This window comes from Serinicoccus sp. JS2-9, assembly GCF_059025165.1.
Genome location: NZ_CM180091.1, coordinates 1 through 54,750 on the forward strand (window position 1 = coordinate 1; position 54,750 = coordinate 54,750).

Annotated in this window: 57 protein-coding genes, 1 tRNA gene and 3 rRNA genes (1 of these 61 only partly in view); 7 read left to right on the forward strand and 54 right to left on the reverse strand. The window is 68.1% G+C overall.

Annotated elements, in window-relative coordinates; translation table 11 throughout:
• Window positions 1-18: 18 nt before the first annotated feature.
• From rrf to AC5PYY_RS00185, 37 genes are all read right to left on the reverse strand, one after another.
• Window positions 19-135 (reverse strand): 5S ribosomal RNA (gene rrf, locus AC5PYY_RS00005).
• Between the two features lie 114 nt (window positions 136-249).
• Window positions 250-3,387 (reverse strand): 23S ribosomal RNA (locus tag AC5PYY_RS00010).
• 504 nt (window positions 3,388-3,891) lie between these two features.
• Window positions 3,892-5,425 (reverse strand): 16S ribosomal RNA (locus AC5PYY_RS00015).
• Together the 16S, 23S and 5S rRNA genes form the textbook arrangement of a ribosomal RNA operon.
• Window positions 5,426-5,786: 361 nt before the next feature.
• Window positions 5,787-6,761 carry a zinc-binding dehydrogenase gene (locus AC5PYY_RS00020; protein ID WP_493897812.1) on the reverse strand — a complete coding sequence of 325 codons (975 nt, stop codon included), beginning with the start codon at window positions 6,759-6,761 and terminating at the stop codon, window positions 5,787-5,789.
• A gap of 5 nt (window positions 6,762-6,766) precedes the next feature.
• A complete protein-coding gene (truA, locus tag AC5PYY_RS00025; protein ID WP_493897813.1) occupies window positions 6,767-7,624 on the reverse strand; it encodes a tRNA pseudouridine(38-40) synthase TruA in 858 nt (285 codons plus the stop codon).
• Between the two features lie 101 nt (window positions 7,625-7,725).
• Window positions 7,726-8,559, reverse strand: coding sequence for a 50S ribosomal protein L17, sunset domain variant (gene rplQ / locus AC5PYY_RS00030; RefSeq protein ID WP_493897814.1), 834 nt, complete (start codon window positions 8,557-8,559; stop codon window positions 7,726-7,728).
• Between the two features lie 25 nt (window positions 8,560-8,584).
• A complete protein-coding gene (locus AC5PYY_RS00035; RefSeq protein ID WP_493897815.1) occupies window positions 8,585-9,607 on the reverse strand; it encodes a DNA-directed RNA polymerase subunit alpha in 1,023 nt (340 codons plus the stop codon).
• 271 nt (window positions 9,608-9,878) lie between these two features.
• A complete protein-coding gene (gene rpsD, locus AC5PYY_RS00040; RefSeq protein WP_493897816.1) occupies window positions 9,879-10,487 on the reverse strand; it encodes a 30S ribosomal protein S4 in 609 nt (202 codons plus the stop codon).
• Window positions 10,488-10,514: 27 nt separating this feature from the next.
• Complete coding sequence (gene rpsK, locus AC5PYY_RS00045) at window positions 10,515-10,922, reverse strand: 30S ribosomal protein S11 (protein ID WP_022919811.1); 408 nt, start codon at window positions 10,920-10,922, stop codon at window positions 10,515-10,517.
• Window positions 10,923-11,194: 272 nt separating this feature from the next.
• Window positions 11,195-11,572: a 30S ribosomal protein S13 gene (rpsM, locus tag AC5PYY_RS00050; RefSeq protein WP_493897817.1), complete on the reverse strand. Its 378-nt coding sequence runs from the start codon at window positions 11,570-11,572 to the stop codon at window positions 11,195-11,197.
• A 206-nt stretch (window positions 11,573-11,778) separates the two neighbouring features.
• Complete coding sequence (rpmJ, locus tag AC5PYY_RS00055) at window positions 11,779-11,892, reverse strand: 50S ribosomal protein L36 (protein WP_022925314.1); 114 nt, start codon at window positions 11,890-11,892, stop codon at window positions 11,779-11,781.
• A 70-nt stretch (window positions 11,893-11,962) separates the two neighbouring features.
• A complete protein-coding gene (gene infA / locus AC5PYY_RS00060) occupies window positions 11,963-12,184 on the reverse strand; it encodes a translation initiation factor IF-1 (protein WP_022925313.1) in 222 nt (73 codons plus the stop codon).
• 93 nt (window positions 12,185-12,277) lie between these two features.
• Entirely contained in the window at window positions 12,278-13,153 is an 876-nt protein-coding gene (gene map / locus AC5PYY_RS00065) for a type I methionyl aminopeptidase (RefSeq protein ID WP_493897818.1), read from the reverse strand.
• Window positions 13,153-13,758, reverse strand: a complete 606-nt coding sequence (locus AC5PYY_RS00070) for an adenylate kinase (RefSeq protein ID WP_493897819.1) — start codon at window positions 13,756-13,758, stop codon at window positions 13,153-13,155. The genes map and AC5PYY_RS00070 overlap by 1 nt, the downstream gene beginning before the upstream one ends.
• Window positions 13,758-15,083, reverse strand: a complete 1,326-nt coding sequence (secY, locus tag AC5PYY_RS00075) for a preprotein translocase subunit SecY (RefSeq protein WP_493897820.1) — start codon at window positions 15,081-15,083, stop codon at window positions 13,758-13,760. Before secY ends, AC5PYY_RS00070 begins: the two co-directional genes overlap by 1 nt.
• 184 nt (window positions 15,084-15,267) lie before the next feature.
• Complete coding sequence (gene rplO, locus AC5PYY_RS00080; protein ID WP_493897821.1) at window positions 15,268-15,750, reverse strand: 50S ribosomal protein L15; 483 nt, start codon at window positions 15,748-15,750, stop codon at window positions 15,268-15,270.
• Window positions 15,751-15,762: 12 nt separating this feature from the next.
• A complete protein-coding gene (gene rpmD / locus AC5PYY_RS00085) occupies window positions 15,763-15,945 on the reverse strand; it encodes a 50S ribosomal protein L30 (RefSeq protein ID WP_010148653.1) in 183 nt (60 codons plus the stop codon).
• The gene (gene rpsE / locus AC5PYY_RS00090) at window positions 15,945-16,610 is read right to left on the reverse strand and encodes a 30S ribosomal protein S5 (protein WP_493897822.1); all 666 of its coding nucleotides are present in this window, start codon (window positions 16,608-16,610) and stop codon (window positions 15,945-15,947) included. The genes rpmD and rpsE overlap by 1 nt, the downstream gene beginning before the upstream one ends.
• 35 nt (window positions 16,611-16,645) lie before the next feature.
• The gene (rplR, locus tag AC5PYY_RS00095; RefSeq protein WP_493897823.1) at window positions 16,646-17,020 is read right to left on the reverse strand and encodes a 50S ribosomal protein L18; all 375 of its coding nucleotides are present in this window, start codon (window positions 17,018-17,020) and stop codon (window positions 16,646-16,648) included.
• A gap of 3 nt (window positions 17,021-17,023) precedes the next feature.
• The gene (gene rplF, locus AC5PYY_RS00100; RefSeq protein WP_493897824.1) at window positions 17,024-17,563 is read right to left on the reverse strand and encodes a 50S ribosomal protein L6; all 540 of its coding nucleotides are present in this window, start codon (window positions 17,561-17,563) and stop codon (window positions 17,024-17,026) included.
• 31 nt (window positions 17,564-17,594) lie between these two features.
• Window positions 17,595-17,993: a 30S ribosomal protein S8 gene (gene rpsH, locus AC5PYY_RS00105; RefSeq protein ID WP_493897825.1), complete on the reverse strand. Its 399-nt coding sequence runs from the start codon at window positions 17,991-17,993 to the stop codon at window positions 17,595-17,597.
• Between the two features lie 124 nt (window positions 17,994-18,117).
• Window positions 18,118-18,303 (reverse strand): type Z 30S ribosomal protein S14, encoded by a 186-nt coding sequence (locus tag AC5PYY_RS00110; protein ID WP_009483068.1) that lies wholly within the window; start codon window positions 18,301-18,303, stop codon window positions 18,118-18,120.
• 4 nt (window positions 18,304-18,307) lie between these two features.
• Window positions 18,308-18,913, reverse strand: a complete 606-nt coding sequence (gene rplE, locus AC5PYY_RS00115) for a 50S ribosomal protein L5 (protein WP_493897826.1) — start codon at window positions 18,911-18,913, stop codon at window positions 18,308-18,310.
• The gene (rplX, locus tag AC5PYY_RS00120; RefSeq protein ID WP_493897827.1) at window positions 18,910-19,269 is read right to left on the reverse strand and encodes a 50S ribosomal protein L24; all 360 of its coding nucleotides are present in this window, start codon (window positions 19,267-19,269) and stop codon (window positions 18,910-18,912) included. The genes rplE and rplX overlap by 4 nt, the downstream gene beginning before the upstream one ends.
• 3 nt (window positions 19,270-19,272) lie before the next feature.
• Entirely contained in the window at window positions 19,273-19,641 is a 369-nt protein-coding gene (gene rplN / locus AC5PYY_RS00125) for a 50S ribosomal protein L14 (protein WP_493897828.1), read from the reverse strand.
• Between the two features lie 113 nt (window positions 19,642-19,754).
• Window positions 19,755-20,138 carry a 30S ribosomal protein S17 gene (gene rpsQ, locus AC5PYY_RS00130; protein WP_493897829.1) on the reverse strand — a complete coding sequence of 128 codons (384 nt, stop codon included), beginning with the start codon at window positions 20,136-20,138 and terminating at the stop codon, window positions 19,755-19,757.
• A 2-nt stretch (window positions 20,139-20,140) separates the two neighbouring features.
• Window positions 20,141-20,410 (reverse strand): 50S ribosomal protein L29, encoded by a 270-nt coding sequence (gene rpmC / locus AC5PYY_RS00135; RefSeq protein WP_493897830.1) that lies wholly within the window; start codon window positions 20,408-20,410, stop codon window positions 20,141-20,143.
• On the reverse strand, window positions 20,410-20,829 hold the full coding sequence (gene rplP, locus AC5PYY_RS00140; RefSeq protein WP_493897831.1) for a 50S ribosomal protein L16: 420 nt from the start codon (window positions 20,827-20,829) through the stop codon (window positions 20,410-20,412). Before rplP ends, rpmC begins: the two co-directional genes overlap by 1 nt.
• The gene (gene rpsC, locus AC5PYY_RS00145; protein WP_493897832.1) at window positions 20,829-21,695 is read right to left on the reverse strand and encodes a 30S ribosomal protein S3; all 867 of its coding nucleotides are present in this window, start codon (window positions 21,693-21,695) and stop codon (window positions 20,829-20,831) included. The genes rplP and rpsC overlap by 1 nt, the downstream gene beginning before the upstream one ends.
• A complete protein-coding gene (rplV, locus tag AC5PYY_RS00150; protein ID WP_493899295.1) occupies window positions 21,695-22,060 on the reverse strand; it encodes a 50S ribosomal protein L22 in 366 nt (121 codons plus the stop codon). Before rplV ends, rpsC begins: the two co-directional genes overlap by 1 nt.
• 35 nt (window positions 22,061-22,095) lie before the next feature.
• Window positions 22,096-22,377 carry a 30S ribosomal protein S19 gene (gene rpsS / locus AC5PYY_RS00155; protein WP_493897833.1) on the reverse strand — a complete coding sequence of 94 codons (282 nt, stop codon included), beginning with the start codon at window positions 22,375-22,377 and terminating at the stop codon, window positions 22,096-22,098.
• A 20-nt stretch (window positions 22,378-22,397) separates the two neighbouring features.
• The gene (gene rplB, locus AC5PYY_RS00160) at window positions 22,398-23,234 is read right to left on the reverse strand and encodes a 50S ribosomal protein L2 (RefSeq protein ID WP_493897834.1); all 837 of its coding nucleotides are present in this window, start codon (window positions 23,232-23,234) and stop codon (window positions 22,398-22,400) included.
• Between the two features lie 39 nt (window positions 23,235-23,273).
• The gene (gene rplW / locus AC5PYY_RS00165; protein ID WP_493897835.1) at window positions 23,274-23,576 is read right to left on the reverse strand and encodes a 50S ribosomal protein L23; all 303 of its coding nucleotides are present in this window, start codon (window positions 23,574-23,576) and stop codon (window positions 23,274-23,276) included.
• Window positions 23,573-24,223, reverse strand: a complete 651-nt coding sequence (gene rplD / locus AC5PYY_RS00170; protein ID WP_493897836.1) for a 50S ribosomal protein L4 — start codon at window positions 24,221-24,223, stop codon at window positions 23,573-23,575. The genes rplW and rplD overlap by 4 nt, the downstream gene beginning before the upstream one ends.
• 4 nt (window positions 24,224-24,227) lie before the next feature.
• Window positions 24,228-24,890: a 50S ribosomal protein L3 gene (gene rplC / locus AC5PYY_RS00175; protein WP_493897837.1), complete on the reverse strand. Its 663-nt coding sequence runs from the start codon at window positions 24,888-24,890 to the stop codon at window positions 24,228-24,230.
• An 11-nt stretch (window positions 24,891-24,901) separates the two neighbouring features.
• A complete protein-coding gene (gene rpsJ, locus AC5PYY_RS00180) occupies window positions 24,902-25,210 on the reverse strand; it encodes a 30S ribosomal protein S10 (RefSeq protein WP_006946210.1) in 309 nt (102 codons plus the stop codon).
• Window positions 25,211-25,490: 280 nt separating this feature from the next.
• Window positions 25,491-26,204, reverse strand: coding sequence for a histone deacetylase (locus AC5PYY_RS00185; protein WP_493897838.1), 714 nt, complete (start codon window positions 26,202-26,204; stop codon window positions 25,491-25,493).
• Between the two features lie 29 nt (window positions 26,205-26,233).
• Here AC5PYY_RS00185 and AC5PYY_RS00190 point away from each other — a divergent pair, with 29 nt between their 5' ends.
• A complete protein-coding gene (locus AC5PYY_RS00190) occupies window positions 26,234-26,758 on the forward strand; it encodes a DUF2599 domain-containing protein (protein WP_493897839.1) in 525 nt (174 codons plus the stop codon).
• On the opposite strand, the gene AC5PYY_RS00195 is transcribed toward AC5PYY_RS00190, so the two are convergent.
• The 10 genes from AC5PYY_RS00195 to rplJ all read right to left on the reverse strand — a co-directional run bounded on the left by AC5PYY_RS00195 (window position 26,747) and on the right by rplJ (window position 42,781).
• Entirely contained in the window at window positions 26,747-28,126 is a 1,380-nt protein-coding gene (locus AC5PYY_RS00195; RefSeq protein WP_493897840.1) for a dicarboxylate/amino acid:cation symporter, read from the reverse strand. The genes AC5PYY_RS00190 and AC5PYY_RS00195 overlap by 12 nt on opposite strands.
• Window positions 28,127-28,214: 88 nt before the next feature.
• Window positions 28,215-28,769, reverse strand: coding sequence for a YceI family protein (locus AC5PYY_RS00200; RefSeq protein WP_493897841.1), 555 nt, complete (start codon window positions 28,767-28,769; stop codon window positions 28,215-28,217).
• A gap of 116 nt (window positions 28,770-28,885) precedes the next feature.
• Window positions 28,886-30,079 carry an elongation factor Tu gene (gene tuf / locus AC5PYY_RS00205; protein ID WP_493897842.1) on the reverse strand — a complete coding sequence of 398 codons (1,194 nt, stop codon included), beginning with the start codon at window positions 30,077-30,079 and terminating at the stop codon, window positions 28,886-28,888.
• 112 nt (window positions 30,080-30,191) lie between these two features.
• Window positions 30,192-32,294, reverse strand: a complete 2,103-nt coding sequence (fusA, locus tag AC5PYY_RS00210; RefSeq protein WP_493897843.1) for an elongation factor G — start codon at window positions 32,292-32,294, stop codon at window positions 30,192-30,194.
• A gap of 112 nt (window positions 32,295-32,406) precedes the next feature.
• Entirely contained in the window at window positions 32,407-32,877 is a 471-nt protein-coding gene (rpsG, locus tag AC5PYY_RS00215; protein WP_493897844.1) for a 30S ribosomal protein S7, read from the reverse strand.
• Entirely contained in the window at window positions 32,877-33,251 is a 375-nt protein-coding gene (gene rpsL / locus AC5PYY_RS00220; RefSeq protein ID WP_151526000.1) for a 30S ribosomal protein S12, read from the reverse strand. Before rpsL ends, rpsG begins: the two co-directional genes overlap by 1 nt.
• 384 nt (window positions 33,252-33,635) lie before the next feature.
• Entirely contained in the window at window positions 33,636-37,562 is a 3,927-nt protein-coding gene (locus AC5PYY_RS00225) for a DNA-directed RNA polymerase subunit beta' (RefSeq protein ID WP_493897845.1), read from the reverse strand.
• 133 nt (window positions 37,563-37,695) lie between these two features.
• Window positions 37,696-41,169, reverse strand: a complete 3,474-nt coding sequence (rpoB, locus tag AC5PYY_RS00230; protein WP_493897846.1) for a DNA-directed RNA polymerase subunit beta — start codon at window positions 41,167-41,169, stop codon at window positions 37,696-37,698.
• A 502-nt stretch (window positions 41,170-41,671) separates the two neighbouring features.
• Window positions 41,672-42,067 carry a 50S ribosomal protein L7/L12 gene (gene rplL / locus AC5PYY_RS00235; protein WP_493897847.1) on the reverse strand — a complete coding sequence of 132 codons (396 nt, stop codon included), beginning with the start codon at window positions 42,065-42,067 and terminating at the stop codon, window positions 41,672-41,674.
• A gap of 81 nt (window positions 42,068-42,148) precedes the next feature.
• Window positions 42,149-42,781 (reverse strand): 50S ribosomal protein L10, encoded by a 633-nt coding sequence (gene rplJ, locus AC5PYY_RS00240; protein WP_493897848.1) that lies wholly within the window; start codon window positions 42,779-42,781, stop codon window positions 42,149-42,151.
• A gap of 280 nt (window positions 42,782-43,061) precedes the next feature.
• Here rplJ and AC5PYY_RS00245 point away from each other — a divergent pair, with 280 nt between their 5' ends.
• Together AC5PYY_RS00245 and AC5PYY_RS00250 are read left to right on the forward strand one after the other, a co-directional pair.
• Window positions 43,062-44,036 (forward strand): P1 family peptidase, encoded by a 975-nt coding sequence (locus tag AC5PYY_RS00245; protein WP_493897849.1) that lies wholly within the window; start codon window positions 43,062-43,064, stop codon window positions 44,034-44,036.
• Between the two features lie 7 nt (window positions 44,037-44,043).
• A complete protein-coding gene (locus tag AC5PYY_RS00250) occupies window positions 44,044-45,348 on the forward strand; it encodes an MFS transporter (RefSeq protein WP_493897850.1) in 1,305 nt (434 codons plus the stop codon).
• Between the two features lie 320 nt (window positions 45,349-45,668).
• Here the strand turns inward: AC5PYY_RS00250 and rplA are convergent, their stop codons facing one another.
• From rplA to AC5PYY_RS00275, 5 genes are all read right to left on the reverse strand, one after another.
• Window positions 45,669-46,385: a 50S ribosomal protein L1 gene (gene rplA, locus AC5PYY_RS00255; RefSeq protein WP_493897851.1), complete on the reverse strand. Its 717-nt coding sequence runs from the start codon at window positions 46,383-46,385 to the stop codon at window positions 45,669-45,671.
• 170 nt (window positions 46,386-46,555) lie between these two features.
• A complete protein-coding gene (rplK, locus tag AC5PYY_RS00260) occupies window positions 46,556-46,984 on the reverse strand; it encodes a 50S ribosomal protein L11 (protein WP_493897852.1) in 429 nt (142 codons plus the stop codon).
• 199 nt (window positions 46,985-47,183) lie between these two features.
• Window positions 47,184-48,104, reverse strand: coding sequence for a transcription termination/antitermination protein NusG (gene nusG, locus AC5PYY_RS00265; protein WP_493897853.1), 921 nt, complete (start codon window positions 48,102-48,104; stop codon window positions 47,184-47,186).
• 60 nt (window positions 48,105-48,164) lie between these two features.
• Complete coding sequence (gene secE, locus AC5PYY_RS00270; RefSeq protein ID WP_493897854.1) at window positions 48,165-48,410, reverse strand: preprotein translocase subunit SecE; 246 nt, start codon at window positions 48,408-48,410, stop codon at window positions 48,165-48,167.
• 67 nt (window positions 48,411-48,477) lie between these two features.
• Window positions 48,478-48,550 (reverse strand) — tRNA-Trp (locus AC5PYY_RS00275).
• 145 nt (window positions 48,551-48,695) lie between these two features.
• Here AC5PYY_RS00275 and AC5PYY_RS00280 point away from each other — a divergent pair.
• The 3 genes from AC5PYY_RS00280 (at window position 48,696) to AC5PYY_RS00290 (ending at window position 50,953) form a co-directional block, all read left to right on the forward strand.
• A complete protein-coding gene (locus AC5PYY_RS00280; protein WP_493899296.1) occupies window positions 48,696-49,922 on the forward strand; it encodes a pyridoxal phosphate-dependent aminotransferase in 1,227 nt (408 codons plus the stop codon).
• A 162-nt stretch (window positions 49,923-50,084) separates the two neighbouring features.
• Window positions 50,085-50,816 carry a hypothetical protein gene (locus AC5PYY_RS00285; protein ID WP_493897855.1) on the forward strand — a complete coding sequence of 244 codons (732 nt, stop codon included), beginning with the start codon at window positions 50,085-50,087 and terminating at the stop codon, window positions 50,814-50,816.
• On the forward strand, window positions 50,813-50,953 hold the full coding sequence (locus tag AC5PYY_RS00290) for a hypothetical protein (protein WP_493897856.1): 141 nt from the start codon (window positions 50,813-50,815) through the stop codon (window positions 50,951-50,953). The genes AC5PYY_RS00285 and AC5PYY_RS00290 overlap by 4 nt, the downstream gene beginning before the upstream one ends.
• A 223-nt stretch (window positions 50,954-51,176) precedes the next feature.
• Here the strand turns inward: AC5PYY_RS00290 and argG are convergent, their stop codons facing one another.
• Complete coding sequence (gene argG / locus AC5PYY_RS00295) at window positions 51,177-52,670, reverse strand: argininosuccinate synthase (RefSeq protein ID WP_493897857.1); 1,494 nt, start codon at window positions 52,668-52,670, stop codon at window positions 51,177-51,179.
• Window positions 52,671-52,794: 124 nt separating this feature from the next.
• On the opposite strand from argG, the gene AC5PYY_RS00300 reads away from it, so the two are divergent.
• Complete coding sequence (locus tag AC5PYY_RS00300) at window positions 52,795-54,090, forward strand: FUSC family protein (RefSeq protein WP_493897858.1); 1,296 nt, start codon at window positions 52,795-52,797, stop codon at window positions 54,088-54,090.
• Between the two features lie 4 nt (window positions 54,091-54,094).
• On the opposite strand, the gene AC5PYY_RS00305 is transcribed toward AC5PYY_RS00300, so the two are convergent.
• A protein-coding gene (locus tag AC5PYY_RS00305) for a hypothetical protein (RefSeq protein ID WP_493897859.1) crosses the window boundary here: on the reverse strand, window positions 54,095-54,750 show its 3' portion. It continues 55 nt past the right edge of the window; only the last 656 of its 711 coding nucleotides appear in the window; its start codon lies beyond the right edge, outside the window — the gene reads right to left on this strand; it ends in the stop codon at window positions 54,095-54,097.

Consider the following 54,750-nt stretch of genomic DNA (forward strand, 5'->3'; position numbering starts at 1 on the left):
GCCTTCGTGCTAAAAGAAGTCCGGCGGTGTCCTACTCTCCCACACTGTTTCCGGTGCAGTACCATCGGCGCTGTCAGGCTTAGCTTCCGGGTTCGGAATGTGGCCGGGCGTTTCCCTGACGCTATGACCGCCGTAACGTGGTCGACCCTGTGGATGTCCCTGTGTCACAACATGGTTGGTTGTTGTGGTGGGGGTGTGGTTGTGGGTCGGGAACCGTGCAGTGGACGCGAGCATTGTGTTTGTGTGTGTGTTGTTAAGTTGTCGGCTTATTAGTACCGGTCAGCTCCGCACATTGCTGTGCTTCCACGTCCGGCCTATCAACCCAGTCGTCTAGCTGGGAGCCTCTCCACCCCGGTGGGGTGTTGGAAACCTCATCTTGAAGTGTGCTTCCCGCTTAGATGCTTTCAGCGGTTATCACGTCCGAACGTAGCTAATCAGCGGTGCCCTTGGCAGGACAACTGACACACCAGAGGTTCGTCCATCCCGGTCCTCTCGTACTAGGGACAGCTCTTCTCAAGTTTCCTCCGCGCGCAGCGGATAGGGACCGAACTGTCTCACGACGTTCTAAACCCAGCTCGCGTACCGCTTTAATGGGCGAACAGCCCAACCCTTGGGACCGACTCCAGCCCCAGGATGCGACGAGCCGACATCGAGGTGCCAAACCATGCCGTCGATATGAGCTCTTGGGCAGGATCAGCCTGTTATCCCCGGGGTACCTTTTATCCGTTGAGCGACGGCGCTTCCACAAGCCACCGTCGGGTCACTAGTCCCGACTTTCGTCTCTGCTTGACATGTCTGTCTCACAGTCAAGCTCCCTTGTGCACTTACACTCGCCACCTGATTGCCAACCAGGCTGAGGGAACCTTTGGGCGCCTCCGTTACTCTTTGGGAGGCAACCGCCCCAGTTAAACTACCCACCAGGCACTGTCCCTGATCCGGATCACGGACCGAGGTTAGACATCCAGAACGACCAGAGTGGTATTTCAACGATGACTCCACGACCACTGGCGTGGCCGCTTCATAGTCTCCCACCTATCCTACACAAGCCGTACCGAACACCAATACCAAGCTATAGTAAAGGTCCCGGGGTCTTTCCGTCCTGCTGCGCGTAACGAGCATCTTTACTCGTAGTGCAATTTCGCCGAGTTCGCGGTTGAGACAGTGGAGAAGTCGTTACGCCATTCGTGCAGGTCGGAACTTACCCGACAAGGAATTTCGCTACCTTAGGATGGTTATAGTTACCACCGCCGTTTACTGGCGCTTAAGTTCAGAGCGTCACCCACGAATGGGTTAACCCGTCCCCTTAACGTTCCAGCACCGGGCAGGCGTCAGTCCGTATACATCGTCTTGCGACTTCGCACGGACCTGTGTTTTTAGTAAACAGTCGCTTCTCCCTGGTCTCTGCGGCCGTCAACGCTAACCCGCAAAGGGGTTTCACGTCTACGGCCCCCCTTCTCCCGAAGTTACGGGGGCATTTTGCCGAGTTCCTTAACCACGATTCACTCGATCGCCTTGGTATTCTCTACCTAACCACCTGAGTCGGTTTGGGGTACGGGCGGCTCGAACCTCGCTAGGAACTTTTCTTGGCAGCATAGGATCACCCTGCTTCCCGCATACGCGGTCACGATCAAGCCTCGGGCACTGATGGGGCGGATTTACCACTCCCCGGCCCTGCGCTCTTCGACGTGGACAACCATCGCCACGCGGAGGCTACCTTCCTGCGTCCTTCCATCGCTTACCTACTACCGGCTCGGGTCACGCGTTCCACCACCCGGCCCCACACCCGAAGGTGTGGAGCTATGGACGGCTTCAGGCGCTTAGCATCACCGGATTCAGTACTGGGCGGTTCTTCGCCGGTTCCGGAATATCAACCGGATGTCCATCGACTACGCCTGTCGGCCTCGCCTTAGGTCCCGACTTACCCAGGGCAGATTAGCTTGACCCTGGAACCCTTGGTTATTCGGCGGAAGAGTTTCTCACTCTTCATTCGCTACTCATGCCTGCATTCTCACTCGTGCCGGATCCACACCTCGATCACTCGGATGCTTCACTCCCGGCACGACGCTCCCCTACCCACCAACACGCCTGAACACCACCACAAGTGGAGGTGCTGAGCAATAATGTTGGTGCCACAGCTTCGGTGGTGTGCTTGAGCCCCGCTACATTGTCGGCGCGGAATCACTTGACCAGTGAGCTATTACGCACTCTTTCAAGGGTGGCTGCTTCTAAGCCAACCTCCTGGTTGTCTTCGCAACTCCACATCCTTTCCCACTTAGCACACGCTTAGGGACCTTAGCTGGTGATCTGGGCTGTTTCCCTCTCGACTACGAAGCTTATCCCCCGCAGTCTCACTGCCATGCTCTCACTTACCGGCATTCGGAGTTTGGCTGACGTCAGTAACCCGGTAGGGCCCATCAGCCATCCAGTAGCTCTACCTCCGGCAAGAAACACATGACGCTGCACCTAAATGCATTTCGGGGAGAACCAGCTATCACGGAGTTTGATTGGCCTTTCACCCCTACCCACAGCTCATCCCCTCAGTTTTCAACCTAAGTGGGTTCGGGCCTCCACGCGGTCTTACCCGCGCTTCACCCTGGCCATGGGTAGATCACTCCGCTTCGGGTCTAGACCCAGCGACTCATACGCCCTGTTCGGACTCGCTTTCGCTACGGCTTCCCCACACGGGTTAACCTCGCCACTGAGCACTAACTCGCAGGCTCATTCTTCAAAAGGCACGCCGTCACCCACCAACAGGCAGGCTCCGACGGATTGTAAGCGCACGGTTTCAGGAACTATTTCACTCCCCTCCCGGGGTACTTTTCACCTTTCCCTCACGGTACTTGTCCGCTATCGGTCACTAGGGAATATTTAGGCTTAGCAGGTGGTCCTGCCAGATTCGTACGGGATTTCTCGGGCCCCGTACTACTCGGGAAGATGTCACACGCAGTCACGGATGTTTCGGCTACCGGGGTCTCACCGTCTACGCCAGGCCTTTCCAGACCTTTCACCTACACCACGCGATTTCTCACTGCGCACCAGGCGGATAGACCCGGTACGAACACTCCCACAACCCCACGACTGCAACCCCTACCCGGTATCACACAGCCGCGGTTTAGCCTCATCCGCTTTCGCTCGCCACTACTCACGGAATCACATGTTGTTTTCTCTTCCTGTGGGTACTGAGATGTTTCACTTCCCCACGTTCCCTCCACACACCCTATACATTCAGGTGCGGGTGACCAGCGATGAAACTGGCCGGGTTTCCCCATTCGGACACCCTCGGATCACAGTCTGGTTATCGACTCCCCGAGGCTTATCGCAGATTCCTACGTCCTTCTTCGGTTCCTAGTGCCAAGGCATCCACCGTGCGCTCTTAAAAACTTAACAAAACAAGCCACAAAGATGCTCGCGTCCACTGTACAGTTCTCAACCAACAACCAGCCACCACCAGGCACAACCAGCCACCACACACCCCCACCCACCACACACACCGCAGTGCACGTCGTGGGACACGGAGCGGGTATGACCGAACCCAGCAGCCCCAGCCACCGAAAAACCCGACCACCACCCAGACCGAGAACCCACAAAGCTCCCAACCCAGACAGGGGTCCGATCCTTCAGGACCCAACAGCGTGTTTGCACCCACCCCACCAGCAGCACCCACCCCTTTCCCCACCCACACCCCCACAACAGTGAGGGCAGCAGGCCGTACTCAGATCCAGGCACCACCAGCACAGGGCCGGCGACAGTTCCTTGATGTTCCACCCAGAGCAACCCCGGGCACCACACGCGGGCACCAACGAGGCCACCACACACACCCCGACCAGCTCCTCCCACCCACACAGGGCAGAAGTCACCACGAGGCACATGCTTCAACGGTGTGCTCCTTAGAAAGGAGGTGATCCAGCCGCACCTTCCGGTACGGCTACCTTGTTACGACTTAGTCCCAATCACCAGTCCCACCTTCGACAGCTCCCTCCCACAAGGGGTTAGGCCACCGGCTTCGGGTGTTACCGACTTTCGTGACTTGACGGGCGGTGTGTACAAGGCCCGGGAACGTATTCACCGCAGCGTTGCTGATCTGCGATTACTAGCGACTCCGACTTCATGGGGTCGAGTTGCAGACCCCAATCCGAACTGAGACCGGCTTTCTGGGATTCGCTCCCCCTCACGGGATCGCAGCCCTTTGTACCGGCCATTGTAGCATGCGTGAAGCCCAAGACGTAAGGGGCATGATGATTTGACGTCATCCCCACCTTCCTCCGAGTTGACCCCGGCAGTCTCCCATGAGTCCCCAACCACCACAAAGGGTGTTGCTGGCAACATGGAACGAGGGTTGCGCTCGTTGCGGGACTTAACCCAACATCTCACGACACGAGCTGACGACAACCATGCACCACCTGTACACCAGCCACAAAGGGAAACCACATCTCTGCGATCGTCCGGTGTATGTCAAGCCTTGGTAAGGTTCTTCGCGTTGCATCGAATTAATCCGCATGCTCCGCCGCTTGTGCGGGCCCCCGTCAATTCCTTTGAGTTTTAGCCTTGCGGCCGTACTCCCCAGGCGGGGCGCTTAATGCGTTAGCTGCGGCACGGACCCCGTGGAATGGGACCCACACCTAGCGCCCAACGTTTACGGCGTGGACTACCAGGGTATCTAATCCTGTTCGCTCCCCACGCTTTCGCTTCTCAGCGTCAGTAATGGCCCAGAGACCTGCCTTCGCCATCGGTGTTCCTCCTGATATCTGCGCATTCCACCGCTACACCAGGAATTCCAGTCTCCCCTACCACACTCTAGCCTGCCCGTACCCACTGCAGACCCGGAGTTAAGCCCCGGGCTTTCACAGCAGACGCGACAAACCGCCTACAAGCTCTTTACGCCCAATAATTCCGGACAACGCTCGCACCCTACGTATTACCGCGGCTGCTGGCACGTAGTTAGCCGGTGCTTCTTCTGCTCCTACCGTCACAAAAGCTTCGTCAGAGCTGAAAGAGGTTTACAACCCGAAGGCCGTCATCCCTCACGCGGCGTCGCTGCATCAGGCTTCCGCCCATTGTGCAATATTCCCCACTGCTGCCTCCCGTAGGAGTCTGGGCCGTGTCTCAGTCCCAGTGTGGCCGGTCACCCTCTCAGGCCGGCTACCCGTCGTCGCCTTGGTAGGCCATTACCCCACCAACAAGCTGATAGGCCGCGAGTCCATCCACCACCAAAAAATCTTTCCACACCACACCCATGCAGGCAGGTGTCCTATCCAGTATTAGACGCCGTTTCCAGCGCTTATCCCAGAGTGGAGGGCAGGTTACTCACGTGTTACTCACCCGTTCGCCACTAATCCCCCGTGCAAGCACGGGATCATCGTTCGACTTGCATGTGTTAAGCACGCCGCCAGCGTTCGTCCTGAGCCAGGATCAAACTCTCCGAAAAAAAACCAAAACCCATAACCATGAGCATCGGAAAGCCAGACAACCCGGCAAAAACACCACAACCAGACACCCGGGGGCGGGCACCCAGCCATGGCAAAACAAAACATGGCATCAAAAAACAAACACGCTGTTGAGTTCTCAAGAATCGGACACACACCAGGCAGAACAACTGTGTTGCAGCGACCCCGCCTGGGGCAACCTCTCCAGTCTACCAGACACACATCCGTGATCCCAACCGCTGAGCGGAGGATCATCGTCGATGGGAGTGCCTGATGGGCTACGCTTTCGCCGCTCTCGCGTCGTCAGCGAAGGACAACACTACACACCGGGTCGGGAGCGCGCAAACTGAGCGCGGCAACGGGTCAGGCCACCTGGATCCCGAGCTTGCCCACCAGGTCCCCGCCCTCCATCTGGGCCAACGCCGCGCGCGTCTGCGCCAGCGGATAGGTCGCCTGCACGGTCGGCCGGAGCCCAGTCTGCTCGACGAAGCTGCACAGCGCACGGAGCTCGGCCAGAGTGCCCATGGTCGACCCCACCACGCGCAACTGCTTGAAGAAAATCTTGGTCAGCTCGGCCTTCTCCGGCGCGTCGCCGGACGTGGCGCCGCAGATCACGATGGTTCCTCCGGGGCGCAGGGCGTTGATCGAGTGCGACCAGGTCGCCGCTCCGACGCTCTCCAGCACGGCGTCGACCCGCGCGGGCAGCCGCTCCCCCACCTCGAAGGTGGCGGCAGCCCCGAGCCCAAGCGCACGGTGGCGTTTGGTCTCAGAGCGACCCGTCACCCAGACCCTGAGGCCGGCCGCCGCCCCCAGCTGGATCAGGGCGGTCGAGACGCCACCACCGGCCCCCTGCACCAGGACGGTGTCGCCGGGGCGGACGTCCGCCTTCGCAAAGAGCATGCGATAGGCCGTCAGCCACGCGGTGGATAGGGTTGCCGCCTCCACGGCGTCCAGGTGCTCCGGGCGCGGGACCCAGGAGCCCTCGGGGACGGCCACCTGCTCCGCGAGCGTCCCCTGGTGCAGCTCGGACAGCAGCGACCGCCGCGGGTCCAGCGTGGTGTCCCCCGACCAGCCTGGGGTCCCCGCCGTCACGGGATAGACGACGACCTCCCCCTCCTCCGGGTGCCGCGCCACCGCGTCACACCCGAGGATCATCGGCAGGCGGTCCTCCCCCAGCCCCACGCCTCGCAGCGACCAGAGGTCGTGGTGGTTGAGGCCTGCGGCGACCACCGGCAGCACCGTCCAGCCGGGAGGAGGCTCGGGCGTCGGGCGCTCCCCGACCACGAGACCGTCCAAGGGTCCGTCGGGGTGGAGCGATTCGGCATAGGCGGCCAGCATGCTGCTCACCCTAGCCGCGCTGCCCCGCCCTCGCCCGGCGTGCGCACCGCCCGGCTCTCCTGCGCCCTGGCCCGCTGCTCCGCGACGGCCTCCGGATAGACGATCTCCTCCAGGCACAGTCCGTGCGCCGGCATGACCTGCACGGCCGGATCACGGACCGCGGCGTCCTGCACCGCCCTGGGCCAGTCGGGCCCACGGCCGCCGTCCCCGACCGCGACCACCGAGCCCACGAGGGCGCGCACCATGTGGTGGCAGAACGCGTCGGCCACGATCCTGCCCACCACCACGCCGGCAGGGTCGCGGCTCCAGGAGAACTCGAGCAACGTCCGGATGGTGCTCGCCCCCTCCCGGGGGCGGCAGAACGCGGCGAAGTCCCCCAGGCCGACCAGGGGACGCGACGCCAGGTCCATGGCCGTCTCGTCCAGAGGGCGCCGCACGGCGACGGTGTCGCGGCGGCGCAGCGGATCGAGCGCCTGGGGGTGGTCGGCCAGTCGGTAGGAGTAGCGCCGGCGGAGGGCGGAGAACCGCGCGTCGAAGGCCTCGTCGACCTCGGCGGCCCGGTGCACCACCAGATCGTCCGGCAACACCCCGCGCAACCTGGTCACCAGCGCCTCCGCCGGGGACCGCGAGGACCGGCCGGGCAGGGCGGCCCAGTCGTCAGCCCCCAGGTCGAGGTGGCAGACCGATCCGCGGGCGTGCACCCCCGCGTCGGTGCGACCACCCACCGTCAGTCGGGGCTGGTCGCGCCGGAGGATGGTCGCCAGTCCCTCGCCCAGGGTCTGCTCCACCGTGCGCAGCCCTGGCTGTCGAGCCCAGCCCGAGAAGTCGCTGCCGTCGTAGGCGAGGTCGAGTCGGATCCGCACCGGTCCATCCTGCCACCGCCGCACCGGACAGCACGCAGACGCGAGCAGGGCCACCACCCCTTCCGGGATGGTGGCCCTGCTCGTCACGCCGGGGCGCTCGATCAGTCCTCGTCCGAGCTGCCGATCTCCAGACCCGCGTCCGCGCCCTGCTGCGGAGCGGCGCCACCAGCCGGCTCGAAGCCGGCCGCCTCGGCCGCCTCGGCGGTGCGGAACCACACCTCCGCCTCGGTCGCGTCGTACCACTGCGAGCCGGGGACGTGGTACTTCATCGAGTCGGCGTTGCCCTTGACGTCGAAGCCGTCGGGCGCGGAACCGTCCTCGCCGGCCGGGGCGCTGTCCGGTCCGAAGTCACGCGCGTCATCTGTCGCAGCAGAGTCCGCCGTCGCGTCGTCGGCCGTCGCGTCGTCGGCGCCGGCGGAGACCATCGCGGCCTCGGTCGGCTCCTCCGAGGCGGTCTCGTTGACCTCGACGACCTCGGCGGGGGCGGCCGGCGCCAGCTCCGTCTCACTGGCCGCGGCATCCTTGGCGGCCCGCTTGGTCGCGCCTTCCGCCTGGGTGACGACGGCCTTCTTGGCGACCGGCTCGCGGACGAGCTCGATGACGGCCATCGGCGCGTTGTCGCCCTTGCGCGGGGCGATCTTGGTAATGCGGGTGTAACCACCCGGACGCTCGGCCATGTCCGGGGCGATCTCGGTGAAGAGGCGGTGGACGACGCCCTTGTCCCGGACGATCGCCAGCACCTTGCGGCGGTTGTGCAGGTCACCACGCTTGGCGAAGGTCACCAGCCGCTCGGCCAGCGGGCGGAGCCGCTTGGCCTTGGCCTCGGTAGTCGTGATGCGGTCGTGCTCGAACAGAGCGGTCGCGAGGTTGGACAGGATCAGGCGCTCGTGCGCCGGACCGCCGCCGAGGCGCGGACCCTTCTTGGGGGCAGGCATGAGTTCTCCTTGTTGTTTCTCAGTCTCAGTACTGCTCGTCCTCGGCGAAGGCGGCGTCGCCCTCGTCGTCGTACGAACCGTCCTCGTAGGCGGCCGCACCCTCGAATCCGGGCGGGCTGTCCTTGAGGGCCAGCCCCATCTCGGCGAGCTTGTCCTTCACCTCGTCGATCGACTTCGCACCGAAGTTGCGGATGTCGAGCAGGTCGGCCTCGCTGCGGCCGACGAGCTCGCCGACGCTGTGGATGCCCTCACGCTTGAGGCAGTTGTAGGACCGCACGGTGAGGTCCAGCTCCTCGATCGGCAGCGCCAGGTCGGATGCCAGGGCGCCGTCGCCGGTCGAGGGGCCGATCTCGATGCCCTCGGCCTCGACATTGAGCTCACGGGCCAGGCCGAAGAGCTCGACCAGGGTGCGACCCGCGGAGGCGACCGCGTCGCGCGGGGTGACCGAGCTCTTGGTCTCGACGTCGATGACGAGCCGGTCGAAGTCCGTGCGCTGCTCGACACGGGTCGCCTCGACCTTGTACGTCACGGCGAGCACCGGGGAGTAGATGGAGTCGACCGGGATGCGGCCGATCTCCTGCTCACCGGACTTGTTGAGCTGCGCCGAGACGTAGCCACGGCCACGCTCGACCGTCATCTCCATCTCGATCTTGCCGGAGTCGCCCAGGGTCGCCAGGTGCAGGTCCGGGTTGTGGATCTCCACGCCGGCCGGCGGGGCGATGTCGGCCGCGGTGACCGCGCCGGCGCCCTGCTTGCGCAGGTACATCACGACGGGCTCGTCGTGCTCGCTGGAGACGACCAGGCTCTTGAGGTTGAGGATGATCTCGGTGACGTCCTCCTTGACCCCGGGGATCGTGGAGAACTCGTGCAGCACGCCGTCGATCCGGATGCTGGTGAGGGACGCGCCGGGGATGCTCGAGAGCAGGGTCCGGCGGAGGGAGTTGCCGAGGGTGTAGCCGAAGCCGGGCTCCAGGGGCTCGAGGACGAACCGGGAGCGGCTGTCGGAGACGACCTCCTCAGACAGGGTGGGGCGCTGTGCGATGAGCACTGTTCAGTTCCTTTCCTGCGGCGACCGCTATATGACGCCGCGAAAGAGTGCCGACCGACCTGCGGCCGGCTACCCCGGTCACCTCTGTCCGTGACCGTGGCAGGTGAGGGGCAGGTATGCAGTTGCGACCGCATACCCACCCGCTCGCGGAGCGAGCCCGAGAAGACCGCCGAGCGCAGCGAGGCCTGGGCTTCTCGGAACATCTAGAACGAGCGAGCGACGCGAGCACCTCGCCGTTCCGGGGGCGTGGGGGGCGCAGCCCCCCACTGGATCAGTTCTTCGAGTACAGCTCGACGATCAGCTGCTCGGTGAGGATCGTGTCGATCTGCTCCCGGACGGGCAGCTGGTGGATGAGGATCTTCAGCGAGCCGGGGACGACCTTCATCCAGGCCGGGACCGGGCGGTCGCCGAAGGTCTGCCGGGCCAGCTCGAACGGGAAGGTCTCCACGGACTGCGGCCGGATCTCGATGATGTCGTACTGCTCCACCCGGTAGGACGGGACGTCGACCCGCTGACCGTTGACCAGGAAGTGGCCGTGGGTCACCAGCTGACGGGCGGCGCGGCGCGTCCGGGCCAGGCCGGCACGGTAGACGACGTTGTCGAGGCGGGACTCGAGGATGATGAGCAGATTCGCACCGGTCTTGCCGGGGCGGCGGGCGGCCTCGGCGTAGTAGCGGCGGAACTGCTTCTCCATGACGCCGTAGGTGAAGCGAGCCTTCTGCTTCTCCTGCAGCTGGGTGAGGTACTCCTTCTCCTGGCTGCGGCGCCGACCGTGCTGCCCCGGGGGGAAGGGACGCAGGTCGAAGTTCTTGTCGCCGCCGACGAGGTCGACCTTGAGCCGACGGGACTTCTTGGTGATGGGGCCGGTATAACGGGCCATGTTCTTTCCCTAACCTTTCCGGGGCTCTTAGTTGCGACGCTTCTTGGGCGGGCGGACGCCGTTGTGCGCCTGGGGGGTGACGTCGCTGATCGCGCCGACCTCCAGGCCGGCGGCGGTCAGGGAACGAATCGCGGTCTCACGACCGGAGCCCGGGCCCTTGACGAAGACGTCGACCTTGCGCATGCCGTGGTCCATGGCACGGCGGGCGGCGGCCTCGGCGGCCATCTGCGCGGCGTAGGGGGTCGACTTGCGCGAGCCCTTGAAGCCGACCTGGCCCGAGGAGGACCAGGCGATGACGGCACCGGTGGGGTCGGTGATCGAGATGATGGTGTTGCTGAACGTGCTCTTGATGTGAGCCTGCCCGAAGGCGACGTTCTTCTTCTCCTTGCGGCGCACCTTCCGGGCGCCGGCGGCCTGACGGCTCTTGGGGGGCATGTGTTTCTCCTAGCGGAAGAGCAAATCTGTGGGTCGAGGCGGGGCCTCGGACCGGACCAGACGCGGGGTCTGGGGCGAAGCCCCGAACCTCGGGCGAAGCCCTGAGGGGTGGTTGGGGGGCGGAGCCCCGAACCTCGGGCGAAGCCCTGGGGGGTGGTTGGGGGGCGGAGCCCCGAACCTCGGGCGAAGCCCTGGGGGGTGGTTGGGGGGCGGAGCCCCGAACCTCGGGCGAAGCCCTGGGGGGTGGTTGGGGGGCGGAGCCCCTCAACGGACTACTTGCCGGCCTTCTTCTTGCCGGCGACGGTGCGCTTGGGGCCCTTGCGGGTCCGCGCGTTGGTCTTGGTGCGCTGACCGTGCACCGGGAGTCCGCGGCGGTGCCGCAGGCCCTGGTAACTGCCGATCTCGGCCTTGCGGCGGATGTCGGCGGCCACCTCTCGGCGCAGGTCGCCCTCGAGGCGGTACTCGCCCTCGAGGTGGTCACGCAGGGCGACCAGCTGCTCTTCCGTCAGGTCTTTGACGCGGACCGACGGGTCCACGCCCGTCGCCTCCAGCGTCTTCTCGGCGCGGGTGCGGCCCACGCCGAAGATGTAGGTGAGAGCGACCTCCACGCGCTTGTCGCGCGGCAGGTCGACACCGATGAGTCGTGCCATGTGGCAGTGCTCCTTGATCGTTCGCGAGAGTCTGGTGCAGCACCGGTCCGCATCGTCTGATGGGCTCGTTCGCCCGCGGTCCCCAGCTCTCGCTGCCGGGGGTGACGTCCCGCCGGTCGGCGGGGGTCGGGTGCTGCGTCTTCAGGTGTATTCAGTTGTGTCGTCGTCGACGCATCGAAGCTGCGACGCGTGCGATCGCGATCGCGTCAGCCCTGGCGCTGCTTGTGGCGCAGGTTGTCGCAGATCACCATGACCCGGCCGTGACGGCGGATCACCTTGCACTTGTCGCAGATCTTCTTCACGCTCGGCTGAACCTTCATGGCTGCCTGCCTCTGGGTGAGTGGATCTGTGCGGGTGGGGTGCAGCGTGCGGCCCGGGTGGGCCCCACGGTCAGCGGTAGCGGAAGACGATGCGTCCGCGAGTGAGGTCGTACGGACTGAGCTCCACGACGACCCGGTCCTCGGGGAGGATCCGGATGTAGTGCTGACGCATCTTCCCGGAGATGTGAGCCAGCACAACGTGACCGTTGGTCAGCTCGACCCGGAAGTTCGCATTCGGGAGGGCCTCGACAACCGTGCCCTCGATCTCAATGACGCCGTCCTTCTTCGCCATGTCCTCCACATTTCCCGTGACGTACCTGCTGATCGGCCCACGCGGGGCCGACCCCCCATCGTACGGGAAACGCAAGCAGGGAGCGAATCGCCCTCAGTCGGCGAGCGGGGCGAAGCGTGCGCTGACGGAGGACAGGCCCGCCTCTCCCCCGTCCGGGGCCGTGAGCACCCAGAGTCCGTCGTCGGTGACCGCCACGGTGTGCTCCCAGTGGGCGGCGCGACTACCGTCACTCGTGACGACGGTCCAGTCGTCGTCGAGGGTCCGGGTCTCGATCGTCCCGAGCGTGACCATCGGCTCCACGGCGAAGGTGCTTCCGGCCGGCACCGACGGTCCGGTCGAGGTCACGCCGTAGTTGGGGACGTGCGGCTCCATGTGCATCTCCCGGCCGATGCCGTGGCCGGTGTAGTCCTCGAGGATGCCGTAGCGCTCGACGCCGGGGACACCTTGCGCGCGCCGTCGCTCGAGCGCGGCGTCGATGCTCTCCTCGACGGCGTCGCCGACCGCGAACAGTCGGCCGCCCGGGCGCAGCGCAGCCATCCCCGCCCACAGCGAGGCCTCGGTGTCGTCCATGAGGGCCAGATCAGCCGGGGTGCCCTGCTCGCGTCCACCGACGACGAGGCTCAGCGCCGCGTCCCCATGCCACCCCTCCACGATGGCGCCGCAGTCGATCGAGACGAGGTCGCCGGTGGCCAGGACCCGCTCCCCCGGGATCCCGTGGACGACCTCGTCGTTGACCGAGATGCACAGGCTTCCGGTGAAGCCGTGATAGCCGAGAAAGCTCGGCACGGCGCCAGCCGAGCGGATGGCGTCCTCGGCGAGCGCGTCGAGCTCGGAGGTGCGGATCCCGTCGACCGCGCGGTCGCGGGCCAGCGCCAGCGTGTCACCCACGACGCGACCGGCGCGGCGCATGGCGCGCAGCTGGTCCGGGGTCTTGGCCTCGATGCGGGAGCGGCGGCGGAACAACGCCATCAGGCCGTCGGGTCGACGTCGGCGTCCTGCGCCGAGGCGCCCACACCCTCGAGCACGCCCTCGATGCGGGAGGTGACCTCCTGCATACTGCCCATGCCGTCGACGCGACGCAGCAGTCCGCGCTGCTTGTAGACCGCGGCCAGCGGCGCGGTCTCCTCGGTATAGATCCGCATCCTCTCGCGGATGACGTCCTCGGTGTCGTCCGAGCGTCCCTGGTCCTGCGCCCGCGCCAGCAGCCGCTGGACCACCTCGTCGGTGTCGACGGTGAGCTCCACCACGACATCCAGGGCGTGACCGGCATCGCCCAGCATCTCGTCGAGCGCCTCGACCTGTCCCGTGGTCCGGGGGTAGCCGTCGAGCAGGAATCCCGCGGCCGCGTCGGACTCGGCGAGCCGGTCCTTGACGATGGCGTTGGTGACCTCGTCAGGGACGTAGCCGCCGGAGGCGGTGATCTCCTTGACCTGCAGACCCAGCGGGGTCTCGTTCTTGATGTTGGCCCGGAAGATGTCACCCGTGGAGATGGCGGGGATGCCGTGGGCCTCGGAGACGATCGCCGCTTGGGTGCCCTTACCGGCACCGGGAGGGCCGAGCATGATCAGACGCATCAGCGGAGGAACCCTTCGTAGTCGTGCTGCTGGAGCTGGGACTCGATCTGCTTCACCGTCTGCAGACCGACACCCACGATGATGAGGATCGAGGCGCCTCCCAGCGGGAAGTTCGCCACGCCCATGACGTTGAACGCGATGAGGGGGATGAGCGCCAGGCCCGCGAGGTAGAGCGCGCCGGGCGTCGTGATCCGGTTGATGACGTACTCAAGGTACTCGGCCGTGGGCCGGCCTGCGCGGATCCCCGGGATGAACCCGCCATAGCGCTTCATGTTGTCCGCGACGTCGGTCGGGTTGAAGGTCACGGAGGTGTAGAAGAAGCAGAAGAAGATGATCATCGCGGCGTAGAGGACCATGTAGACCCAGTGCGTGCCCGAGCCCGACACCCCCATCGAGAGGTAGCGGTCGACGAAGGTCACCCATCCCGGCGCGACCTCGCCCGGGTCGGTCGGACGGTTGAAGTTCGCGATGAGCGAGGGCAGCATGAGGATCGAGCTGGCGAAGATGATGGGGATGACGTTCGCCATGTTCAGCTTGAGCGGGATGTAGGTGGACGTCCCGCCGTACTGCCGGCGCCCGACCATCCGCTTGGCGTACTGCACCGGGATCCGGCGCTGGCACTGCTCGACGTAGACGACGAGGGTCATGATGACCAGCCCGAGCAGCATCACCAGGACGAAGGTCGTGATGGACTGCTGCCAGATCGCGCCGAGGGCGGCCGGGAAGCTGGCCGCGATCGAGACGAAGATGAGCAACGACATCCCGTTGCCGACGCCCTTCTCGGTGATGAGCTCACCGAGCCACATGATCAGGCCGGTGCCGGCGGTCATCACCAGCACCATGAGGGACAGCGTCCACCAGCTCTCGTCCGGCATAACGGAGGTGCAGCTCGCACCGAAGAGGCGGGCCGGCTCACGGGCGATCGTCACCAGCGTCGAGGCCTGCAGCACCGCCAGCCCGATCGTGAGGTAGCGGGTGTACTGCGTCATCTTCGACTGCCCCGCCTGCCCCTCCTTCTTGAGTTGCTCGAAGCGCGGGATGACCACGGTCAGCAGCTGCACGATGATCGCCGCCGTGATGTAGGGCATGATCCCCAGCGCGAAGATCGACAGCTGCACCATGGCGCCGCCGGAGAAGAGGTTGACCATGCCCAGCACATTGCCGGACAGCTGCGCGGTGTTGAGGCACTGCTGCACGAGGCCGTAGTCGACGCCCGGCGTCGGGATGTGCGTCCCGAGCCGGTACAGCGTCATGATGGCGAGCGTGAAGAGGATCTTCCGGCGAAGATCCGGCGTCTTGAACGCACGCACGAACGCGGAGAGCATTCAGGTCCTCCTGTGGGTCCTGGCGACTCGTCTCGCGTCGCGGGCGACGACGAGCCCGAGGAGCGAGCATGAATCGTCCACGACGATAACACCAGGGGGGGTGGGGGCGGAAAGCACGCGAGGCCCCGTCGTCGCGGTGGCGACGCGGGGCCTCACGAGGGTATGCCGTGGGTCGAGGCTCCGGTCAGGCCTCGGTGGTGCTCCCGCCGGCGGCCTCGATCTTTTCCTTGGCGGAGGCCGAGAACTTGGCGGCGGTGACGTCGAGCTTCACGGACAGCTCACCGGTGCCGAGAACCTTGACGGGCTGGCCCTTGCGCACCGCGCCCTTGGCCACGAGCTCCGCGGGAGTCACCGCACCACCCTCGGGGAAGAGCGAGGCCAGGGTGTCCAGGTTGACGACCTGGTAGGTCACCTTGAACGGGTTCGTGAAGCCGCGCAGCTTCGGCAGCCGCATGTGCATCGGCGTCTGGCCGCCCTCGAAGGTCTCGGGGACCTGGTAACGCGCCTTGGTGCCCTTGGTCCCGCGACCGGCGGTCTTGCCCTTGGACGCCTCACCGCGACCCACGCGGGTCTTGGCGGTCTTGGCCCCCGGTGCGGGACGCAGGTGGTGGACCTTGAGCGCCTTGGAGCCGGAGCCGGTCGCGCTGGCAGTGGTCTTGTCACTCATGTCACTCATCGGTCAGTCAACCTCCTCGACGGTCACCAGGTGGGCGACCGTGCGGACCATCCCCCGGAACTCGGGACGATCCTCCTTGACGACGGTGTCACCGATCCGCTTGAGGCCCAGGCTCCGGACGGTCTCCCGGTGCATGTGCTTCGTGCCGACGGTGGACTTGATCTGGGTCACCTTGAGCTTGGCCATCAGGCACCTGCCTTCGTCTCGGCGGCGGCCTCGGCGCGGGCGCGCAGCATCGCGTGCGGGGCCACCTCCTCGAGGGACTTGCCACGACGGGCCGCGACGGCCTCCGGCTGCTCGAGCCCACGCAGCGCCGCGACGGTGGCGTGCACGATGTTGATCGAGTTGCTGGACCCCAGCGACTTGCTCAGCACGTCGTGGATCCCCGCGCACTCGAGCACGGCGCGCACCGGGCCACCGGCGATGACACCGGTACCGGGGCTGGCCGGCTTGAGCATGACGACGCCGGCGGCGTCCTCGCCCTGGACCGGGTGCGGGATGGTGCCGGCGATGCGGGGAACGCGGAAGAAGTTCTTCTTCGCCTCCTCGACGCCCTTGGAGATCGCCGCGGGCACCTCCTTGGCCTTGCCGTAGCCGACGCCGACGGTGCCGTCGCCGTCACCGACGATGACCAGGGCGGTGAAGCTGAAGCGCCGACCACCCTTGACGACCTTGGCGACACGGTTGATGGTGACGACGCGCTCCAGGTACTGGTTGCGGTCGTCATCCCGACCACCACGGTTGTCGCGGCGGTCACGGTTGTTGTTGTCGCGGTTGCCCCGACGGTTGTCGCGGGCGTCACCGGAGGCCGAGTTGCCACCGGAGCCGCGGCGCTGGAAGTCACCAGCCATAGGAAGGTTCCTCTTTCCTTGTCTGTCGGGGTCTGTCAGAGCGACAGGCCGCCCTCGCGGGCGCCCTCCGCGATCGCGGCCACGCGGCCGGCATACCGGTTGCCGCCACGGTCGAAGACCGCGGCCTCGACACCGGCTGCCTTGGCCCGCTCGGCCAGGAGCTCACCGACGCGGCGCGCCTTGGCGGTCTTGTCGGCGTCGAGAGCACGCAGGTCGGCCTCCATGGTCGAGGCCGAGGCCAGCGTGGCGCTCTGGGTGTCGTCCACGAGCTGGACGAAGACGTGTCGCGAGGACCGGTTGACCACGATGCGCGGACGCTCGGTGGTGCCGGTGACCTTCTTGCGCAGACGCAGGTGGCGCCGGCCCCGGGCCGCGCTCTTGCTCTTGGCGCGCTTGACGATCTGTGCCATGGCTTACTTACCAGCCTTTCCGACCTTGCGGCGGATGCGCTCACCCTCGTAGCGCACGCCCTTGCCCTTGTAGGGGTCGGGCTTGCGCAGCTTGCGGATGTTGGCCGCGACCTCGCCGACCTGCTGCTTGTCGATGCCCGTGACCGAGAACCGGGTCGGGTTCTCGACCTGGAAGGTGATGCCTTCCGGGGCCTTGATGAGGATCGGGTGGCTGTAGCCGAGCGCGAACTCCAGGTCGCTGCCCTTGGCCACCACGCGGTAGCCGGTGCCGTGGATCTCCAGCTTCTTGGTGTAGCCGGAGGTCACACCCTCGACCATGTTGGCGATGAGGCTGCGGGTCAGGCCGTGACGGGCGCGGGAGTCGCGCTCGTCGTCGGGACGGGTGACCTCGATGCTGCCGTCCTCGCCCTGCGCGACGGAGATGGGCTCCACCACGTCGAGCGCGAGCTGGCCCTTGGGGCCCTTGACGGTCACGGTGCCGCCGTCGATGGCCACGTCCACACCGGTAGGGATGGAGACGGGGAGTCGTCCGATACGAGACATTACGTGTGTGCTCCTTACCTTCTGCCTCAGGTCACCAGACGTAGGCGAGCACTTCGCCGCCGACGCCCTTCTCGGCTGCCTGACGGTCTGTGAGCAGGCCGGAGGACGTGGAGATGATGGCCACGCCCAGGCCGCCCAGCACGCGGGGCAGGTTGGTGGACTTCGCGTAGACGCGCAGCCCCGGCTTGGAGACGCGACGCACTCCGGCGATCGAACGCTCCCGGTTGGGGCCGTACTTGAGGTCGATGGTCAGGCTCGAGCCCACCTCCGCATCCGCAGAGGTCCAGGAGGCGATGTAGCCCTCGGCCCTGAGGATGTCGGCGATGTTCGCCTTGAGCTTGGAGTACGGCATGGTGACCTGGTCCTTGTGCGCCGAGTTGGCGTTGCGGATCCGGGTCAGCATGTCCGCGATCGGGTCGGTCATGGTCATGGGGCGATCTGCCCTTTCTCATCGCGGTTTCCCCCGTGGCGGTATGCCGTGGGCGACCTTCGATGTTCCAGGTGGTGGTTACGTCGGGTGGTCAGGTGGGGTCGTGGTGCGGACCGGGGTCCGATCACCAGCTCGACTTGGTGACGCCCGGGAGCTCGCCCCGGTGCGCCATCTCGCGCAGGCAGATCCGGCACAGGCCGAACTTGCGGTAGACCGAGTGCGGCCGGCCGCACCGCTGGCAGCGGGTGTAGGCGCGCACCTTGAACTTCGGCTTGCGGTTGGCCTTGTTGATGAGAGCGGTCTTGGCCATCGTCTCAGTTCTCCTTGAACGGGAAGCCCAGCCGCTTCAGCAGCGCCCGGCCCTCGTCGTCGGTGGTGGCGGTGGTCACGACCGTGATGTCCATGCCGCGGACGCGGTCGATCTTGTCCTGGTCGATCTCGTGGAACATGGACTGCTCGTTGAGGCCGAAGGTGTAGTTGCCGTTGCCGTCGAACTGGCGCGGCGACAGGCCGCGGAAGTCGCGGATGCGCGGCAGCGCCAGCGACAGCAGCCGGTCCAGGAACTCCCACATGCGGTCCCCGCGCAGCGTCACGTGGGCGCCGATCGGCATACCCTCGCGCAGCTTGAACTGGGCGATCGACTTCTTGGCCTTGGTTACGGCCGGCTTCTGGCCGGTGATTGACGTGAGGTCCCGGACCGCGCCCTCGATGAGCTTGCTGTCGCGGGCCGCCTCGCCGACGCCCATGTTGACCGTGATCTTCACCAGGCCGGGCACCTGCATCGGGTTGGCGTAGCCGAACTCCGACGTCATGGCGGGGACGATCTCCTCGCGGTAGCGACCCTTGAGCCGCGGCGCCGGAGCCGAGGCCGTCTGCGTGGCCTCGCTGGTCTCGGTCGCGTCGTTCAGCGTGTCAGTCATGCTCGTATGTCCTTACCCGAGCGCACCGCGACGCGGGTGCGCACCGTCTTGTTGCGCCCGGAGCCGTCGCCGCGCTCGACCGACTCGACCCGGGTCTTGATCCGCGTCGGCATCTTGGTCTCGGGGTCGACCACCATCACGTTGGACACGTGGATGGGCGCCTCCTGGACCTGGATGCCTCCGGTGTTGACGCCGCGCTGACCGCCGGCCCGGGTGTGCTTGGTGATGCGGTTGACACCCTCGACGAGGACGCGGTCGGTCTCGGTGTAGACCGCGATGACGCGGCCCTGCAGACCCTTGTCCTTGCCGGCGATGACCTGCACCAGGTCGTTCTTCTTGATCTTCATCTTCGCCATGGCTCAGATCACCTCCGGCGCGAGCGAGACGATTCGCATGAATCGCTTGTCGCGCAGCTCACGGCCCACCGGGCCGAAGATGCGGGTACCGCGCGGGTCCCCGTCGTTCTTCAGGATGACCGCGGCGTTCTCGTCGAAACGGATGTAGCTGCCGTCGGGACGACGACGCGCCTTCTTGGTGCGCACCACGACCGCCTTGACGACATCGCCCTTCTTGACGTTGCCGCCCGGGATGGCGTCCTTGACCGTGGCCACGATGGTGTCCCCGATGCCCGCGTAGCGGCGGCCGGAACCGCCCAGCACGCGGATGCACAGGAGCTCCTTGGCACCGGTGTTGTCGGCGACGCGCAGTCGCGACTCCTGCTGGATCACTGTTCGTTCTCCTACTGCCGACTGGTTCTCCGCCCCGCACGGGGCCGAGCCTGATCAGACGTTGTGGATTGGTAGGTCGGGGTCTGTCCGGGGCGCGAGCCCCCGACAGAGTGTTACTTGGCCTTCTCGAGGATCTCCACGAGGCGCCAGCGCTTGGTCGCGGACAGCGGTCGGGTCTCCATGATGAGGACACGGTCGCCGACACCGGCGGTGTTGTCCTCGTCGTGCGCCTTGACCTTGTTGGTCGTGCGCAGGACCTTGCCGTAGAGCGCGTGCTTGACGCGGTCCTCGACCTGGACGACGACGGTCTTGTCCATCTTGTCGCTCACCACGTAGCCCTGACGGACCTTGCGGTAGTTGCGGTCGCCGCCGTGCCCCAGCGAGCTCTCGCTGGGCTCGTGCGCCTCGACGGCGTCCGTCGTCGCCGCGGCCGCAGCAGGCTCGGTGGTCTCGTCGGCCACGGTGGTCTCGACATCGGTCTTGGTGCTCTCGCTCATGCTCAGCCCACCTTCTCGTTCTCGTCGGCGGTTGCCGCGGCCGCGTCGACCTCGCGGCCGATGCCGAGCTCCCGCTCGCGCATCTCCGTGTAGATCCGGGCGATGTCTTTGCGCACGGCGCGGAGCCGGCCGTGGCTCTCCAGCTGCCCGGTGGCCGACTGGAAGCGCAGGTTGAACAACTCCTTCTTGGCCTCGGCCAGGGCATCGGCCAGGGGGCCGTCCTCCAGACCACGGAGCTGGTCGGGGGTCAGGTTCGCAGAACCGACTGCCATCAGATGTCACCACCCTCACGGGACACGAAGCGGGCCTTCATGGGGAGCTTGTGCATCGCCAGACGCAACGCCTCGCGGGCGACGTCCTCGGACACACCGGACAGCTCGAACATGATGCGCCCGGGCTTGACGTTGGCCACCCACCACTCGGGCGAGCCCTTACCGGAGCCCATGCGGGTCTCCGCCGGCTTCTTGGTCAGCGGGCGGTCCGGGTAGATGTTGATCCACACCTTGCCGCCACGCTTGATGTAGCGGGTCATGGCGATACGCGCGGACTCGATCTGCCGGTTGGTGACGTAGGCGGGCGCCAAGGCCTGGATGCCGTAGTCACCGAACGCCAGCTGGGTGCCACCCTTGGCCATGCCGGAGCGCTTCGGGTGGTGCTGCTTGCGGTGCTTGACTCGACGGGGAATCAACATCAGGACTGCTCTCCCTCGGTGGTCGCAGGGGCCTGGCTCGCCTGCTCCTGCTGGGGAGCGGCGGCCTCGGTCGACCCGGCCGGGGCGGACGAGGCCGCCTCGTCCCGGCGGGGGGCCCGACCGCGACGCTCGCCGCGCTCGCCGCCGCCACCCGGGCCACGGCCTCGACCGCGACGGTCGCCGCGGCGGTCACCGCCGGAGGCGGCTTCCTCGCGGGCCAGCTCCTTGGCGGTCAGGTCGCCCTTGTAGATCCAGACCTTCACGCCGATACGACCGAAGGTGGTCTTGGCCTCATAGAAGCCGTAGTCGATGTTCGCCCGCAGAGTGTGCAGCGGTACGCGACCCTCGCGGTAGAACTCCGACCGGGACATCTCGGCGCCGCCGAGGCGGCCCGAGCACTGGATCCGGATGCCCTTGGCGCCCGCGCGCAGGGCGGACTGCATGCCCTTGCGCATCGCGCGCCGGAAGGTCACGCGGGCCGCGAGCTGCTCGGCGATGCCCTGGGCCACCAGCTGCGCGTCCACCTCGGGGTTCTTGACCTCGAGGATGTTGAGCTGCACCTGCTTGCCCGTCAGCTTCTCCAAGGCGCCGCGGAGGCGGTCGGCCTCCGCGCCGCGACGGCCGATGACGATGCCCGGACGCGCGGTGTGGATGTCCACCCGGACGCGGTCGCGGGTGCGCTCGATCTCCACCTTGGAGATGCCGGCCCGGTCCATGCCCGTGGAGAGCAGCTCGCGGATCGCGACGTCTTCCTTCACGTAGTCGCGGTAGCGCTGCCCCTCCTTGGTGGAGTCGGCGAACCAGCGGCTGCGGTGGTCGGTGGTGATGCCCAGGCGGTAGCCGTTCGGGTTGATCTTCTGCCCCATCAGCGGGCACCTCCCTTGGTCTTCTCGGACACGACCACGGTGATGTGGCTCGTGCGCTTGTTGATGCGGCTGGCGCGGCCCTGGGCGCGCGGCCGGAACCGCTTCATGGTCGGGCCCTCGTCCACGAACGCGGACGACACGACCAGGCTGGTCTCGTCGAAGCCCTCGCCAGCGGAGTCCGCGGCGTGCCGGGCGTTGGCGACCGCGCTGTTGAGGACCTTCAGCACCGGCTCGCTCGCGCCCTGCGGCGCGAACCGCATCAGCGCCTGCGCCTCCGGCACGCTCTTGCCGCGGATGAGGTCCACGACACGGCGCGCCTTCATCGGCGTCACGCGGACGAACCGCGCCTGCGCCCTGGCTCCCATGGCGATCCCTTCTTCCGGGGTGTTGGTGGTGGTCGTCATCGGCGGCGAGCCTTCCTGTCGTCCTTCTCGTGACCCTTGAAGGTGCGGGTCGGAGCGAACTCACCGAGCTTGTGGCCGACCATCGACTCGGTCACGAAGACCGGGACGTGCTTGCGGCCGTCGTGCACGGCCAGCGTGTGGCCGAGCATGTCGGGGGTGATCATCGACCGGCGGGACCAGGTCTTGATGACGTTCTTGGTGCCGGCCTCGTTCTGTGCGTCCACCTTCTTGGCGAGGTGGTCGTCGACGAACGGGCCCTTCTTGAGGCTGCGAGGCATGCTTGCGTTGTACTCCCTACTCAGCGCTTCTTGCCGGTCCGGCGACGACGCACGATGAGCTTGTCGCTGGGCTTGTTGGGCTTGCGGGTCCGGCCCTCGGGCTGGCCCCAGGGGCTCACCGGGTGGCGGCCACCGGACGTCCGGCCCTCACCACCACCGTGCGGGTGGTCGACCGGGTTCATGACGACACCGCGGACGGTCGGGCGCTTGCCCTTCCACCGCATGCGGCCGGCCTTGCCCCAGCTGATGTTGCTCTGCTCGGCGTTGCCCACCTCGCCGACGGTGGCGCGGCAGCGCGCGTCGACGTTGCGGATCTCACCGGAGGGCATGCGCAGTTGCGCCATCGGGCCGTCCTTGGCGACGAGCTGCACGCGGGCCCCGGCGGAGCGGGCAATCTTGGCGCCCCCACCGGGCCGCAGCTCGATCGCGTGGATGACCGTACCGACCGGGATGTTGCGCAGCGGCAGGTTGTTGCCGGGCTTGATGTCGGCGGACGGGCCGTTCTCGACCGTGTCGCCCTGCTTGAGCCGGTTCGGCGCGATGATGTAGCGCTTCTCGCCGTCGGTGTAGTGCAGCAGCGCGATGCGCGCGGTGCGGTTCGGGTCGTACTCGATGTGGGCGACCTTGGCGTTGACGCCGTCCTTGTCCGCCCGGCGGAAGTCGATGACGCGGTAGGCACGCTTGTGCCCGCCACCGATGTGCCGGGTCGTGATCCGACCGGTGGCGTTGCGCCCACCGGTCTTCGACAGCGGCTTGACCAGCGACTTCTCGGGGACGTCCCGGGTCACCTCGACGAAGTCGGCCACGCTCGAGCCACGGCGGCCCGGGGTCGTCGGCTTGTACTTGCGGATAGCCATTCTCGGATTCCTCTAGCTTCTCGTCTCAGGTGTCCCGGCTCAGAGCGTGCCGAAGATGTCGATGGAGCCCTCGCGCAGCGTCACGATCGCGCGCTTGGTGTCCTTGCGCTTGCCCATCCCGAACCGCGTGCGACGGGCCTTGCCCGGGCGGTTCATGGTGTGGACCGAGTCGACCTTGACGTCGAAGATGGCCTCGACGGCCTTCTTGATCTCGGACTTGTTGGACCGCGGGTCGACGAGGAAGGTGTACTTCCCCTGGTCGAGCAGCGCGTAGGACTTCTCGGACACGACCGGCGACAGCAGGATGTCGCGCGGGTCCTTCCGGCTGGTGAAGGTGCTCACTTGGCCTCCTCGGCGCTCGTACCGGTGGTGCCGGCGATGAAGGCGTCCAGGGCGGCCTGGGTGAAGACCACGTCGTCGGAGCACAGCACGTCGTAGGTGTTGAGCTGGTCGACGAAGAGGACGTGCACCTGCGCCATGTTGCGGACGCTGCGCAGCCCGACCTCGTCCGCGCGGTCCAGGACCACGAGGAGGTGCGGCCGGTCGGAGAGCGCCTGCAGCGCGGTGCGGGCCGTCTTGGTGGACGGCGCCTCGCCCTCGACGAGCGCCGACAGGACGTGGATGCGTCCGTGCCGGGCGCGGTCCGACAGCGCCCCGCGGAGCGCGGCGGCCTTCATCTTCTTGGGGGTCTTCTGGGCGTAGTTGCGCGGCTGCGGGCCGTGGACGGTGCCACCGCCGGCGAACTGCGGCGCGCGGGTCGAGCCCTGACGGGCCCGGCCGGTCCCCTTCTGCCGGTAGGGCTTGCGGCCACCGCCGCGCACGTCGGCGCGGGTCTTGGTGGCGTGGGTGCCCTGACGCGCCGCGGCCAACTGGGCCACGACGACCTGGTGGATGAGCGGCACGTTGGTCTGCACGTCGAAGAGCTCGGCGGGCAGGTCCACGGTGCCGGCGTCACCGCCGGTCGGCTTGGTGATGGTGAGGGAAGTCATGTGATCACGCACCCTTCGCGGCCGTGCGCACGAGGACGACACCGCCGCGGGGGCCGGGGACGGCACCCTTGATGAGCAGCAGGCCCTTCTCGGCGTCCACGGCGTGGACGGTCAGGTTCGAGGTGGTCTGGCGCACGCCGCCCATCCGGCCGGCCATGCGCAGGCCCTTGAAGACGCGGCCCGGGGTGGCGCAGCCACCGATCGAGCCGGGCTTGCGGTGGTTGCGGTGGGCACCGTGGGAGGCGCCGACGCCGGAGAAGCCGTGGCGCTTCATGACGCCCGCGAAGCCCTTGCCCTTGGTGGTGCCGGTGACGTCTACCGTCTGGCCACCCTCGAAGGTCTCCGCGGTCAGCTCCTGGCCCAGCTCGTAGCTGGCGGCGTCCGCGGTGCGGAGCTCGGCCACGTGCCGGCGCGGCGTGACGCCCGCCTTGGCGAAGTGACCCTTCAGCGGCTGGGTGACCTTGCGCGGGTCGATCGCGCCGAAGGCGATCTGCACGGCGTCATACCCGTCGGTCTCCGCGTTGCGGACCTGGGTCACGACGGCCGGGCCGGCCTTGATCACCGTGACCGGCACCAGGCGGTTCTCGGCGTCCCAGACCTGGGTCATGCCGAGCTTCTCACCGAGGATGCCCTTGACGGTGCGGTTCGTCTGAGTCGTAGTGGTCATCGTGGTCACACTCACAGCTTGATCTCGATGTTGACGTCCGCCGGCAGGTCGAGACGCATCAACGAGTCGACCGCCTTGGGGGTGGGGTCGACGATGTCGATCAGGCGCTTGTGCGTGCGCATCTCGAAGTGCTCGCGGCTGTCCTTGTACTTGTGGGGCGACCGGATGACGCAGAAGACGTTCTTCTCCGTCGGGAGCGGCACCGGGCCCACTACCGTGGCGCCAGCACGGGTCACCGTGTCAACGATCTTGCGCGCCGAGCTGTCGATGACCTCGTGGTCGTACGACTTAAGCCGGATGCGGATCTTCTGTCCCGCCATCGCTTGTCTGACTCTCTCTCGTCGTCCTGCTGGAACACTCTGGTCCGGCTGCGACCAGGCCTTTCACCGACCCCCGCGGTCGGGCGTGTCGCGCCCTCCGCGGACGTGACCCATCGATCGTGCGATCGTTCTGGGCGGTGTCCGTGCCCGGCGTGCTGCCGGGGCTTGCGCTGCCGTCGCCCGCGCCCTGGGGCGCGTGCCGGACGGCCGGTGACACACACACGGGTGCGCGCCACGCGTCAAGCAACCTGTCTAGTGTGCCATGCCCTGGCAGCCGACCTCAAATCGTGCCCGCTCCCCTGCCCCCGTCCCCTTCGCGGGCCAGCGCGAGGAGATCCTCGCGCGTCCAGGCCGCGGCCACGGTGGGAGCACCGAGCAGGTAGTCGGCGACCTGCTCCGGGCCGAGCCGGTGCGACTGCACCAGCCCACCGACGATGACCCGGAGGTAGGCCTCCCCCGGCGGGTTGGGTGGCAGGAGCGTCGGGTCGTCCGCCGTGAAGGTGAGGACGGGGAGACCGTCCAGCTCACCCACCCGGTGCACCGTCTCGTAGCGCCCCGGCCCGTAGCGGTGCCGGTCACCGTCGACCAACGGCGCCAGGTCGAGGGACTCCCCCGGCGGGCGGCGCATCTCCTGAGACGCCACATCGGCGAACTGCTCCGCCGTGATGAGGTAGGCGCGGGCGAGCACCACGCCGTCGTCACTCCCGTCATCCGGACCGCCCTCGACGTCCGGCGCATCGGTGGTGCGCCCGCGCCTGTCACGCCCCGACGATGGCACCGGGTCGAGGAAGGCGATGCCTCCGCCCCAGGTCAGCGACTCCCAGCCGAAGTGCAACCGGCCGGGCAGCCGCACCGGACGGTCGGCGCGCGGCTCCTGGGTGTCGCGCGCCCCGGGATACGACTGGCGGGCGCCGAGCGGTCGTCCCCCGACGAGGTAGTGGGCGAACCGCTCCCGGCTCAGGTTGGACCCGTAGGCGGCATACCAGAGGAGCATCTCCCCAGGCTCGCACGTATCCTCAGGGCATGGGTCATCGGGCACTCGCCGCCGCCCTCGCGGCGACGATGCTAGCCGGGTGCGGCTCGGGCGGAGGGCCGGTGGCGAGCGGGGCGGCCGTGACCTCGGTGGCCGGTGACCCCACCGGCTCACCGACGGCGGGCGACCGGGACGGCGCCACGTCGACCGCGACGGCACCCGCCACGACGAGCCGCACCGCCACGCCGACCGCACCGCCCGACTGTCCCGAGGACGGCGCGCTGGACTCCGTCACGTGGACCGAGGCCGAGGGGGGCCTCTCCCTGGCGGTCACCCCGTCCAGCGCGTTGCGCGTGTGCGCCGGCCCACTCCTGCGGTGGGAGTCCGACCCGCCAGGCTGGACCGAGGTCGTGGACCGTGCCGGTCCGGACGCCGACTCCGACGCGGTGCGGCAGCAGTATGCCTGCCACCTGCGCTTCGCCCGGGCCAAGGAGGTATGGCGGCTGGAGCCGTGGCGGCCGCTGGTCGACGAGGAGCAGCTCCTCGTCGACCGGTGCAACCCGTCAGCTCCCTGAGACGGCTCCGGTGCCGCTCATGCGGGCGAGCTCCTCGTCGAGGCCGCCGTCGATCTCGCCGGCAGCGGGGTCGTTGAAGACGTCGAGATCCATCTCGCCCTCGCTCTTGGCCACCACTGTGCTGACCATGGCATCACCGGTGATGTTGACCGCGGTGCGGATCATGTCCATGAGCCGGTCCACGCCGATGATGATGGCGATTCCCTCTACCGGCAGACCCACCTGGTTGAGCACCATGGTGAGCATGATGAGGCCCACACCGGGCACCCCAGCGGTGCCGATCGAGGCGAGCACCGCCATACCGATGACCGTGAGGTAACCGCCGATGCCCAGGTCGATGCCGTAGACGTTGGCGATGAAGACCGCGGCGACACCCTGCATGATCGCGGTGCCGTCCATGTTGATGGTGGCGCCGAACGGCACCGTGAAGGAGGCCACACCACGGTCGACGCCCATCCGCTGGTTGACCGCGCGCATCGTCACCGGAATCGTCGCGTTGGACGACGCGGTCGAGAAGGCGAAGAGCTGGGCGGAGCGGATCTTGCGTAGGAAGATCGCGGGGCTGAGCCGGTTGAACAGCCAGAAGAGCGCGAGGATCGTGACGAAGAGGTGGAAGAACAGCGCGCCCACGAGGGTGCCGACGTAGGAGGCCAGCGGGACGAACAGGTCGTAACCCTCACGCGCGAAGGCTCGGGCCAGCAGGGCGAAGACGCCGATGGGGGCGAACATCATGACGATGGTGACGACCTTCATCATGAGCTCGTTCATGTAGTCGCAGGCCTTGAGGAAGCCCTCGGACCGCTCCCCCAGCATGAGCGCCGCGATGCCGATGATGATGACGTAGAAGATGATCTGCAGCATGTCGCCGTTGGCGAACGCGGCGATGGGGTTGCCAGGGATGATCGCGGCGAGCGTCTGCCAGAACGTCTCGTCGTTGTTGGCCCCCTCCATGCCACTGGTGTCGACGCCGGACATGTCGAACCCCTTGCCGGGGCCGATCGCCAGCGCCAGGACGATGGCCGTCGTGATGGCGATCGCCGTGGTCGCGACGTAGAGGCCGAAGGCCTTGCCACCGACCCGCCCGAGCAGCTTGATGTCGCCGATGCCGGCGACCCCGGTGATGAGCGAGAAGACCACGAGCGGGACCACCAGCATCTGGAGCGCCCGGACGAACCCGTCGGCGACCAGCGTGAGGATGCCCTCGATCACGTGGTCGTTGACCCAGCCGACGTCCTTGACGGTGTTGAGCAGGATGCCGACGATCGCCCCGACCACGAGCGCGATCGTGATCTGCGTCGTCAGCGACATCGTGGTGCGGTCGCCGGAGGTCTGCTCCCGGTCGGTGTCCTGCTGCTGGCTGGGCTCCATGGTTTCCCTTCCCTTCACCCGTGGTCCTCAGGTGGGGGGAAACCTCTACCGCACCTTCCGCGACGACAAGGGTCGACGCGGCGCGGCGTCAGCCCTCCTGCTTGATCGCGGAGATCTCGAACTCCAGGCTCACCTTCTCCGACACCAGGACGCCACCGGTGTCCAGCGGCATGTTCCACTGAAGCCCGAAGTCGCGCCGGTCCAGCCGGCGACTCGCCTCGAAGCCGGCGCGCAGGTTGCCCATGGGATCGCGCTGGATGCCCAGGAGCTCGATCGGGATGGCCACCTGCTTGGTGACGTCCCGGATCGTCAGGTCACCGACCACCATGAAGTTGTTGGTCTCCACCTCGTCGATGGTGCTCGAGGCGAAGCGGATCTCCGGGTAGGTCTCCACGTCGAAGAAGTCGGGACTGCGCAGGTGCTGGTCGCGCTGCTCGTTGTAGGTGTCCACGCTCGCGGCCCGGATCAGCACCTGCACGCTGGAGGAGGCCACGTCGGCGACGTCCAGGTCGATGACCCCCTCCACATCGGTGAAGGTCCCCCGGACCGTGGTGATCATCGCGTGTCGGGCGGAGAAACCCACCCGGGTGTGCGCCGGGTCGAACCGCCACTGGCCACTCATCGACTCATCAAGGTCAGTCACCCTGCCAGCCTACCCCGGCACCCTGTGCGGCATACCACCCCGAGGAGCGACGAGCCCCCGCCACCTCCGAGGAGGTAACGGGGGCTCGAGCGTGGAACTCCGCGGAGCGGGTCAGATCACGTGAGGATCTTGGTGACCCGCCCGGCGCCGACGGTGCGGCCACCCTCGCGGATGTTGAACATCAGGCCCTCCTCCATGGCGATCGGCTGGATCAGCTCGACGCGCATGTCGGTGTTGTCGCCCGGCATGACCATCTCGGTGCCCTCGGGGAGGTGCACGACGCCGGTCACGTCGGTGGTCCGGAAGTAGAACTGCGGACGGTAGTTGTCATAGAACGGGGTGTGCCGGCCGCCCTCGTCCTTGGACAGGATGTAGGCTTGGCCCTCGAACTCGGTGTGCGGGGTGATCGACCCCGGCTTCACGACGACCTGACCGCGCTCGACGTCCTCACGCTTGGTGCCGCGCAGGAGCAGACCGACGTTCTCGCCCGCACGGCCCTCGTCGAGCAGCTTGCGGAACATCTCGATGCCGGTGACGGTGGTCTTGGAGGACTGCTCGCGGATACCCACGATCTCGACCTCCTCGTTGACCTTGAGGGTGCCGCGCTCGATGCGACCGGTGACGACGGTGCCACGACCGGTGATCGTGAAGACGTCCTCGACCGGCATCATGAACGGCTTGTCCAGGTCACGCACCGGCTCCGGGATGTACTCGTCCACGGTGTTCATGAGCTCGACGACGGTCTTGGCCCACTCCGGGTCACCCTCCAGCGCCTTGAGCGCGGAGACCTTGACGACCGGCAGGTCGTCGCCCGGGAACTCGTAGGAGGACAGCAGCTCGCGGACCTCCATCTCGACGAGCTCCATGATCTCCTCGTCGTCGACCATGTCGGCCTTGTTGAGCGCGACGACGATGTAGGGCACGCCGACCTGGCGGGCCAGGAGCACGTGCTCCTTGGTCTGCGGCATCGGGCCGTCGGTGGCGGCGACCACGAGGATCGCACCGTCCATCTGGGCCGCGCCGGTGATCATGTTCTTCACGTAGTCCGCGTGACCGGGGCAGTCGACGTGCGCGTAGTGGCGCTTGTCGGTCTGGTACTCGATGTGCGCGATGGAGATCGTGATACCGCGCTGCTTCTCCTCCGGAGCCTTGTCGATGGAGTCGAAGGGGGACTCCTCGTTCAGGTCCGGGTACTCGTCGTGCAGCACCTTGGAGATGGCAGCCGTCAGCGTGGTCTTGCCGTGGTCGATGTGACCGATGGTGCCGATGTTGACGTGCGGCTTGCTCCGCTCGAACTTGGCCTTCGCCACTTTGGGTGTCCTCCTGTTGGACTCTGGGGCGGTCGTCACCGGCTGGATGCCGGGAACGCCTCTTCGGATGGGTGTTGTCTGGTCCATCACTCCGCGGGCGGAGTGAGCGGGCTCACTCGCCGCGGACCTTCTTGATGATCTCCTCGGCGACGCTCTTGGGAACCTCGGCGTAGGAGTCGAACTGCATCGTGTAGTTGGCACGACCCTGGGTCCGGGACCGGAGGTCACCAACGTACCCGAACATCTCTGACAGCGGCACCACGGCCTTGACGACCTTGGCGCCGGAGATGTCCTCCATGGACTGGATCTGACCACGGCGGGCGTTGAGGTCGCCGATGACATCGCCCATGTAGTCCTCGGGCGTGCGCACCTCGACGGCCATCATCGGCTCTAGCAGCACCGGGTCGGCGCGGCGGGCGGCCTCCTTGAAGGCCATCGAACCGGCGATCTTGAACGCCATCTCCGAGGAGTCGACGTCGTGGTAGGCGCCGTCCACCAGGGTGGCCTTGACGCCGACGACCGGGTATCCGGCCTGGATGCCGAGCTGCATGGCGTCCTGGATGCCGTGGTCGACCGACGGGATGTACTCCTTCGGCACGCGACCACCGGTGACCGAGTTGTCGAACTCGTAGAGCTCGCCCTCGGCGGTGTCCAGCGGCTCGAAGGTCACCTGGATCTTGGCGAACTGACCCGACCCACCGGTCTGCTTCTTGTGCGTGTAGTCGTACTTCTCGACGACCTTCTTGATGGTCTCGCGGTAGGCGACCTGCGGGGCGCCGACGTTGGCCTCCACCTTGAACTCGCGCTTCATCCGGTCGACGAAGACGTCCAGGTGGAGCTCGCCCATCCCGCCGATGACGGTCTGACCGGTCTCCTCGTCCAGGCGGACGGTGAAGGTCGGGTCCTCCTGGACCAGCTTCTGGATCGCCGTGGACAGCTTCTCCTGGTCACCCTTGGTCTTGGGCTCGATGGCCACGTGGATGACCGGCTCGGGGAAGCTCATCGACTCGAGGACGATGTGGTCGCTCATGTCGGAGAGCGTGTCACCGGTGGTGGTGTCCTTGAGCCCGATCATGGCGTAGATGTGTCCGGCGGCCGCCGACTCGACCGGGTTCTCCTTGTTGGAGTGCATCTGGAACAGCTTGCCGATGCGCTCCTTCTTGCCCTTGGTCGCGTTGTAGACCGGCTGGCCGGCGTCGATCTTGCCGGAGTAGACGCGGACGTAGGTCAGCGTGCCGAAGAACGGGTGCGAGGCCACCTTGAAGGCCAGGCCGGAGAACGGCTCGCTGGAGTCCGGGCGGCGGGTCAGCTCGACCGTCTCGTCCTTGGGGTCGTGGCCCACCATCGGGGGCACGTCCAGCGGCGAGGGCAGGTAGGAGATGACCGCGTCCAGCATCGGCTGCACGCCCTTGTTCTTGAAGGCGGAGCCGCACAGCACCGGGTAGGCCTGGCTGTTGACGGTCATCTGGCGGATGCCCGCGACCAGGTCCTCCTCGGAGAGCTCGCCGTCCTCGAGATACTTCTCCATGAGCTCGTCGGTCGCCTCGGCGACCTGCTCGACGAGGGTCTCGCGGTACTCCTCGGCCTGCGCCTGCAGGTCCTCAGGGATCTCCTCGACGACGTAGTCCTCACCCTTGGCGACCTCGCCGCGCCAGGTCAGGGCGCGCATCTTGATGAGGTCGACGACGCCGATGAAATCGCTCTCGGCCCCGATCGGGAGCTGGACGACGAGCGGCGTGGCGCCCAGGCGGTCCTTGATCGTCTGCACGGTGAAGTAGAAGTCCGCGCCGAGCTTGTCCATCTTGTTGACGAAGCAGATGCGGGGGACGTCGTACTTGTCGGCCTGCCGCCAGACCGTCTCGGACTGGGGCTCGACGCCCTCCTTGCCGTCGAAGACGGCGACCGCACCGTCGAGCACACGCAGGGACCGCTCCACCTCGACGGTGAAGTCGACGTGCCCCGGGGTGTCGATGATGTTGATCTGGTTGTCTTTCCAGAACGTCGTCGTCGCGGCGGAGGTGATCGTGATGCCGCGCTCCTGCTCCTGCTCCATCCAGTCCATCGTGGACGCACCGTCGTGCGTCTCGCCGATCTTGTAGTTGATGCCGGTGTAGAACAGGATCCGCTCGGTGGTCGTCGTCTTGCCGGCATCGATGTGCGCCATGATGCCGATGTTGCGGACCTTGTTGAGGTCCGTGAGGACGTCGAGTGCCACAGTCTCTCTTCTCTGCTTGTGGATCAGGTGGGTGCGTCGTGCGGGTGCGCGCCGCCGGTGGTGAGGTACGCCGTGCCGCGGGGGACGCGGCATACCTCACCCCGGCCGGTGGTCACCAGCGGTAGTGCGCGAACGCCTTGTTGGCGTCAGCCATCTTGTGGGTGTCCTCGCGGCGCTTCACCGCGGCGCCCAGGCCGTTGCTCGCGTCGAGGATCTCGTTCATGAGGCGCTCGGTCATGGTCTTCTCGCGACGCTGCCGGGAGTAGCCCACGAGCCAGCGCAGCGCCAGCGTGGTCGAGCGGTTGGGCTTGACCTCGATCGGGACCTGGTAGGTCGCGCCACCCACGCGGCGGGACTTGACCTCCAGCGCCGGCTTGACGTTGTCGAGCGCGCGCTTGAGCGTCTGCACCGGGTCGGTGCCGGTCTTGGCACGGCAGCCCTCGAGGGCGCCGTAGACGATGCGCTCGGCGGTCGACTTCTTCCCGTCGGTCAGGATCTTGTTGACCAGCTGGGTCACCAGGGTCGAGCCGTAGACCGGGTCGTTGATGAGGGGGCGCTTCGGAGCGGGGCCCTTACGAGGCATTACTTCTTCTCCTTCTTGGCGCCGTAGCGGGAGCGGGCCTGGTTGCGGCCCTTGACGCCCTGGGTGTCCAGGGACCCGCGGATGATCTTGTAGCGGACACCGGGCAGGTCCTTCACCCGGCCACCGCGGACGAGCACGATCGAGTGCTCCTGCAGGTTGTGGCCGACGCCCGGGATGTAAGCAGTGACCTCGACGCCGCTGGTCAGGCGCACACGGGCGACCTTGCGCAGGGCGGAGTTCGGCTTCTTCGGGGTGGTCGTGTAGACGCGGGTGCAGACGCCGCGGCGCTGCGGGTTGCCCTTGAGGGCCGGGGAGTTGGTCTTCTTGACCTTGTCCTGCCGGCCCTTGCGGACAAGCTGGTTGATCGTAGGCACTGAGTCTCCGTCAGTCGTCGTGTTCTCTGCGCTTCCCCACGGTGGCCGTGGATCACGCTCCTTGTCTTCTGCCTGCCCTCGACCCCCGCGATCGGGTGTGTCGGACACGCTGCTCTCCCCTGCACTTCCCGTCCGGCCTTCCGCGTGCCATGATGACCGGCACCGGCGGGCCGGGCGGACTGCCCGGCGAGAGGGGGTCGGCCCGCGTGGCGGGCCTTCATCGTGCCTGGGCACGCAGGCCCACACACAGTTCTCCAGCCTACCGCGCGGTCACCGACCCGGCCAAATCACGACGGGTGCCCCGCGGACGCGACAGGGCGGGTATGCCGTGGTGCCGGCATACCCGCCCTGATCACGTCGGTCAGAGGTGACCGCTCGCGTCGCTCAGTAGCGCGGCTCGTCCATGGGGACGTCGTCGAGGCGGACCGCCTCGCCGCTGCCCTGACCGAACGCGCCGGCGTAGTCGAAGTCCTCGTAGTCCGGCACCGCGTAGGCCTCGGCCTTGGCCTCCTCCGTGGGCTCCACGGTGAGGTTGCGGTAGCGCGGCAGGCCGGTTCCCGCGGGGATCAGCTTGCCGAGGATGACATTCTCCTTCAGGCCCAGCAGCGGGTCGCTCTTGGCCTCCATGGCCGCCTCGGTGAGGACGCGGGTGGTCTCCTGGAAGGAGGCCGCCGACATCCACGAGTCGGTCGCCAGCGAGGCCTTGGTGATGCCCATGAGCTCGGGACGACCCGAGGCGGGGCGACCACCCTCGGAGACGACGCGACGGTTCTCGGTCTCGAAGCGCCCACGCTCGGCGAGCGTGCCCGGGAGCAGCTCGGTGTCGCCGGCCTCGATGATCGTGATCCGGCGCAGCATCTGCCGCACGATGACCTCGATGTGCTTGTCGTGGATCGACACACCCTGCTGGCGGTAGACGCCCTGCACCTGGTCGACCAGGTGCTGCTGGGTCGCCCGCGGGCCCAGGATGCGCAGCACCTGCTTGGGGTCGATCGCGCCGACGACGAGCTGGGTGCCGACCTCGACGTGGTCGCCGTCGCTGACCAGCAGGCGCGAGCGCTTGCTGATCGGGTAGGCGTGCTCGTCGCTGCCGTCGTCCGGGGTGAGCAGGATCCGACGGGTCTTGTCGGTGTCCTCGATCTCGATCCGGCCGGTGGCCTCCGCGATCGGCGCCACACCCTTGGGGGTACGGGCCTCGAAGAGCTCCTGGACACGCGGCAGACCCTGGGTGATGTCGTCACCGGCCACACCACCGGTGTGGAAGGTCCGCATCGTCAGCTGGGTGCCGGGCTCACCGATCGACTGGGCCGCGATGATGCCGACGGCCTCGCCGATGTCCACCAGCTTGCCGGTGGCCAGGGAGCGGCCGTAGCACTTGGCGCAGGTGCCGACCAGCGACTCGCAGGTCAGGACCGAGCGGACCTTGACCTCCTCGACGCCGGCGGCGACGAGGGTGTCGATGACGACGTCACCGAGGTCGATGCCGGCCTGGGCCAGCACCTCCCCGTCCACCTCGACGTCCTGGGCGAGCGTGCGGGCGTAGACCGCGGTCTCGACGTCCTCGTGCTCGCGCAACGTGCCGTCGGCCCCTCGCTGGGCGATCGCCATGACGAAGCCACGGTCGGTGCCGCAGTCCTCCTCGCGGATGATGACGTCCTGGCTGACGTCGACCAGACGACGCGTGAGGTAGCCCGAGTCGGCGGTCCGCAGCGCGGTGTCCGCCAGACCCTTGCGGGCGCCGTGCGTCGAGATGAAGAACTCCAGGACCGACAGGCCCTCGCGGAAGTTCGACTTGATCGGACGCGGGATGATCTCACCCTTCGGGTTGGCCATGAGGCCACGCATACCGGCGATCTGACGCAGCTGGAACCAGTTGCCTCGGGCACCCGAGGTCACCATCCGGTAGATGGTGTTGTCCTTGGGCATCGAGGTCTCCAGCTCCTTGGCCACCTCGTTGGTCGCCTGGGTCCAGATCTCGATGAGCTCCTGACGGCGCTCGTCGTCGGTGATGAGACCACGCTCGTACTGCAGCTGGACCTTGGCGGCCTTCGCCTCGTAGGAGGACAGGATCTCGGTCTTGCGCTCCGGCGTCTGCACGTCGGAGACCGCCACCGTGGTGCCCGAGCGGGTCGCCCAGTGGTAGCCGGCGTCCTTGAGCGAGTCCAGGCTCGCGGCGACCTGCACCTTGGTGTAGCGCTCGGCCAGGTCGTTGACGATGCCGGACAGCCGCTTCTTGTCCACCACCTCGTTCACGTAGGCGTAGTTGGGCGGCAGCGCGTCGTTGAACAGCGCGCGACCCAGCGTGGTCTCGAGGATGAAGGTCTCGACGACCCCGTCCTCGCTCACCTGCGCGTCCTCGGGCAGCTCGTGACCCAGCGGCGCCGCGGTCTGGTGCAGCCGCAGCCGGATGGGGCTACCGAGCGCGATCTGACCCGCGTCGAAGGCCATCTGCGCCTCGGCCACCGAGCCGAAGCTACGCAGGTGCTGCTCCCCGTCCTCGTCGACCACGTGGGCGTCGCTCGGGGCGGCACCGGTGTGCTCGGAGGTGAGGTGGAACAGGCCGATGATCATGTCCTGGGTGGGCATGGTCACCGGGCGACCGTCGGCCGGCTTGAGGATGTTGTTGGAGCTCAGCATGAGGATCCGGGCCTCGGCCTGGGCCTCCGCCGACAGCGGCACGTGCACCGCCATCTGGTCACCGTCGAAGTCGGCGTTGAAGGCGGTGCAGACCAGCGGGTGGATCTGGATCGCCTTGCCCTCGACCAGCTGCGGCTCGAAGGCCTGGATGCCGAGGCGGTGCAGCGTGGGCGCGCGGTTGAGCAGCACGGGGTGGTCGGTGATGACCTCCTCGAGCACGTCCCACACGACGGAGCGGCCACGCTCGACCATCCGCTTCGCGGACTTGATGTTCTGCGCGTGGTCCAGGTCGACCAGCCGCTTCATGACGAAGGGCTTGAACAGCTCCAGCGCCATCTGCTTGGGCAGGCCGCACTGGTGCAGCCGCAGCTGCGGGCCGACGACGATGACCGAACGGCCGGAGTAGTCGACGCGCTTGCCGAGCAGGTTCTGCCGGAACCGGCCCTGCTTGCCCTTGAGCATGTCGGACAGCGACTTCAGCGGCCGGTTGCCCGGGCCGGTCACCGCACGACCGCGGCGGCCGTTGTCGAAGAGGCTGTCGACGGCCTCCTGCAGCATCCGCTTCTCGTTGTTGACGATGATCTCCGGCGCGCCCAGGTCCAGCAGCCGCTTGAGGCGGTTGTTGCGGTTGATGACGCGACGGTAGAGGTCGTTGAGGTCCGAGGTCGCGAAGCGGCCACCGTCGAGCTGCACCATCGGGCGCAGGTCCGGCGGGATGACCGGGACGCAGTCCAGGACCATGCCGGCCGGCTCGTTCTTGGTCTGCTGGAAGGAGCTGACCACCTTGAGCCGCTTGATGGCGCGGGTCTTGCGCTGGCCCTTGCCGGTGGCGATGACCTCACGCAGCGACTCGGCCTCGGCGTCGAGGTCGAAGTTCTGCAGCCGCTTCTGCAGCGCCGCAGCACCCATGCCGCCCTCGAAGTACATCCCGAAGCGGTCACGCATCTCGCGGTAGAGGATCTCGTCGCCCTCGAGGTCCTGGACCTTGAGGTTCTTGAAGCGGTCCCAGACCTGCTCCAGGCGCTCGATCTGCTGGTCGGCGCGGCGGCGGATCTGGTTCATCTCGCGCTCGGCGCCGTCCTTGACCTTGCGCTTGGCGTCGGACTTGGCGCCCTCCGCCTCGAGCTCGGCCAGGTCGGTCTCGAGCTTCTTGGCGCGCTCCTCCACGTCGGCGTCGCGACGGTTCTCCAGGGCCTTCTTCTCGGTCTGGATCTGCGCCTCGAGGCTGGGCAGGTCCTCGTGCCGGCCCTCCTCGTCGACGTGCGTGATCATGTAGGCCGCGAAGTAGATGACCTTCTCCAGGTCCTTCGGCGCCAGGTCCAGCAGGTAGCCCAGGCGCGACGGGACGCCCTTGAAGTACCAGATGTGCGTGACGGGCGCGGCCAGCTCGATGTGGCCCATCCGCTCCCGGCGCACGCCGGCGCGGGTCACCTCGACGCCGCAGCGCTCACAGATGATGCCCTTGAAGCGGACGCGCTTGTACTTGCCGCAGTAGCACTCCCAGTCCCGGGTCGGGCCGAAGATCTTCTCGCAGAAGAGGCCGTCCTTCTCGGGCTTCAGGGTGCGGTAGTTGATGGTCTCCGGCTTCTTGACCTCGCCGTGGGACCAGGTGCGGATGTCCTCGGCCGTGGCCAGGCCGATCCGCAGCTCGTCGAAGAAGTTCACATCGAGCACGTCGTGCTCTCCTTACTTTCGTTCTGCTTCAAGATGTCAGTGCTGTGATGGTCGCCGGACTGCCCGGACGGGCTGCGCCCGGCGACCTCAGACGTTCCGCGAAACCAAGCTCGCTTCGCTCGCGGTTTCGCGGCTAGACCTCTTCGACCGAGCTGGGCTCGCGGCGGCTCAGGTCGATGCCGAGCTCCTCCGCGGCGCGGAACACCTCGGTGTCCGACTCGCGCAGGTCGATCTGGCTGCCGTCGGAGGAGAGCACCTCGACGTTCAGGCAGAGCGACTGCATCTCCTTGATAAGCACCTTGAACGACTCCGGGATGCCCGGCTCGGGGACGTTGTCGCCCTTGACGATCGACTCGTAGACCTTCACCCGGCCGGTGACGTCGTCGGACTTGATCGTGAGCAGCTCCTGCAGCGCGTAGGCGGCGCCGTAGGCCTCCAGGGCCCACACCTCCATCTCACCGAAGCGCTGGCCACCGAACTGCGCCTTACCGCCCAGCGGCTGCTGGGTGATCATCGAGTAGGGGCCGGTGCTGCGGGCGTGGATCTTGTCGTCCACGAGGTGGTGCAGCTTGAGGATGTACATGTAGCCGACCGAGATCTCGTCCGGGAAGGGCTCGCCGGAGCGGCCGTCGAAGAGCTTGGCCTTGCCGCCGGAGTCGATGAGCCGGTCGCCGTCGCGGGTCGGGGTCGTCGAGTCGAGCAGACCGGTGATCTCACCCTCGCGGGCACCGTCGAAGACCGGGCTGGCCACGCGGGTGCGGGCCGGGGCCTGACGGGCGTCGGCCGGGATGTCCTCGGCCCACTCCGGCTCACCGACGATCTCCCAGCCCTGTGCCGCGGCCCAGCCGAGGTGCAGCTCCAGGATCTGGCCGATGTTCATCCGGCCGGGCACGCCGAGCGGGTTGAGCACCACGTCGACCGGGGTGCCGTCCTCGAGGAAGGGCATGTCCTCGACCGGCAGGATCTTGGAGATGACGCCCTTGTTGCCGTGGCGGCCGGCGAGCTTGTCGCCGTCGGTGATCTTGCGCTTGTTGGCGACGTAGACCCGGACCAGCTGGTTGACGCCCGGGGGCAGCTCGTCGCCGTCCTCGCGGTCGAAGACCTTGACGCCGATGACCGTGCCGGTCTCGCCGTGCGGGACCTTCATCGAGGTGTCGCGCACCTCGCGGGCCTTCTCGCCGAAGATGGCGCGCAGCAGGCGCTCCTCCGGGGTCAGCTCGGTCTCACCCTTGGGCGTGACCTTGCCGACGAGCAGGTCGCCGTCGCGGACCTCGGCGCCGATGCGGATGATGCCGCGCTCGTCGAGGTCGGCCAGGACGTCGTCGGAGACGTTGGGGATGTCCCGCGTGATCTCCTCCGGGCCCAGCTTGGTGTCGCGGGCGTCGATCTCGTGCTCCTCGATGTGGATCGAGGAGAGCACGTCGTCCTGCACGAGGCGCTGCGACAGGATGATCGCGTCCTCGTAGTTGTAGCCCTCCCACGGCATGAACGCCACGAGCAGGTTGCGTCCCAGCGCCATCTCGCCGCCGTCGGTCGCGGGACCGTCGGCCAGCAGCTGACCCGCCTCGACGTGGTCGCCCACGTCGACCCGGACCTGCTGGTTGTAGCAGTTGCCCTGGTTGGAGCGGGTGAACTTGTTGATCTTGTAGGACTGGTAGGTCCCGTCGTCGTTGGCCACGGTGACCAGGTCGGCCGAGACCTCCTGGACCGCGCCCGCCTTCGCCGCGCGCACGACGTCGCCGGAGTCGAGGGCGGCGCGGTGCTCCATACCGGTGCCGACGAGGGGGGCCTCGGCGCGGACCAGCGGCACGGCCTGACGCTGCATGTTGGCGCCCATGAGCGCGCGGTTGGCGTCGTCGTGCTCGAGGAACGGGATCATCGCGGTCGCGGCGGACACCATCTGGCGCGCCGAGACGTCCATGTAGTCGACCTCGGAGGCCGGCACGTCGACGGCCTCGCCGTCGCGGGCGCGGACCAGCACGCGGTCGTCGAGGAAGGTGCCGTCCTCGTCGAGCTTGGCGTTGGCCTGCGCGATGACGAAGCGGTCCTCCTCACCGGCCGAGAGGTAGTCGACGACGTCGGTGACCTTGCCGTCCTTGACCCGGCGGTACGGCGTCTCCACGAAGCCGAAGGGGTTGATCCGGCCGTAGGAGGCGAGCGAGCCGATAAGACCGATGTTGGGACCCTCAGGGGTCTCGATCGGGCACATGCGGCCGTAGTGGCTCACGTGGACGTCGCGGACCTCCATGCCGGCGCGGTCACGGGACAGACCACCCGGGCCCAGCGCGGACAGGCGCCGCTTGTGCGTCAGGCCGGAGAGCGGGTTGTTCTGGTCCATGAACTGGCTCAGCTGGCTGGTGCCGAAGAACTCCTTGATGGAGGCGACGACCGGCCGGATGTTGATCAGGGTCTGCGGCGTGATGGCCTCGACGTCCTGGGTCGTCATCCGCTCGCGCACGACGCGCTCCATCCGGGACAGGCCGGTGCGGACCTGGTTCTGGATGAGCTCGCCGACGCTGCGCAGGCGGCGGTTGCCGAAGTGGTCGATGTCGTCGACCTCGACCGGGACGTCGCCGGACGGCGCGCCCATGGTCTCCTCACCGGCGTGCAGCGCGACGAGGTAGTGGATCGTCGCGACGACGTCGTCGATGGCCAGCACGGACTCGCCGAGCGGCGCCTGCTGCCCCAGCTTCTTGTTGATCTTGTAGCGACCCACCTTGGCCAGGTCGTAGCGCTTGGGGTTGAAGTAGAGGTTCTCCAGCAGGGTCTGCGCGGCCTCCTTGGTCGGGGGCTCGCCCGGGCGCAGCTTGCGGTAGATGTCGAGCAGGGCCTCGTCCTGGTCGGTGGTGTGGTCCTTCTCCAGGGTGAGCCGGATCGACTCGTAGTCGCCGAACTCCTCGAGGATCTGGTCGGTGGTCCACCCCAGCGCCTTGAGCAGGACGGTGACGCTCTGCTTGCGCTTGCGGTCCACGCGCACGCCGACCTGGTCGCGCTTGTCCACCTCGAACTCCAGCCAGGCACCGCGGCTCGGGATGACCTTGGCGGAGAAGATGTCCTTGTCCGACGTCTTGTCCAGGCTGCGCTCGAAGTAGACGCCTGGGCTGCGGACCAACTGCGAGACGACGACCCGCTCGGTGCCGTTGACGATGAAGGTGCCGCGCGGCGTCATGAGCGGGAAGTCGCCCATGAAGACGGTCTGGCTCTTGATCTCACCGGTCGAGTTGTTGATGAACTCCGCGGTGACGAAGAGCGGCGCGGAGTAGGTCATGTCCTTCTCCTGGCACTCCTCGACGGAGTACTTCTGCTCCTCGAACCGGTGGTCGCGGAAGCTCAGCGACATGGAGCCGGAGAAGTCCTCGATCGGGGAGATCTCCTCGAAGATCTCCTCCAGACCGGAGGTGGTGGGGATGTCGTCGCGTCCGTCAGCCTGGGCAGCGGCGACGCGCTCCTGCCAGGCCTCGTTGCCCAGGAGCCAGTCGAAGCTCTCCGTCTGGAGGGCCAGGAGGTCAGGGACCTCCAGCGGCTCCCGAATCTTTGCAAAGCTCAGGCGGCCGGACGCCGTCTGAGCGGTGGACACAGTCTTCTTCGCAGTGCGCGAGGCAGCCAAGGATGGTCCTTCCACGGGCCTTTGAGTTGTGCAGCGGTCAGGCGTGACCAGGACCCGCTCACGAGGGGCTGTCGCGGTCTGGGCCGGCAGCGCCGACGGACCTGGTCGGCGCGCGCACCAGCGCTTCAGCGGTGATCGGGGGCAGGTGATGGGCAGCGCAAAGAACTACAGTACACGACCGATGGCCCGACGTCCAATCGCGTTCGTCGGGACGTGCTCGGAGGCCGGTGTCGGCTCAGGGGCGGACGCGCCCCCGGTGGGATCCGACACCCGCTGACCTGAGCAGGTGCTGCCACGATGGTGCTCCCTGACCCGCCGGTCCGTCAAGCATCGCGGCACCACCAGCGTGTCCACCCCTCCCCCACCGGACGTCGTGAATGGTTGCCCCCGGAGACGACCGAAGGCGGGGCCGCACGAACGAACGTGCGACCCCGCCCGCGGCACGGTGGAGCATCGGCGGCGCGTCACGGCATACGAGATGCCTGACCCGCCGCCGACAAGCTCACTTGAGCGTGACGGTGGCGCCAGCGCCCTCGAGCTGCTCCTTGGCCTTCTCGGCGGCTTCCTTGTCGACCTTCTCCAGGACAGGCTTGGGGGCGCCGTCCACGAGGTCCTTGGCCTCCTTGAGGCCGAGGGAGGTCAGCGCGCGGACCTCCTTGATGACCTGGATCTTCTTGTCGCCGGCTGCCTCGAGGACGACGTCGAACTCGTCCTGCTCCTCAGCGGCGGCGCCGGCGTCGCCGCCGTCCGCTGCCGGGGCGCCGGCGGCCGCGACGGCAACCGGGGCGGCCGCGGTGACCTCGAAGGTCTCCTCGAAGGCCTTGACGAACTCGGACAGCTCGATGAGGGTCATCTCCTTGAACTGGTCAAGGAGCTCCTCGGTGCTCAGCTTCGCCATGATGGGCGTTCCTTCCTGTTGTATGCCGTGAGTGGCGTGGTGGTGGTGCGCTGGGCCGCTCTCCCGGGTGGGAGGGGCGGCTCAGCTCTCGTCGCCACCCTCGGCGACGTCGTTGGTGGCCTCGGCAGACTCGGCTGCCTCGGCGGTGGTGTCGGCCTCGTCGGCGGGCGCCGACTCGGTCGCGGCGGCGGGACCGCCCTGCTCCTCGACCTTCGCGCGCAGCGACTCCACGACCCGGGCGGTCGTGGACATCGGAGCGGCGAACAGGCCGACGGCCTTGGACAGGTTGCCCTTCATGGCACCCGCCAGCTTGGCCAGCAGGACCTCGCGAGACTCGAGGTCCGCGAGCTTGGTGATCTCGTCGGGCGTCAGCGACTTGCCGTCGAGGACGCCTGCCTTGATGACCAGGGCCGGGTTGGCCTTGGCGAAGTCACGCAGCCCCTTGGCCGCCTCCACCGGGTCACCGGTGACGAAGGCGATGGCCGTGGGGCCCTGCAGGTGCTCGTCGAGGCCGTCGATGCCGGCCTCGGCAGCAGCACGCTTGGTCAGCGTGTTCTTCACCACGGCGTAGGTGGCGTGCTCACGCATGGAGGCGCGCAGCTCGGTGATCTGGCTCACCCGCAGCCCGCGGTACTCCGTCAGCACGGCCCCACCAGAGCTGCGGAACTTCTCCGTCAGCTCGGCGATGGCAGCAACCTTCTCGGGCGTCGCCATACTGGCCTCCTTCACGTCGTGGTGCCGGCTACCCCCAGGCCCGGCACGACGAGAGCCCCGGCGCAGGGCACCGGGGCTCGAAGATCCTTTGTCAGCACGTGGCCGATCAGGTCTTGCTCAGGTCACCTGCGCTGGTCGCCCGACGTGATCGGAACCTTCGGCCGACGCTCCCTGGCCCGCTCACGCGACCCCGGGCACGCCGACAACCGGCGGTCTTTGGGTATGCCGTCACGATACGGCATACCGCGCAGGTCGCCCAAATCCTGGGAGACTCAGCATCATGGGCTGCCTCACCGACGTGCCGGGCGTGCGCGCCGCGCACCTGACGCTGCGGGGCGAGGAGCCGGTGGTGCGCACCGGGGTGACAGCGGTGATCCCCCGCGGCGGCGACCTGCGGGCGGAACCGGTCACGGCGGCGGTCCACGTCATCAACGGCTACGGCAAGCCCGTGGGCCTGGCCCAGGTCGCCGAGCTGGGGGTGCTCGAGGCGCCCGTCGTGCTCACGGGCACGCTGTCGGTCGGGGCGGCCCACGAGGGAGTGGTGCGGCACCTGCTCGCGCGTGACCCGGAGCTGGGGTGCCCGGCCACGGTCAACCCGGTCGTGCTGGAGTGCAACGACGGGCGACTGAGCGATCTGCGCGCGCTTTCGGTGCGGCCCGAGCACGTGGAGGAGGCGCTGGGTGCGGCGGAGGCCGCCGACGGACCGCTGCCCGAGGGAGCGGTCGGGGCCGGCCACGGGATGGTGGCCTTCGGCTGGAAGGGCGGCATCGGCACCGCGTCCGCGCTGGTCGAGGACGGGGAGTGGAGCGGCACGCTGGGCGCGCTCGCGTTGACCAACATGGGTCGCCCGGAGGACCTGCTGGTCGACGGTCGGCCGGTCGTGGGGTGGCCGCAGGAGGCTGCTCCCCTGGCCGCCGACGTGGCCGGACCGGTCGCCGGGTCGGTCGTGGTGCTGCTCGCGACCGACGCCCCGCTGAACTCCCGCCAGCTCGGACGCCTCGCCCGCCGCGCCCAGAACGGCCTGGCGCGCTGCGGCATACCCACCGATCACGGATCCGGCGAGTTCGTCCTGGCCTGGAGCACGGTGGCACCGGAGCCCCGTCGGGACGACGCCTGGCTGCGACCGTGGTTCGGCGCCGTGGCGCGGGTCGTCGAGGAGGCGGTGCGCTCGTCCCTGCGTGCCGCGACCACGACGACCGGGCGGGACGGGGTCACGGTGCACCGCTGCCCGGTCGGCCGAGTCGACCCGGCATGATGGTCCGGTGAGTGAGCAGTCGACGCGGGAGCGGTGGTACCACCGGTTTGTCAGGGCCGACGCCGAGGCGGAGGAGCGTTTCGGCGGCACCGGCAGGGTCAGCGAGGGCGGGCTCCGGCTCATCGGCGCCAACGCCCTGCAGAGCATCGGCGACCAGGTGGTCAACGCCAAGACCGTGCTGCCCTGGCTGCTCACCGTCGTGGGTGCCCCGGCCGCGCTGGTGGGGCTGCTGGTGCCGATCCGCGAGTCGGGGTCGATGCTGCCGCAGGCCGCGCTGACACCGTGGGTGGTGGCCCGCCCGCGCCGGACCCGGGTCTGGATGCTGGGTGCCGCCGGGCAGGCGGTGGCGACGGCGGCGATGGCCGGGGCGGCGCTGCTGCTGGACGGGCTCGCCGCCGGGATCGCGGTGCTCGTCGCGCTCGTCGGCTTCGCGCTGGCGCGGTGCCTGTGCTCGATGGCGGCCAAGGACGTGCAGGGGCGGACGGTGCCCAAGGGGCAGCGCGGGCAGGTCACCGGCGCGGCGACCATGGTCTCGGGCGCAGCGGCGCTGGCCATCGGTGTGACGCTGCAGCTGCTCGGTCCCGACCTCGGCGCCCCGGTGCTGGCCGCCTTCCTGCTGGGCGCGGCGGCGATGTGGGCGATCGGCATCGTGGTGTATGCCGGGATCCCGGAGCGGCCGCAGGAGCCGGAGGACGGGCGGGAGCCGTGGTGGACCGAGACCATCTCGCTGCTGCGGGAGGACGCCGCCTTCCGGCACTTCGTGCTGGCGCGCGGGCTGCTGCTGGTCTCGGCGCTGGCGCCGCCGTTCCTCGTGACGCTCGCGGTGGGCGCCGGCGGGGCGGGCCTGCTCGGCGGGCTCGGGTCGTTCGTCATCGCGCAGGGTCTGGCCTCGGTCGTGGGTGGGCGGGTCTTCGGCGGACTCGCCGACCGGTCCAGCCGCCTGGTCATGGTCGTGGGGGCGCTCGTGGCGTCGGTGGTGGTGCTGCTGGCGGTCGTGGGGGTGGTCGCGCTCCCCGCGGACTCCCCCGCGCTCCTCGCGGTGCTGGTCACGGCATACCTGCTGCTCAGCCTCACCCACGTCGGTGTGCGGGTCGCCCGCAAGACGTATGTCGTCGATGTCGCCGAGGGCGACCGGCGCACCCGCTACGTGGCGGTGTCGAACACGGCCATGGGCGTGATACTGCTGGTGACGGGCGCGGTCAGCGCCGGCCTGGCGACCCTCGGGGCGGTGCCGGCGCTGGTCTTCCTCGCGGTGCTCGGCCTGCTGGGGGCCGTGGTCTCCTGGCGGCTGCCGGAGGTGTCGCGCGGCTGACGCCGACCGGGACCTGGGTGAGCCTCCCCTCGGCGGAGGACCTGGGCACGGTTGTGCACCGTGCTGCGCCACCTGGGCAAGGTTGTGCACCGGATGAACGGTCGAGAAGCACACATGCGGTGCATAGGCTTGCCCAGGTCGACTGTGGACGTGGTCGGGCCATGGGCGGGGCAGAGGCAGCCACCTCAACCGGGCCGATCGGGCAGGTGGGGGCCGACCGAAGGGACTGACCGGCAGACACGACGACGCCCCCGCAGAGCCTGAGCTCTCCGGGGGCGAGGTGCGGTCGGCGGCAGGTCAGCTGCCGCCCGGGTCGAGCCTCACTCGGCGACGGCGGTCTCCAGCACGCTGCCGACGCGGGCGGGGTCGAGCGGGATGCCCGGGCCCATCGTCGTGCTCATCGTGGCCTTGGTGACGTAGCGGCCCTTGGAGCTGGACGGCTTCAGCCGCAGGATCTCCTCGATCGCGGCGGCGTAGTTGTCCACCAGGGTCGACTCGTCGAAGCTGGCCTTGCCGATGATGAAGTGCAGGTTGCTGTGCTTGTCGACGCGGAACTCGATCTTGCCGCCCTTGATGTCGGAGACGGCCTTGCCGGTGTCCATCGTGACGGTGCCGGTCTTCGGGTTCGGCATAAGGCCGCGGGGGCCGAGCACCTTGCCCAGCCGGCCGACCTTGCCCATAAGGTCCGGGGTGGCGACGACCGCGTCGAAGTCGGTCCAACCGCCGGAGACCTTCTCGATCATGTCGTCGGACCCGACGTAGTCGGCGCCGGCGTCGACGGCAGCCTGCGCCTTGTCACCGTTGGCGAACACCAGGACGCGCGAGGTCTTGCCGGTGCCGCCGGGCAGGTTGACGGTGCCGCGGACCAGCTGGTCGGCCTTGCGCGGGTCGACACCCAGACGCAGGGCGACCTCGACGGTCGCGTCGTACTTCGTGGTGCTGGTCTCCTTGGCCAGGCGGATCGCCTCGCGGGGGGCGTAGAGCTTGCCCTCGGTGAGCTTCTCGGCCGCGGCCTGGTAGGCCTTGCTGCGCTTCATGTGTCACTCCATTTCGATGTGGTGGGAGCTGTGGTCGGACGGGCCAGCGCAGGCCCTGCCACAGGGTTCAAGGTATGCCGTCCGCTCCCGCGGGTGCGGGCGCGAGCGGTGACCCCGGGGTCCGGGTGCGCCGACCGCCGCGGTGGGCGGACGGCATACCCGAGGGGTGCTCAGTCGGTGGTGATTCCCATCGAACGAGCGGTGCCGGCGATGATCCTCTTGGCCATGTCGATGTCGTTGGCGTTGAGGTCCTGCATCTTCATCTCGGCGATCTCGGTGAGCTGCGCGTCGTTCAGCGTGCCGACCTTGGTCTTGTGCGGCTCGCCCGAGCCCTTGCCGACGCCCGCAGCCTTCTTGATGAGCTCGGCGGCCGGCGGGGTCTTGGTGATGAAGGTGAACGAGCGGTCCTCGTAAACCGTGATCTCGACCGGGATGACGTTGCCACGCTGGGACTCCGTCGCGGCGTTGTAGGCCTTGACGAACTCCATGATGTTGACGCCGTGCTGACCCAGCGCGGGGCCGACGGGCGGGGCCGGGGTGGCGGCGCCGGCCTGGATCTGCAGCTTGATGAAGCCGGAGACCTTCTTCTTGGGGGGCATACCTGTGCTCCTTGATCGTGGGCCGACGCCATGGGCGATGACCCGGTTGCATCACCAGGACGACGTCCTGGTGATCCGAGGCCGTCCGCGGCCTCGGACATCTATGAAATTGTGCGGGCGAAGCCCGCTCCCCCGCGGCGCAGCCGCCCTCGAGGCGCAGCCCCTGCGGGGCAGTCGGGGGGCGAAGCCCCCAGACCGACTAGAGCTTGGCGACCTGGTTGAAGCCCAGCTCCACGGGAGTCTCGCGACCGAAGATGGAGACGAGCACCTTGAGCTTGTTGCTCTCGGGCAGGATCTCCGAGATCGTCGCGGGCAGGGTCTCGAACGGGCCCTCCATGACGGTGACCGACTCGCCGACCTCGAAGTCGACCTGCGGCTGGGGGCGGGTGGCAGCTCCGTCGAACTCCGCGCCCGCGCCGGACTCGGTGTCGGCGGCGACCGGCGCCGGCGTGTCGAAGACGGGAGCGAGCATCGAGACGACCTCGTCGACCGACAGCGGCACCGGCTGGTGCGCGTTGCCGACGAAGCCGGTGACGCCCGGCGTGTGCCGCACGGCACCCCAGGACTCGTCGGTCAGCTCCATCCGGACCAGCACGTAGCCGGGCATCCGCACGCGGCGCACCTGCTTGCGCTGGCCGTTCTTGATCTCGGTCACCTCCTCCATGGGGACCTCCACCTCGAAGATGTAGTCCTCCATGTTGAGGCTGGTGATGCGGGTCTCCAGGTTGTGCTTGACCCGGTTCTCGTAGCCCGCGTAGGAGTGGACGACGAACCAGTCGCCGAACTTGCCGCGCAGGACGGACTTGAACTCCTCGAGCGGATCGGTCGCGGGGGCGTCGTCGACAGCGGCGTCGGCCTCGTCGTCCACCGGCGCCTCGTCCGCCGGCGCCTCGTCGGCCGCCGCCGCGTCGGTCGCGTCCTCCGCACTGTCGTCGCCGGTCTGCTCCACGTCGATCTCGGGGGCGGGCTCGCTGGTGACCGCGTCGTCCTCGCCGTAGACGGCCTCCTCGACAGGGTCGCTCGAGGGCTCGCCGTCGTGACGCTCGGCGGCCTGCGCGTCGGCGTCCTGGACGGACTGCTCGGCGGTGACCTCGTCGTAGTCAGGGGTCTGCTCGGACATGCCCTACTTCCTCATCGTGTGTGTGCGACGCGGCTCACTGCCGGCCGCCGGCGGTAGCGGTCAGTCCCCGAAGACGAGACCGACCAGCCACTGGAACAGCTGATCGAGACCGAAGACGAAGCCCATCATCACGAGCACGAAGACGAACACCACGATCGTGTAGGTGATGAGCTCCTGGCGCGTGGGCTGGACGACCTTGCGCAGCTCGGCCATGACCTGCTCGACAAAGGTCGCCGGGCGAGCCGACTGGCCGGGGCCAGGCTGACTGCGTGCGACACCCTCGGTGTCGCGGGCGGGGTTCGCCACGGGTCGCCTTTCTTCTCGCAGGTCTTGGTGGTCGCGACGGCATACCGGATGGCGCACGTCGCTCGCGCAGGGCAAGAGGGACTCGAACCCCCAACCGCCGGTTTTGGAGACCGGTGCTCTACCAATTGAGCTATTGCCCTTCACCAGGAGTTCGCGGGCCCGGGCCTGCTGTTGGGAGGCAGGCTCACGCACGGTGCGAACACCTGAAGGGTCAGTCTACGGGACGGCTCGACCCAAACACAAAGACGTGCGGCGGCTGACGCCGCGTGAACGCACGGTGCCATGATGGACCACGTGAGCGAGCAGACCCGCATCAGTGACCGCATCGGATCCATCGCCGAGTCCGCCACCCTGGCGGTCGACGCCAAGGCCAAAGCTCTCAAGGCCGAGGGTCGCCCGGTGATCGGCTTCGGGGCCGGTGAGCCCGACTTCCCCACCCCTGATTACATTGTTGAGGCGGCGGTCGAGGCGTGCAGCAACCCGGTCAACCACCGCTACTCCCCTGCCGGCGGCCTCCCGGATCTCAAGAAGGCGATCGTCGCCAAGACGCTGCGCGACTCGGGGTATGCCGTCGAGCCGGCCAACGTGCTCGTCACCAACGGCGGCAAACAGGCGGTCTACAACACCTTTGCGGCGCTGCTGAACCCCGGCGACGAGGTGATCCTGCCCGCGCCGTACTGGACGACCTATCCCGAGGCGATCAAGCTCGCCGGCGGGACCCCGGTGGAGGTGTTCGCGGGCGCGGACGCCGAGCACGGGGCATACCTCGTCACGGTGGAGCAGCTGGAGGCGGCGCGCACGGAGCAGACCAGGGCGCTGCTCTTCTGCTCGCCCTCGAACCCGACCGGGGCGGTCTACTCGGCCGAGCAGGTCGAGGCGATCGGGCGTTGGGCGCTGGAGCACGGGATCTGGGTGATCACGGACGAGATCTACGAGCACCTGCTCTACGACGGCACGCAGGCTCCGTCGATGCCGGTGGTGGTGCCCGAGCTCGCGGACACCTGCGTCGTGCTCAACGGTGTCGCCAAGACCTACGCCATGACCGGCTGGCGGGTGGGTTGGATGATCGGTCCGAAGGATCTGATCAAGGCCGCGACGAACCTGCAGAGCCATGCGACCTCCAACGTCGCCAACGTCTCGCAGCGGGCCGCGATCGCCGCGCTCGAGGGGTCGCTGGACGCGGTCGAGGAGATGAAGGTGGCCTTCGACCGGCGCCGGAAGCTCATGGTCGAGATGCTGTCGGCGATCGACGGCGTGGAGTGCCCGGTGCCGCAGGGTGCGTTCTACGCCTACCCCTCGGTCGGGGGCGTGCTCGGCAAGGAGATCCGTGGCCGCACGCCGCAGACGAGCGCCGAGCTGGCCGCGCTCATCCTCGACGAGGTCGAGGTCGCGGTCGTGCCGGGCGAGGCCTTCGGCCCGAGTGGCTACCTGCGACTGTCGTACGCCCTCGGTGACGACGACCTCCAGGAAGGCGTGGGCCGCATCCAGGCCCTGCTCGCCGAGGCCCGCTGAACCTTCGCCTGGACTCCCTCACAGGGGAGGTATCGACGTGGTAGGTGGGAATCCGGCACGCCTCAACGAGGCGGGCAACACGATGATGACGTGCGCGACGGACGTGCAGGAGAGCGACACCGCTCTCGGCGGCGGCCATCCCCCCGGCACCGGGGTGCCGGTATGACTGCGCGCCACCAGCTCGCCGCGACGATGGTCCTCGGACTGACCCTGACCGCCTGCGTCACCACGGGGGACGACATGCCGACCAGCCAGCACCAGACCAGCACGTCGGACGGAGGCGAGGAGGAACCGACCACGGAGGTCGCCGGTCGGTCGGCCGCCCCGACCGACGTGGACCTGACCGCCTCCATCACCGCGACCGCGGAGACCGCCACCGCACCCGAGGGCTTCACCAGCGGCCTCGAGGGCGTCCTGGTCTCCTACACCGTTACCAACGAGGGCGCAGAGCCGATCAAGGTCGCCCAGGACCGAGCGGCGTCCCAGGCTCCCTCGGCGGCACAGGCGCCGGCCGGTGTGTGGGTCAGCGCGGGGAGCGAGGCCGACGTCGTGCGCCTGTCGAAGCAGGTCTTCGGCATTCCTGACGGGGTGCTGCCGAACGAGGTGCACCGCGCAGCCAGCACGACGGTCGAGCCTGGAGCCTCCGCCGAGGACACCGCCTTCGTGCCCCTGGAGCTCCGGACGGACCTGCCGAGCGGGAGCGAGACGATCACGGTCACCGAGTCGCCGCTCGCCGACCCCGGCGCGGTGCGACGCCTCGAGATCTGCGTGCAGATCGCGCCGGGGCCTCCCGCGGGTCAGGAGGAGCCCTATGCGTCGACGATCGCGGCCGACGCGCAGGACACCACCCTCGTGTGCAGCGAGCCGATCACGCTCCCCGCCGGTGAGCGATGAAGAGCATCACGGTCGACGACGTGTGGGACCTCGAGGCCGAGGACGGGTGGCTGGTCGACGCCCGCGGACGGTTCAGCTCCCTGGCCGGCACCCTGACGGCCAGGCCGCGACGGTCAGCACCACACGGGAGGGACTGACCGAGCACTGGGTGGGGGCCAGCGCCGAGTCCTACCTCGGCTACGCGCCGCGGCTGAAGGCCGCGCTCGACGACGGGCCGATGCAGACCACGCTGGGCGATACGACGACGGTGACCACCGCATACCGCGTCGCGAGTGGTAATGAGGGTCCGCAGCGGGTCCGGTCGGGCATACCGCGCCGGCGGCCCTCACCCGGCCGGGAGCGCACGCAAGGGGGGTCCGGTCAGTCGGTGCCGAACTCCATGGCCGCCCAGTCGAGCGACTCCTCCTCGTCCTCGGTGGGCCCGACGCCGCCGGCGATGCGGTCGGCACCGCCCGGCGTCAGGTCACCCACGAGCGAGGTGGAGGCCAAGCCCAGGGCGTTGCGACCAGCGCCCGCCGCGGCATCCGGGCCCAGCCCCTGCGCCTCCGCCGCCGCGCCGACCCCGAGCAGGCCCTTGGCGACGTACTGCTCCAGCCGGGCCCGCGAGTCGGCGATGTCGAGGTTGCGCATCGTGAGCTGACCGATCCGGTCGGTCGGCCCGAAGGCGGCGTTGGTCACCCGCTCCATCGACAGCTTGTCGGGGTGGTAGCTGAACGCCGGCCCGTCGGTGGAGAGGATCGTGTAGTCCTCACCGCGGCGCAGCCGCAGCGTCACCTCACCGGTCACCGCGGAGGCGACCCACCGCTGCAGCGACTCGCGGATCATCAGCGCCTGCGGGTCGAGCCAACGCCCTTCATACATCAGACGACCGAGCGCGCGCCCCTGGGTGTGGTAGGCCGCGATGACGTCCTCGTTGTGGATCGCGTTGACCAGCCGCTCGTAGGCGATGTGCAGCAGGGCCATGCCCGGCGCCTCGTAGATGCCGCGCGACTTGGCCTCGATGATGCGGTTCTCGATCTCGTCGGCCATGCCCAGCCCGTGCCGGCCACCGATCGCGTTGGCCTCCATGACCAGCGCGACCGCGTCGCCGCCGAAGTCGTCGCCGTCGATCGCGACGGGCCGCCCGTCCCGGAAGGAGATCGTCACGTCCTCCGTGGGGATCTCCACCTCCGGGTCCCAGAAGCGCACGCCCATGATCGGCTCGACGATCTCCATGCCGACGTCGAGGTGCTCCAGCTTCTTGGCCTCGTGCGTCGCGCCCCAGATGTTGGCGTCGGTGGAGTATGCCTTCTCCTTGCTCGCGCGGTAGGGCAGGTCGCGCTCGGTGAGCCACTGGCTCATCTCGTCGCGCCCACCGAGCTCGTGCACGAAGGCCTCGTCCAGCCACGGCTTGTAGATCCGCAGCTGCGGGTTGGCGAGCAGGCCGTAGCGGTAGAACCGCTCGATGTCGTTGCCCTTGTAGGTGGAGCCGTCGCCCCAGATGTGGACGTCGTCCTCCTTCATCGCCCGGATGAGCATGGTGCCGGTGACGGCACGACCCAGCGGGGTGGTGTTGAAGTAGGTACGGCCGCCGGAGCGGATGTGGAAGGCGCCGCACGCGAGCGCGACCAACCCCTCCTCGACCAGCTCGGGACGGCAGTCGACGATGCGGGCGATCTGCGCGCCGTACTCCTCGGCGCGGCCGGGCACGCCCTCGATGTCGGTCTCGTCGTACTGACCGATGTGGGCCGTGTAGGTGCAGGGCACGGCGCCCTTCTCTCGCATCCACGCCACCGCGACCGAGGTGTCGAGGCCGCCGGAAAAGGCGATGCCGACACGTTCACCGACAGGGATGCTGGTCAAGACCTTGGACATGAGCACGATTGTATGCGGTCACCCGCATAGGTATTCAATCCGCAGGTCACGAGCCCATTTCGGGGCAACTTCGGTCACCTGGGCGGGCTCGCGCGGCGGCCCGCCCGCGTGGTGAGATGGTGACATGGACTGGGTGGAGCGGCGGGAGCGGACCCTCGCGTGGCTGGCCCGGGGCTGGCTGGACGTCCGGGAGAGCGTGCGACCCGACCTCGTCAACCTGCTGCGGATGACCGTCGCGGCGGTGCTGGCCTACGTCATCACCCGCGCGGCGACCGTCGGCCCCATCGACCTCACCTGCTCCCTCACCGCAATCCTCGTCACCCAGGCCAGCGCCACCGGTTCGGCCAAGATGGCCCTGGTCCGGGTCGGGGCCGTGCTCACCGGCGTCACGGTGGCCATGGTCGTCTCGATCTGGGTGGGGCTGTCGTGGTGGTCCCTGGCGCTCGTGGTCTTCGCCTCGTTGCTGCTCGCAAGTGCGTTGCGGCTGGGGGCGCAGGCGTTGGAGACGCCCATCAGCGCCATGCTCATCCTGGGCGCCTCGCTGCAGAACACCGCTGCCGAGACCCGGATCCTCACCACCTTCATCGGCGCCGCGGTCGGGCTCACCCTCCCCCTGCTGTGGCCCCCGGCGATCCCGGTCGGCTCCGCGACGTCGTCGGTCCGGCGGGTGGGGCGTCAGCTCGGCGACCTGTTCCGTGGCGCCTCGACCTGGATCGAGGAGTCGCCGGTCTCGCGGGAGATGGCGGCCGAGCTGCTCACCCAGGCGCGCGACATCACCGCCGACATCGGGCGGGCCAGCGAGCAGGTCACCACGGTGCGGGAGATGTCGCGCTGGAACACCCGAGCCGTGGGCCGCGCGGACGTCACCCCCCTGCTGCGGACCGGCCTGGAGTCCCTCCAGGACTGCGCCGGTGCCACCCGCGCGCTGTTCATCACCATCGGACGGACCGCGCCGGAGCGAGAGGATCCGGCACCCTTCTCCGACGAGGTGCGGGCGGCCTTCGCCGTGGTGCTCCACGACGTGGGGCAGTGCATCGACTCCTTCGGCCAGCTCGTGGAGGCCGAGACCACGGGTCGCCAGGACGCGGTGGTCCGGCTGCTCGACGAGAGCACCGAGCTGCTGCGCGAGACCCGCGCGATCCTCACCGACCTCATGCTCGCCGAGTCCGACGACACCGACCAGTGGCTCCTGCGCGGCTCGATCCTGCGCGCGGTGGGCGAGATCCTCGCGGTCCTGGACACGCAGGAGCGGGTGTCCCGGTATGCCCGGTGGCGCACCGCGCAGGGGTCACGTCCGCTGCCGGGCCGGGAGGTCTCACGCGAGTTCGTCCCGCCCCTGGACCGCCGGTTGCTCGGCGCGCTCGGCATCCGGTGGCACCGCGACCGCACGACGGGGCAACGCAACGGCCCGCAGCGCTGAGCGCCTACTCGTCCCCGCGCAGCTGGAACCGCTGCAGCCGCCAGCCGGCGAGCGCGATCCCGACGACCAGCAGCACGACCGAGGCGATGACGGCATACGTCAGGCTCAGGTCCTCCACCGGCAGCTCCACGTCGGCCGCCACCTCGCCCAGCCGCTCCGCGACCGCGCGGACCGAGACGTAGCGGAAGCCGGACAGGAACCGGCCGAGCAGCTGCTCAACCACGAGCAGGTAGATCAACCCCGCGATCATGCCGTGCCGGGTCGCGGCGGCCAGGGCGGTGAAGAGGGCGCAGTAGAGCAGCGCGCCCCCACCTCCGGCCACCAGGGCCACCAGCAGCCAGCGGTCCGACACGTCCCCGGCCAGCACTGCACCTGCCATGCCGCCGAAGCCGAGCAGACCCGCGAGCGCGGCGGCGACGGCATACTTCGAGGCCGCGACGACATACCGGCTCACCGGCGTCGCGAGCAGGTAGACGACCGAGCCGTCGTCGATCTCCGGACCGAGCACGCCGTTGGCCGCCAGCAGGGCGACGAGCGGCACGACCAGGGCCAGCCCGACCTCCACGAGGACCACGCTGGCGCTGACCGGCTCGCCGGTGACCCAGCGCAGCACTCCGGCGAGGAGCACGAGCAGCACCGGCAGCGCCAGCAGCACGATGC

What these genes read in the sequence shown, in the direction of transcription:
- rpsH (WP_493897825.1), bottom strand. Translation starts at nt 17,993, where the DNA reads ATGACCATGACCGACCCGATCGCGGACATGCTGACCCGGATCCGCAAC.
- rplJ (WP_493897848.1), bottom strand. Translation starts at nt 42,781, where the DNA reads ATGGCGACGCCCGAGAAGGTTGCTGCCATCGCCGAGCTGACGGAGAAG.
- AC5PYY_RS00245 (WP_493897849.1), top strand. Translation starts at nt 43,062, where the DNA reads ATGGGCTGCCTCACCGACGTGCCGGGCGTGCGCGCCGCGCACCTGACG.
- rplP (WP_493897831.1), bottom strand. Translation starts at nt 20,829, where the DNA reads ATGTTGATTCCCCGTCGAGTCAAGCACCGCAAGCAGCACCACCCGAAG.
- rpsS (WP_493897833.1), bottom strand. Translation starts at nt 22,377, where the DNA reads ATGCCTCGCAGCCTCAAGAAGGGCCCGTTCGTCGACGACCACCTCGCC.
- rplD (WP_493897836.1), bottom strand. Translation starts at nt 24,223, where the DNA reads ATGACTTCCCTCACCATCACCAAGCCGACCGGCGGTGACGCCGGCACC.
- AC5PYY_RS00195 (WP_493897840.1), bottom strand. Translation starts at nt 28,126, where the DNA reads ATGGAGCCCAGCCAGCAGCAGGACACCGACCGGGAGCAGACCTCCGGC.
- AC5PYY_RS00300 (WP_493897858.1), top strand. Translation starts at nt 52,795, where the DNA reads ATGGACTGGGTGGAGCGGCGGGAGCGGACCCTCGCGTGGCTGGCCCGG.
- rplC (WP_493897837.1), bottom strand. Translation starts at nt 24,890, where the DNA reads ATGACCACTACGACTCAGACGAACCGCACCGTCAAGGGCATCCTCGGT.
- rplA (WP_493897851.1), bottom strand. Translation starts at nt 46,385, where the DNA reads ATGAAGCGCAGCAAGGCCTACCAGGCCGCGGCCGAGAAGCTCACCGAG.
- rplB (WP_493897834.1), bottom strand. Translation starts at nt 23,234, where the DNA reads ATGGCTATCCGCAAGTACAAGCCGACGACCCCGGGCCGCCGTGGCTCG.
- rpsQ (WP_493897829.1), bottom strand. Translation starts at nt 20,138, where the DNA reads ATGAGCGAGAGCACCAAGACCGATGTCGAGACCACCGTGGCCGACGAG.
- AC5PYY_RS00290 (WP_493897856.1), top strand. Translation starts at nt 50,813, where the DNA reads ATGAAGAGCATCACGGTCGACGACGTGTGGGACCTCGAGGCCGAGGAC.
- AC5PYY_RS00280 (WP_493899296.1), top strand. Translation starts at nt 48,696, where the DNA reads ATGGACCACGTGAGCGAGCAGACCCGCATCAGTGACCGCATCGGATCC.
- AC5PYY_RS00190 (WP_493897839.1), top strand. Translation starts at nt 26,234, where the DNA reads ATGGGTCATCGGGCACTCGCCGCCGCCCTCGCGGCGACGATGCTAGCC.
- map (WP_493897818.1), bottom strand. Translation starts at nt 13,153, where the DNA reads ATGGCGTTGTTCCGCCGCCGCTCCCGCATCGAGGCCAAGACCCCGGAC.
- argG (WP_493897857.1), bottom strand. Translation starts at nt 52,670, where the DNA reads ATGTCCAAGGTCTTGACCAGCATCCCTGTCGGTGAACGTGTCGGCATC.
- rplL (WP_493897847.1), bottom strand. Translation starts at nt 42,067, where the DNA reads ATGGCGAAGCTGAGCACCGAGGAGCTCCTTGACCAGTTCAAGGAGATG.
- rpsM (WP_493897817.1), bottom strand. Translation starts at nt 11,572, where the DNA reads ATGGCACGACTCATCGGTGTCGACCTGCCGCGCGACAAGCGCGTGGAG.
- rpmD (WP_010148653.1), bottom strand. Translation starts at nt 15,945, where the DNA reads ATGGCCAAGCTCAAGGTGACCCAGATCAAGTCCACCGTCGGCACGAAG.
- AC5PYY_RS00020 (WP_493897812.1), bottom strand. Translation starts at nt 6,761, where the DNA reads ATGCTGGCCGCCTATGCCGAATCGCTCCACCCCGACGGACCCTTGGAC.
- rpsE (WP_493897822.1), bottom strand. Translation starts at nt 16,610, where the DNA reads ATGGCTGGTGACTTCCAGCGCCGCGGCTCCGGTGGCAACTCGGCCTCC.
- rplK (WP_493897852.1), bottom strand. Translation starts at nt 46,984, where the DNA reads ATGCCCCCCAAGAAGAAGGTCTCCGGCTTCATCAAGCTGCAGATCCAG.
- rpsC (WP_493897832.1), bottom strand. Translation starts at nt 21,695, where the DNA reads ATGGGGCAGAAGATCAACCCGAACGGCTACCGCCTGGGCATCACCACC.
- rpmC (WP_493897830.1), bottom strand. Translation starts at nt 20,410, where the DNA reads ATGGCAGTCGGTTCTGCGAACCTGACCCCCGACCAGCTCCGTGGTCTG.
- rplE (WP_493897826.1), bottom strand. Translation starts at nt 18,913, where the DNA reads ATGACTGACACGCTGAACGACGCGACCGAGACCAGCGAGGCCACGCAG.
- rpmJ (WP_022925314.1), bottom strand. Translation starts at nt 11,892, where the DNA reads ATGAAGGTTCAGCCGAGCGTGAAGAAGATCTGCGACAAGTGCAAGGTG.
- secY (WP_493897820.1), bottom strand. Translation starts at nt 15,083, where the DNA reads ATGCTCTCCGCGTTCGTGCGTGCGTTCAAGACGCCGGATCTTCGCCGG.
- nusG (WP_493897853.1), bottom strand. Translation starts at nt 48,104, where the DNA reads ATGTCCGAGCAGACCCCTGACTACGACGAGGTCACCGCCGAGCAGTCC.
- AC5PYY_RS00285 (WP_493897855.1), top strand. Translation starts at nt 50,085, where the DNA reads ATGACTGCGCGCCACCAGCTCGCCGCGACGATGGTCCTCGGACTGACC.
- AC5PYY_RS00185 (WP_493897838.1), bottom strand. Translation starts at nt 26,204, where the DNA reads ATGCTCCTCTGGTATGCCGCCTACGGGTCCAACCTGAGCCGGGAGCGG.
- rpsG (WP_493897844.1), bottom strand. Translation starts at nt 32,877, where the DNA reads ATGCCTCGTAAGGGCCCCGCTCCGAAGCGCCCCCTCATCAACGACCCG.
- AC5PYY_RS00070 (WP_493897819.1), bottom strand. Translation starts at nt 13,758, where the DNA reads ATGCGTCTGATCATGCTCGGCCCTCCCGGTGCCGGTAAGGGCACCCAA.
- rplQ (WP_493897814.1), bottom strand. Translation starts at nt 8,559, where the DNA reads ATGCCTGCCCCCAAGAAGGGTCCGCGCCTCGGCGGCGGTCCGGCGCAC.
- rpsD (WP_493897816.1), bottom strand. Translation starts at nt 10,487, where the DNA reads ATGGCCCGTTATACCGGCCCCATCACCAAGAAGTCCCGTCGGCTCAAG.
- rplV (WP_493899295.1), bottom strand. Translation starts at nt 22,060, where the DNA reads ATGGGAGCCAGGGCGCAGGCGCGGTTCGTCCGCGTGACGCCGATGAAG.
- rpsJ (WP_006946210.1), bottom strand. Translation starts at nt 25,210, where the DNA reads ATGGCGGGACAGAAGATCCGCATCCGGCTTAAGTCGTACGACCACGAG.
- AC5PYY_RS00110 (WP_009483068.1), bottom strand. Translation starts at nt 18,303, where the DNA reads ATGGCCAAGACCGCTCTCATCAACAAGGCCAACCGCAAGCCGAAGTTC.
- infA (WP_022925313.1), bottom strand. Translation starts at nt 12,184, where the DNA reads ATGGCGAAGAAGGACGGCGTCATTGAGATCGAGGGCACGGTTGTCGAG.
- rplX (WP_493897827.1), bottom strand. Translation starts at nt 19,269, where the DNA reads ATGGCGAAGATGAAGATCAAGAAGAACGACCTGGTGCAGGTCATCGCC.
- rplF (WP_493897824.1), bottom strand. Translation starts at nt 17,563, where the DNA reads ATGTCTCGTATCGGACGACTCCCCGTCTCCATCCCTACCGGTGTGGAC.
- rplR (WP_493897823.1), bottom strand. Translation starts at nt 17,020, where the DNA reads ATGGCACAGATCGTCAAGCGCGCCAAGAGCAAGAGCGCGGCCCGGGGC.
- rpsK (WP_022919811.1), bottom strand. Translation starts at nt 10,922, where the DNA reads ATGCCCCCCAAGAGCCGTCAGGCCGCCGGCGCCCGGAAGGTGCGCCGC.
- rplO (WP_493897821.1), bottom strand. Translation starts at nt 15,750, where the DNA reads ATGAGTGACAAGACCACTGCCAGCGCGACCGGCTCCGGCTCCAAGGCG.